The sequence below is a fragment of the Tardiphaga robiniae genome (assembly GCF_001618955.1).
Classification (GTDB): Bacteria; Pseudomonadota; Alphaproteobacteria; order Rhizobiales; family Xanthobacteraceae; genus Tardiphaga; species Tardiphaga robiniae_A.
Window position 1 is genome coordinate 114248 of sequence record NZ_LVYV01000002.1, and the last position, 56163, is coordinate 170410.

The 56163-nt window shown below is 60.7% G+C and carries 57 protein-coding genes and 1 tRNA gene (2 of these 58 only partly in view); 32 read left to right on the forward strand and 26 right to left on the reverse strand.

The genetic code is table 11. The features are described 5' to 3' along the window. Positions 1 to 464, reverse strand: the beginning of a protein-coding gene (locus tag A4A58_RS06095) for a DUF2865 domain-containing protein (RefSeq protein ID WP_068730570.1). 721 nt of this gene lie to the left of the window's left edge; 464 of the gene's 1185 nt are visible here — the first part of the coding sequence; its start codon is at positions 462 to 464; its stop codon lies off the left edge, out of view. Positions 465 to 694: 230 nt separating this feature from the next. Continuing rightward, positions 695 to 1000: a hypothetical protein gene (locus tag A4A58_RS06100; protein ID WP_068730571.1), complete on the reverse strand. Its 306-nt coding sequence runs from the start codon at positions 998 to 1000 to the stop codon at positions 695 to 697. 302 nt (positions 1001 to 1302) lie between these two features. Between A4A58_RS06100 and cysS the strand changes: the two genes are divergently transcribed. The 3 genes from cysS (at position 1303) to A4A58_RS06115 (ending at position 3731) form a co-directional block, all read left to right on the forward strand. Next, positions 1303 to 2697, forward strand: a complete 1395-nt coding sequence (cysS, locus tag A4A58_RS06105; RefSeq protein WP_068730572.1) for a cysteine--tRNA ligase — start codon at positions 1303 to 1305, stop codon at positions 2695 to 2697. A gap of 115 nt (positions 2698 to 2812) precedes the next feature. After that, a complete protein-coding gene (locus tag A4A58_RS06110; RefSeq protein WP_068730573.1) occupies positions 2813 to 3307 on the forward strand; it encodes a GNAT family N-acetyltransferase in 495 nt (164 codons plus the stop codon). Positions 3308 to 3338: 31 nt separating this feature from the next. Next, entirely contained in the window at positions 3339 to 3731 is a 393-nt protein-coding gene (locus A4A58_RS06115) for a VOC family protein (protein WP_068730574.1), read from the forward strand. Positions 3732 to 3737: 6 nt separating this feature from the next. On the opposite strand, the gene A4A58_RS06120 is transcribed toward A4A58_RS06115, so the two are convergent. Further along, a complete protein-coding gene (locus A4A58_RS06120) occupies positions 3738 to 4343 on the reverse strand; it encodes a TIGR00730 family Rossman fold protein (RefSeq protein ID WP_068730730.1) in 606 nt (201 codons plus the stop codon). 209 nt (positions 4344 to 4552) lie between these two features. On the opposite strand from A4A58_RS06120, the gene A4A58_RS06125 reads away from it, so the two are divergent. From A4A58_RS06125 to A4A58_RS06185, 13 genes are all read left to right on the forward strand, one after another. Next, positions 4553 to 6508, forward strand: coding sequence for an ABCB family ABC transporter ATP-binding protein/permease (locus tag A4A58_RS06125; RefSeq protein WP_068730575.1), 1956 nt, complete (start codon positions 4553 to 4555; stop codon positions 6506 to 6508). 95 nt (positions 6509 to 6603) lie between these two features. After that, positions 6604 to 7026 (forward strand): endonuclease domain-containing protein, encoded by a 423-nt coding sequence (locus A4A58_RS06130; protein ID WP_068730576.1) that lies wholly within the window; start codon positions 6604 to 6606, stop codon positions 7024 to 7026. A 6-nt stretch (positions 7027 to 7032) separates the two neighbouring features. Continuing rightward, complete coding sequence (locus A4A58_RS06135) at positions 7033 to 7731, forward strand: phosphatidylserine decarboxylase (RefSeq protein ID WP_068730577.1); 699 nt, start codon at positions 7033 to 7035, stop codon at positions 7729 to 7731. Positions 7732 to 7855: 124 nt separating this feature from the next. Then, entirely contained in the window at positions 7856 to 8731 is an 876-nt protein-coding gene (gene pssA, locus A4A58_RS06140) for a CDP-diacylglycerol--serine O-phosphatidyltransferase (protein WP_068730578.1), read from the forward strand. 181 nt (positions 8732 to 8912) lie between these two features. After that, a complete protein-coding gene (locus A4A58_RS06145) occupies positions 8913 to 9632 on the forward strand; it encodes an RraA family protein (protein WP_068730579.1) in 720 nt (239 codons plus the stop codon). 132 nt (positions 9633 to 9764) lie between these two features. Continuing rightward, positions 9765 to 10511 carry a class I SAM-dependent methyltransferase gene (locus tag A4A58_RS06150; RefSeq protein WP_139069789.1) on the forward strand — a complete coding sequence of 249 codons (747 nt, stop codon included), beginning with the start codon at positions 9765 to 9767 and terminating at the stop codon, positions 10509 to 10511. Between the two features lie 216 nt (positions 10512 to 10727). Beyond that, positions 10728 to 11501, forward strand: coding sequence for a motility protein A (locus A4A58_RS06155; protein WP_068730581.1), 774 nt, complete (start codon positions 10728 to 10730; stop codon positions 11499 to 11501). Positions 11502 to 11531: 30 nt separating this feature from the next. Continuing rightward, the gene (locus A4A58_RS06160) at positions 11532 to 12356 is read left to right on the forward strand and encodes an OmpA/MotB family protein (RefSeq protein ID WP_068730582.1); all 825 of its coding nucleotides are present in this window, start codon (positions 11532 to 11534) and stop codon (positions 12354 to 12356) included. A 150-nt stretch (positions 12357 to 12506) separates the two neighbouring features. After that, entirely contained in the window at positions 12507 to 14408 is a 1902-nt protein-coding gene (locus tag A4A58_RS06165; RefSeq protein ID WP_068730583.1) for a potassium transporter Kup, read from the forward strand. Between the two features lie 127 nt (positions 14409 to 14535). Then, positions 14536 to 16458, forward strand: a complete 1923-nt coding sequence (locus tag A4A58_RS06170; protein WP_068730584.1) for a potassium transporter Kup — start codon at positions 14536 to 14538, stop codon at positions 16456 to 16458. Positions 16459 to 16627: 169 nt separating this feature from the next. Beyond that, positions 16628 to 16960, forward strand: coding sequence for a rhodanese-like domain-containing protein (locus A4A58_RS06175; protein ID WP_068730731.1), 333 nt, complete (start codon positions 16628 to 16630; stop codon positions 16958 to 16960). A gap of 7 nt (positions 16961 to 16967) precedes the next feature. Continuing rightward, complete coding sequence (locus A4A58_RS06180) at positions 16968 to 18122, forward strand: aminotransferase (RefSeq protein WP_068730585.1); 1155 nt, start codon at positions 16968 to 16970, stop codon at positions 18120 to 18122. Positions 18123 to 18135: 13 nt separating this feature from the next. Further along, entirely contained in the window at positions 18136 to 19242 is a 1107-nt protein-coding gene (locus A4A58_RS06185; protein WP_068730586.1) for a polyamine ABC transporter substrate-binding protein, read from the forward strand. Between the two features lie 3 nt (positions 19243 to 19245). Here the strand turns inward: A4A58_RS06185 and A4A58_RS06190 are convergent, their stop codons facing one another. The 7 genes from A4A58_RS06190 to A4A58_RS06220 form a co-directional block, all read right to left on the reverse strand. Next, entirely contained in the window at positions 19246 to 20181 is a 936-nt protein-coding gene (locus A4A58_RS06190) for a lipid A biosynthesis lauroyl acyltransferase (RefSeq protein WP_068730587.1), read from the reverse strand. Continuing rightward, positions 20181 to 21203: a zinc-binding dehydrogenase gene (locus A4A58_RS06195; RefSeq protein WP_068730588.1), complete on the reverse strand. Its 1023-nt coding sequence runs from the start codon at positions 21201 to 21203 to the stop codon at positions 20181 to 20183. Before A4A58_RS06195 ends, A4A58_RS06190 begins: the two co-directional genes overlap by 1 nt. Before the next feature lie 103 nt (positions 21204 to 21306). Further along, complete coding sequence (locus A4A58_RS06200) at positions 21307 to 22587, reverse strand: beta-ketoacyl-ACP synthase (RefSeq protein WP_068730589.1); 1281 nt, start codon at positions 22585 to 22587, stop codon at positions 21307 to 21309. A 113-nt stretch (positions 22588 to 22700) separates the two neighbouring features. Next, a complete protein-coding gene (locus A4A58_RS06205) occupies positions 22701 to 23903 on the reverse strand; it encodes a beta-ketoacyl-ACP synthase (RefSeq protein ID WP_068730590.1) in 1203 nt (400 codons plus the stop codon). Continuing rightward, positions 23896 to 24369 carry a 3-hydroxyacyl-ACP dehydratase FabZ family protein gene (locus tag A4A58_RS06210; protein ID WP_068730591.1) on the reverse strand — a complete coding sequence of 158 codons (474 nt, stop codon included), beginning with the start codon at positions 24367 to 24369 and terminating at the stop codon, positions 23896 to 23898. Before A4A58_RS06210 ends, A4A58_RS06205 begins: the two co-directional genes overlap by 8 nt. Before the next feature lie 9 nt (positions 24370 to 24378). Next, positions 24379 to 24660, reverse strand: coding sequence for an acyl carrier protein (locus tag A4A58_RS06215; RefSeq protein WP_002711294.1), 282 nt, complete (start codon positions 24658 to 24660; stop codon positions 24379 to 24381). 189 nt (positions 24661 to 24849) lie between these two features. Then, positions 24850 to 25197 (reverse strand): hypothetical protein, encoded by a 348-nt coding sequence (locus tag A4A58_RS06220; protein ID WP_068730592.1) that lies wholly within the window; start codon positions 25195 to 25197, stop codon positions 24850 to 24852. A 175-nt stretch (positions 25198 to 25372) separates the two neighbouring features. Between A4A58_RS06220 and A4A58_RS06225 the strand changes: the two genes are divergently transcribed. Then, complete coding sequence (locus A4A58_RS06225; protein WP_068730593.1) at positions 25373 to 25999, forward strand: ParB-like protein; 627 nt, start codon at positions 25373 to 25375, stop codon at positions 25997 to 25999. Here the strand turns inward: A4A58_RS06225 and A4A58_RS06230 are convergent. The 3 genes from A4A58_RS06230 to A4A58_RS06240 form a co-directional block, all read right to left on the reverse strand. Further along, on the reverse strand, positions 25960 to 26469 hold the full coding sequence (locus A4A58_RS06230; RefSeq protein WP_068730594.1) for an MgtC/SapB family protein: 510 nt from the start codon (positions 26467 to 26469) through the stop codon (positions 25960 to 25962). The two genes, A4A58_RS06225 and A4A58_RS06230, sit on opposite strands and share 40 nt — an antisense overlap. 26 nt (positions 26470 to 26495) lie before the next feature. Continuing rightward, a complete protein-coding gene (locus tag A4A58_RS06235; protein ID WP_068730732.1) occupies positions 26496 to 27074 on the reverse strand; it encodes a peroxidase-related enzyme in 579 nt (192 codons plus the stop codon). A 90-nt stretch (positions 27075 to 27164) separates the two neighbouring features. After that, positions 27165 to 28925, reverse strand: a complete 1761-nt coding sequence (locus A4A58_RS06240; RefSeq protein ID WP_081421752.1) for an ATP-binding protein — start codon at positions 28923 to 28925, stop codon at positions 27165 to 27167. A gap of 304 nt (positions 28926 to 29229) precedes the next feature. Between A4A58_RS06240 and A4A58_RS06245 the strand changes: the two genes are divergently transcribed. The 8 genes from A4A58_RS06245 (at position 29230) to A4A58_RS06280 (ending at position 37177) form a co-directional block, all read left to right on the forward strand. Continuing rightward, complete coding sequence (locus A4A58_RS06245) at positions 29230 to 30126, forward strand: LysR family transcriptional regulator (protein WP_068730595.1); 897 nt, start codon at positions 29230 to 29232, stop codon at positions 30124 to 30126. A 182-nt stretch (positions 30127 to 30308) separates the two neighbouring features. Then, complete coding sequence (locus A4A58_RS06250; protein ID WP_068730596.1) at positions 30309 to 31313, forward strand: Bug family tripartite tricarboxylate transporter substrate binding protein; 1005 nt, start codon at positions 30309 to 30311, stop codon at positions 31311 to 31313. Continuing rightward, a complete protein-coding gene (locus A4A58_RS06255; RefSeq protein WP_068730597.1) occupies positions 31310 to 32179 on the forward strand; it encodes an amidohydrolase family protein in 870 nt (289 codons plus the stop codon). The genes A4A58_RS06250 and A4A58_RS06255 overlap by 4 nt, the downstream gene beginning before the upstream one ends. Before the next feature lie 114 nt (positions 32180 to 32293). Further along, positions 32294 to 33016 carry a PIG-L deacetylase family protein gene (locus tag A4A58_RS06260; RefSeq protein ID WP_068730598.1) on the forward strand — a complete coding sequence of 241 codons (723 nt, stop codon included), beginning with the start codon at positions 32294 to 32296 and terminating at the stop codon, positions 33014 to 33016. After that, a complete protein-coding gene (locus tag A4A58_RS06265) occupies positions 33013 to 33705 on the forward strand; it encodes a 4-carboxy-4-hydroxy-2-oxoadipate aldolase/oxaloacetate decarboxylase (RefSeq protein WP_068730599.1) in 693 nt (230 codons plus the stop codon). Before A4A58_RS06260 ends, A4A58_RS06265 begins: the two co-directional genes overlap by 4 nt. A gap of 17 nt (positions 33706 to 33722) precedes the next feature. After that, complete coding sequence (locus A4A58_RS06270) at positions 33723 to 34571, forward strand: ABC transporter substrate-binding protein (RefSeq protein ID WP_068730600.1); 849 nt, start codon at positions 33723 to 33725, stop codon at positions 34569 to 34571. 152 nt (positions 34572 to 34723) lie between these two features. Beyond that, a complete protein-coding gene (locus A4A58_RS06275; RefSeq protein ID WP_068730601.1) occupies positions 34724 to 35683 on the forward strand; it encodes a catechol 2,3-dioxygenase in 960 nt (319 codons plus the stop codon). A 72-nt stretch (positions 35684 to 35755) separates the two neighbouring features. Further along, positions 35756 to 37177: a purine-cytosine permease family protein gene (locus A4A58_RS06280; protein WP_068730602.1), complete on the forward strand. Its 1422-nt coding sequence runs from the start codon at positions 35756 to 35758 to the stop codon at positions 37175 to 37177. Positions 37178 to 37492: 315 nt separating this feature from the next. Here the strand turns inward: A4A58_RS06280 and A4A58_RS06285 are convergent, their stop codons facing one another. Continuing rightward, positions 37493 to 38071: a DUF1488 family protein gene (locus A4A58_RS06285; RefSeq protein ID WP_081421753.1), complete on the reverse strand. Its 579-nt coding sequence runs from the start codon at positions 38069 to 38071 to the stop codon at positions 37493 to 37495. Positions 38072 to 38213: 142 nt separating this feature from the next. Continuing rightward, positions 38214 to 38375 (reverse strand): hypothetical protein, encoded by a 162-nt coding sequence (locus A4A58_RS30180; RefSeq protein ID WP_204378167.1) that lies wholly within the window; start codon positions 38373 to 38375, stop codon positions 38214 to 38216. A gap of 151 nt (positions 38376 to 38526) precedes the next feature. Between A4A58_RS30180 and A4A58_RS30185 the strand changes: the two genes are divergently transcribed. Further along, positions 38527 to 38787 (forward strand): hypothetical protein, encoded by a 261-nt coding sequence (locus A4A58_RS30185; RefSeq protein ID WP_139069791.1) that lies wholly within the window; start codon positions 38527 to 38529, stop codon positions 38785 to 38787. Between the two features lie 109 nt (positions 38788 to 38896). Here the strand turns inward: A4A58_RS30185 and A4A58_RS30190 are convergent, their stop codons facing one another. The 3 genes from A4A58_RS30190 to A4A58_RS06300 are packed head-to-tail and all read right to left on the reverse strand — an operon-like array spanning position 38897 to position 40911. Beyond that, entirely contained in the window at positions 38897 to 39448 is a 552-nt protein-coding gene (locus tag A4A58_RS30190) for a hypothetical protein (protein ID WP_139069792.1), read from the reverse strand. Between the two features lie 47 nt (positions 39449 to 39495). Further along, positions 39496 to 40047 carry a TIR domain-containing protein gene (locus A4A58_RS06295; RefSeq protein WP_068730605.1) on the reverse strand — a complete coding sequence of 184 codons (552 nt, stop codon included), beginning with the start codon at positions 40045 to 40047 and terminating at the stop codon, positions 39496 to 39498. Then, positions 40048 to 40911: a macro domain-containing protein gene (locus tag A4A58_RS06300; RefSeq protein WP_068730606.1), complete on the reverse strand. Its 864-nt coding sequence runs from the start codon at positions 40909 to 40911 to the stop codon at positions 40048 to 40050. A 341-nt stretch (positions 40912 to 41252) separates the two neighbouring features. Here A4A58_RS06300 and A4A58_RS06305 point away from each other — a divergent pair. Beyond that, positions 41253 to 41326, forward strand: a tRNA-Gln gene (locus A4A58_RS06305). Positions 41327 to 41526: 200 nt separating this feature from the next. Here A4A58_RS06305 and A4A58_RS06310 read toward each other — a convergent pair. Then, complete coding sequence (locus A4A58_RS06310) at positions 41527 to 42327, reverse strand: YdcF family protein (protein WP_068730607.1); 801 nt, start codon at positions 42325 to 42327, stop codon at positions 41527 to 41529. 390 nt (positions 42328 to 42717) lie between these two features. Here A4A58_RS06310 and A4A58_RS06315 point away from each other — a divergent pair, with 390 nt between their 5' ends. After that, on the forward strand, positions 42718 to 43413 hold the full coding sequence (locus tag A4A58_RS06315) for a N5-glutamine methyltransferase family protein (RefSeq protein WP_068730734.1): 696 nt from the start codon (positions 42718 to 42720) through the stop codon (positions 43411 to 43413). Positions 43414 to 43461: 48 nt separating this feature from the next. On the opposite strand, the gene A4A58_RS06320 is transcribed toward A4A58_RS06315, so the two are convergent. The 5 genes from A4A58_RS06320 to A4A58_RS06340 are packed head-to-tail and all read right to left on the reverse strand — an operon-like array spanning position 43462 to position 49328. Then, a complete protein-coding gene (locus A4A58_RS06320) occupies positions 43462 to 43728 on the reverse strand; it encodes an acyl carrier protein (protein WP_068730608.1) in 267 nt (88 codons plus the stop codon). A 38-nt stretch (positions 43729 to 43766) separates the two neighbouring features. Next, positions 43767 to 45335 carry a class I adenylate-forming enzyme family protein gene (locus tag A4A58_RS06325; protein ID WP_086936989.1) on the reverse strand — a complete coding sequence of 523 codons (1569 nt, stop codon included), beginning with the start codon at positions 45333 to 45335 and terminating at the stop codon, positions 43767 to 43769. Then, the gene (gene asnB / locus A4A58_RS06330) at positions 45335 to 47365 is read right to left on the reverse strand and encodes an asparagine synthase (glutamine-hydrolyzing) (RefSeq protein ID WP_068730610.1); all 2031 of its coding nucleotides are present in this window, start codon (positions 47363 to 47365) and stop codon (positions 45335 to 45337) included. Before asnB ends, A4A58_RS06325 begins: the two co-directional genes overlap by 1 nt. 5 nt (positions 47366 to 47370) lie before the next feature. Beyond that, positions 47371 to 48378 carry an NAD(+) synthase gene (nadE, locus tag A4A58_RS06335; RefSeq protein ID WP_068730611.1) on the reverse strand — a complete coding sequence of 336 codons (1008 nt, stop codon included), beginning with the start codon at positions 48376 to 48378 and terminating at the stop codon, positions 47371 to 47373. Continuing rightward, positions 48375 to 49328, reverse strand: coding sequence for a thioesterase domain-containing protein (locus A4A58_RS06340; RefSeq protein ID WP_068730612.1), 954 nt, complete (start codon positions 49326 to 49328; stop codon positions 48375 to 48377). The genes nadE and A4A58_RS06340 overlap by 4 nt, the downstream gene beginning before the upstream one ends. 1227 nt (positions 49329 to 50555) lie before the next feature. Here A4A58_RS06340 and A4A58_RS06350 point away from each other — a divergent pair. The 3 genes from A4A58_RS06350 to A4A58_RS06360 all read left to right on the forward strand — a co-directional run bounded on the left by A4A58_RS06350 (position 50556) and on the right by A4A58_RS06360 (position 53778). Further along, positions 50556 to 52247, forward strand: coding sequence for a methyl-accepting chemotaxis protein (locus A4A58_RS06350; protein WP_068730614.1), 1692 nt, complete (start codon positions 50556 to 50558; stop codon positions 52245 to 52247). Between the two features lie 314 nt (positions 52248 to 52561). Next, a complete protein-coding gene (locus A4A58_RS06355) occupies positions 52562 to 53443 on the forward strand; it encodes a CheR family methyltransferase (RefSeq protein ID WP_068730615.1) in 882 nt (293 codons plus the stop codon). 8 nt (positions 53444 to 53451) lie between these two features. Further along, positions 53452 to 53778 (forward strand): pilus assembly protein PilZ, encoded by a 327-nt coding sequence (locus A4A58_RS06360; protein WP_068730616.1) that lies wholly within the window; start codon positions 53452 to 53454, stop codon positions 53776 to 53778. Between the two features lie 3 nt (positions 53779 to 53781). Here A4A58_RS06360 and A4A58_RS06365 read toward each other — a convergent pair whose 3' ends face one another. Beyond that, positions 53782 to 54195: a response regulator gene (locus A4A58_RS06365; protein ID WP_068730617.1), complete on the reverse strand. Its 414-nt coding sequence runs from the start codon at positions 54193 to 54195 to the stop codon at positions 53782 to 53784. Positions 54196 to 54383: 188 nt separating this feature from the next. Here A4A58_RS06365 and A4A58_RS06370 point away from each other — a divergent pair, with 188 nt between their 5' ends. Further along, positions 54384 to 55109 carry a spermidine synthase gene (locus A4A58_RS06370; RefSeq protein WP_204378168.1) on the forward strand — a complete coding sequence of 242 codons (726 nt, stop codon included), beginning with the start codon at positions 54384 to 54386 and terminating at the stop codon, positions 55107 to 55109. A 12-nt stretch (positions 55110 to 55121) separates the two neighbouring features. Here the strand turns inward: A4A58_RS06370 and A4A58_RS06375 are convergent, their stop codons facing one another. Further along, positions 55122 to 56163, reverse strand: partial view of a multidrug efflux RND transporter permease subunit gene (locus A4A58_RS06375; protein ID WP_068730619.1) — the 3' portion only. 2102 nt of this gene lie beyond the right edge of the window; only the last 1042 of its 3144 coding nucleotides appear in the window; its start codon lies beyond the right edge, outside the window — the gene reads right to left on this strand; it ends in the stop codon at positions 55122 to 55124.

A 56163-nucleotide genomic window follows, 5' to 3' on the forward strand; every position in this document is an offset into this window, starting at 1 on the left:
GGCGTGCCGACGCGCAGGCGTTCGAGATTGCTGGTGATCTGATCCAGATTGCCGCGCATCTGCTGGATCTGGGTGTTGACCGGACCGCATTGCTGCGACTGGCCATTGAACAGCGAGAAGAAGCCGGAACTGTCGCAGCCCATCCGCTTGGCCTGCGCCGAGACGCGGTCGAGCTCGCTCTGCTGCTTGGACGCGGCGTCCTCATAGCGACGAAGCTGTTCGGCGCGCGCAGGATCGAGGCCGTTGCCGCGATCGATGGTCGCAAGCTGCGCCTCGAGGCGACCGCACATCGGATTGGCAGAGCCCTGCTGCTGCGCCTGGCTTGGCGGATAGACCTGCTGCGCGGGATAGGCCGGCGGCGGTCCGTTCTGCGCCGATGCAGGAGTGCCTAGCGACAGCGCACCAACCAGTGCGGCACCAACGAAAGCCCAGCGAGAAAGGGAAGCAGTCACAGTGTCAGACATATCCGGCCAATGCGCGAGTCAGAAGCGAGCGAGACAGAAACAAGCGGGGTGGTGCGGCATCGCGCGTCGATACCGCCGCCAACCTCTCGCTGACGTTGCCAGACGCGCGCGATGAAAATGCGGCGGCGAACGGGGCTTTCCATAGCTGCTTCTCGCGGCAGGGTCACGTCGTTTCCGGGGCCTCACTGTGGCCGCAAGCGTGACGCAAGAACGTCGCAAGCTGGGGGATGTCAGCGCTGGCAGGTAATCGCGACGAATTCATCGCATTTGCCGTGATGGCAGGCGCCGCCTGACGTGGGGACCGAACCGGTCACTTCATCGGGATCGACGCGGCGATAGGCGACGGCCTGGTCGAAGGCGCGCGATTTGCAATAGGACAGGGCTGCATGCGCGCCGCACTTCTCGCCGCGGGCGAGGCACTGGTCGATGCCGTAACCGTCAGACTGGTTGGCGATGATGAAGACGCGGGAATCGGCAAAGGCCGAGGAAGCGGCCAGAACAAATGCCGCCGTCAGAACGACTGAAATGGATTTCATAACTCACCGAATGAATGAGGAAATTCGCCCTCATTCGATACGCCCCAAAGATTAATAATCATTAACCATGGGCGGCGTAGCGATGGATTGAGGCCGAAATCAGCCGTTTACGACATAGTTCCACACCCTTGACGGGCCACCTGGGGTTGCCCCATGGTGCCTCGATGAACGGTTCTCTCGCCATTTGTGGCATTTGCCGCGAGATTAAGAGCTAGCGATTCGCTGGCTGAGGCCGTCTTTTCTCACACGAGATCAATCTCAAGAGGGATGAGAGGACGCCCGGCCGCAAGGGACGGACATCCATGGAACTGCGCCTTTACGACACTCTGACCCGCGAGAAGCGCGTCTTCACGCCGATCGATGCCGACAACGTCCGGATGTATGTCTGCGGGCCGACGGTCTACGACTTCGCCCATATCGGCAATGCGCGTCCGGTGATCGTGTTCGACGTGCTGTTCCGGCTGCTGCGGCACGTCTACGGCGCCGACAAGGTCACCTATGTCCGCAACATCACCGACGTGGACGACAAGATCAACGATCGCGCGTTGCGCGATTTCCCCGGGCTGCCGCTGAACGAGGCGATCCGCCGGGTCACCGAAACCACCGCCAATCAGTTTCAGGCCGATGTCGAAGCGCTGGGCTGCCTGTCGCCGACAGTGCAGCCGCGGGCCACGGACTTCGTGCTGCCGCGACCCGACGGCAAGACCGATATGGTGACGCTGATCAGGGAATTGATCACGCGCGGCCACGCCTATGAGGCTGCGGGCGAAGTGTTGTTCGACACCCAGTCGATGGCCGATTACGGCGCACTCTCCGGCCGCAAACTGGAAGACCAGCAGGCCGGTGCGCGCGTTGCCGTCGATGCGCACAAGAAGCACCCGACCGACTTCGTGTTGTGGAAACAATCATCGGCAGAGGAGCCCGGCTGGGACAGCCCATGGGGCAGGGGCCGTCCGGGCTGGCACATCGAGTGCTCGGCGATGGCGGAGGCCTATCTCGGCACGATCTTCGACATTCATGGGGGCGGCCTCGATCTGATCTTCCCGCATCATGAAAACGAAATTGCCCAGTCGCGCTGCGCGCACGGTACGCATGCGATGGCGAATTACTGGATGCACAACGGCTTCCTGCAGGTCGAAGGCGAGAAGATGTCGAAGAGCCTCGGCAATTTCTTCACGATCCGCGAATTGCTGCAAGATTGGCCGGGCGAAGTGCTGCGCCTGAACATGTTGAAGACACACTATCGTTCGCCGATCGACTGGACCGTGAAAGGTTTGGAAGAAAGCGCCAAGACGCTCGATGACTGGTATTGGGTCGCAGCGGATGCAACAGGTGGCGACGTCTCCGACAAGGTGATGGAGCCGATGTTCGACGATCTGAATACGTCGCTGGCTGTTGCGGCGTTACACGGTCTTCGCAACAGTGCGGCGTCAGGCAATGACGGCGATCGCAGCCAGTTTGCAGCGTCACTGCGTGCGCTCGGTTTTCTGTCGGAAACGGCTGCTGCATGGAATGGACGCAAACAACAGGCCAGCGGAATCGATGCAGCAAAGGTCGATGGTTTGATTGCGCATCGTACCGCCGCACGGGCCCGCAAGGACTTCAAGGAGTCCGACCGTATCCGCGACGAACTTGCCGCCATGGGCGTCGTCATCAAGGACTCGAAGGAAGGCACCACCTGGGAGATCGCGCGATGAGCCGACCCGACACACCGTTTCCAAAGCACTGGAAATATTACATTGCGCTGAAGTGGGCGCTGATCATCGGCGCGATCGCGCTGGCGCTGAAGCTGGTGGATTTCTGGTGAGCGCGATGGGCGAGGCGAAACCGGCATTGCGGCCGTTCCTGCCGGATGACACCGCGATTGCGGCTGCGATCTATGTGGCCAGCATCGAGGAATTGACGGGCGACGACTACAGCGAGGCGCAGCAGGAAGCCTGGGCTGCAACGGTCGACGACGAGGTGGCTTTCGGCAAGCGGCTGGCGTCGCAACTCACGCTGATCGCGACGCTGGACGGCGTCCCGGTCGGCTTTGCATCGCTGAAAGGCGCCAACCACATCGACCTGCTTTACGTGCATCCGAATGCGGCCCTCCAGGGTGTGGCATCGCTGCTGATCGATGCGATCGAGAAGCTGGCAGGTGCACGCGGCGCCAAGCTGCTGACCGTCGATGCCAGCGACACCGCCGAGCCCTTCTTCAAGAAACGCGGATATATCCCAACGCAGCGCAACAGCGTGCCGCTGAATGACGAGTGGCTTGCCAACACCACGATGCAGAAGACGCTGGGCGAATCCGGGGCGTCCTGAATCGAATGAAAAAGACAGGGGAGGAAGACCGATGATTGATCACATCTCCATCGCGGTCAGCAATCTCGAACGTGCCGTGCCCTTCTACGAGCGCAGTTTCGCGCCGCTTGGCATGGCCCGGCTGGTAACACGGCCGGCAATGGCTGGGTTCGGCAAGACCTATCCGGAAGTCTGGATTAATCTGCGAGCAGGCATGGCGCCGCTACCGCTTGATAGCGGCGCGCATCTTTGCCTTCGCGCGAAGACGACGGATGAGGTTGATGCGTTTTATGCGGCAGCCATGGTGGCTGGCGGCGTCTCGGAAAGCGCGCCCTCGCTGCGGCCGCATGATCGCGTGCGCTACTATGCGACTTTCATCGCCGATGCCGATGGCAATCGTATCGAGGTGGTGACGTTCCCGAAGGACGACGCCGCCACGTCGTAGCAGGGCTCAGAGCCGCGTCGCGACGTCGGGAGCCAGCTTCTTGGCTTCGTCGGAGGCCAGCGCCGCAGCGGTGCGGAGCCGGGGCAGGATGTCTTCGGCACGGTCGGCCGTCAGCACGTCCAGCGGCAGTGTCGGCCGGATGAAGGCGGTCGAGCGCATGTGTTTGAGCAGCTCGAGCAGCGGCTCCCAGAAGTTATCGATATTGGCCATCAGGATCGGCTTGCTGTGGCGGCCGAGCTGCTGCCAGGTGAGCTGTTCGACCAGCTCTTCCAACGTGCCGATGCCGCCGGGCAGGGCGACGAACGCGTCCGACCGCTCGAACATCAGCCGTTTGCGCTCATGCATGTCGTGGGTGACGATCAGTTCCTGGGCGGCGGTCAGCGCGTTTTCGCGTTTGGTCAGGAATTCCGGGATGATGCCGGTGACCCGTCCGCCATTGTCCAGGACGGACTGGGCCACGGCGCCCATCAGGCCGATGGAGCCGCCGCCATAAACCAGGCCAATGCCTTGCTCGGCCATGATTTTGCCGAGCGTGACCGCTGATTCGACGAAACTGGGATTGGTACCGGGGCCGGAGCCGCAATAGACGCAGATCGTTTTAATTGTGCTCATGGAATCCATGTGGCACTGCGGGATAACAGCGTCAAGACACGGAATGAACGCGATACGGGAAATTCCTGCCCGGGACACCTCTCCGCAGGGAAAAGAATGCTCCGCGAGGGTGCGACGCTCCCGCAAAGCGCCTATATGCGTTCTAATGAAATCGACCTCCATTTTGAGCCGGCCCCGGGCCGCAGCTCCGTTCGTTCCAGGCGCCGTGCATGTCTGATTCCGATCCCGCGCTGAACGACGAGACAGCTCCCAATCCGGCCCATATCGAAGGCGGTACGCTGTTCGGGACGCTTGCGCATCTGTGGCCCTATATCTGGCCGGGCGACCGCGACGACCTGAAGATGCGCGTCGTCTGGTCAATGCTGCTACTGCTGGTCGCCAAGGCGGCCACGCTGACGGTGCCGTTCACCTTTAAATGGGCGATCGATGCGCTGACCGGTGCCGATACGGCTCCCGTCCAGTCCTCGAACTGGACGTTGTGGCTGATCGCATCGCCGGTCGCCATGACCGTCAGCTACGGCGCAATCCGCGTGCTGATGGCGATTTTCACGCAATGGCGCGACGGCATCTTCGCCAAAGTGGCGATGCATGCGGTGCGCAAGCTCGCATATCTCACCTTCGTTCATATGCACGAGCTGTCGCTGCGCTTTCATCTGGAGCGCAAGACCGGGGGCCTGACGCGTGTGCTCGAACGCGGCCGCGCTGGCATCGAAGTCATCGTGCGCATGGTCATCCTGCAACTGGTGCCGACCATCGTCGAGCTGTTGCTGGTGATGGGTGTGCTGCTCTGGCAGTTCGACTGGCGCTATGTGCTGGTCGTGGCGATCACCGTGGTCGTCTACATGTACTATACGTATCTGGCGACCGAGTGGCGCATCGCCATCCGCCGCAACATGAACGAGTCCGATACCGAGGCGAATACCAAGGCGATCGACTCGCTGCTGAACTATGAGACGGTCAAATATTTCAGCGCCGAAACGCGCGAGGCCGAACGCTATGACAAGACCGTCGAGCGTTTCGAGCGCGCCAGTGTCAAGACCTATACGTCGCTGGCCGTGCTCAATACCGGGCAGGCGATCATCTTCACGCTCGGTCTGACATCGACGATGCTGATGTGCGCGGTCGGCGTGCGCAACGGTACCCACACGGTGGGCGATTTCGTCATGATCAACGCCATGATGATCCAGCTCTACCAGCCGCTGAATTTCATGGGCATGGTGTATCGCGAGATCAAGCAGGCGATCATCGACATCGAGAAGATGTTCGGTGTCCTGAACCGCAATCCGGAAGTGAAGGATATTCCAGGAGCCAGGCCGCTGCTGGTGACGTCAGGTGCCGTGCGCTTCGACGATGTACGTTTCGCCTATGACCCGGAGCGGCCGATCCTGAAGGGGCTCTCCTTCGAGGTGCCGGCCGGTAAGACCGTCGCCATCGTCGGCCCGTCGGGCGCCGGCAAGTCGACGATCTCGCGGCTGCTGTTCCGGCTGTACGATGTATCGGGTGGCACGATCTCTATCGATGGCCAGAACATTCGCAATGTCACGCAGGCCTCGCTGCGCCAGTCGATCGGCATGGTCCCGCAGGACACCGTGCTGTTCAACGACACCATCCGCTACAACATCCGCTATGGCCGCTGGGACGCGACGGACGAAGAGGTCGAGGAAGCCGCCCGGATGGCGCAGATCGACTCGTTCATCCGGATGTCGCCGAAGGGCTACGAGACCGAAGTGGGCGAGCGCGGCCTGAAACTCTCTGGCGGCGAGAAGCAGCGCGTGGCCATTGCGCGCACCGTGCTGAAGGGCCCGCCGATCCTGCTGCTCGACGAGGCCACATCTGCGCTCGACAGCCATACCGAGCAGGAGATCCAGGACGCGCTGGAGAAGGTCTCGCAGGGCCGCACCTCGCTGGTGATCGCGCATCGACTGTCCACCATCGTCGGCGCCGACGAGATCATCGTGCTCGATCAGGGCCGGATTGCCGAGCGCGGCACCCATGGCCAGTTGCTGGCCGCAGGCGGTCTTTACGCCAGCATGTGGAACCGGCAGCGTGAGGCCCAGGAGGCCCGTGAGCGGCTGGCCCAGATCGGCGACGATGCCATCGCCCCCAATCGCACCCCGCCGCCGGTCGATGACGACCGGCTGATGACGCCTGACGCGGCGGAGTGATTCTTTCTCTTTCCCTCGCCCCCGAGCGCGGCGAAGCTGCGCTTGGCGGGAGAGGGTGGATCGCCCGCGCTAGCGGGCGAGACGGGAGAGGGGGCATGGCGAGGGATCAGGCCAAAGCTTTGCGCGCCAAGATGACGGATGCCGAGCGGCAGCTCTGGTATCGGCTGCGCGCCCACCGATTTCAGAGCTTCAAATTCAAACGCCAGGTGCCGATTGGGCGATACATCGTTGATTTCGTCTGCCTTGAACGGCGCCTCGTCATTGAGGTCGATGGCGGGCAGCATGCTGACAGCAAACCGGATCAAACCCGAGACCAATGGCTTCAACAACAAGGGTTTCGCGTTCTGCGGTTCTGGAATAATGAGGTGTTCAACAACACGGATGGAGTGTTTGAGGTGATCGTTGAACATCTTGGCCATTCCGCGCCAGCCCCCTCTCCCGGCACGCCGCTTCGCGTCGAGCCACCCTCTCCCGCCTGCGCAGCTTCGCTGCTTGGGGGAGAGGGGAAGAAAGAATAGAGCTTCATGTCCATCGCAAATTCCATCCGTGGCCAGATCCCGCCGATCCACAAGGAAGGCTATCCGTTCATTGGCGCCTTTGCGCTGGCGAGCCTGGTGCTGTTCTGGATCTGGACGCCGCTCGGATGGATCGGCACGGTCCTGACCGTCTGGTGTGCGCTGTTCTTCCGCGATCCGGTGCGCGTGACCCCGACCCGCGAGGGTGTCGTGGTGTCGCCCGCCGACGGGAAAGTGTCGATGGTGCAGCCGGTGCTGCCGCCGGCCGAACTCGGCCTCGGCGACCAGCCGCTGCTGCGCATCTCGGTGTTCATGAGTGTCTTCAACGTTCACGTAAACCGCAGCCCGGTGGCTGGCCGGATCGAGCGCATTGCCTATCGGCCGGGCAAGTTCATCAATGCCGAGCTGGACAAGGCCAGCGAGGACAACGAGCGCAATTCGCTGGTGATTTCGACCCCCGGCGGCCGGATCGGCGTGGTGCAGATCGCCGGCCTCGTGGCGCGCCGGATCGTGTCTTTCGTGCGCGAGGGCCAGACTCTGAGCGCCGGCGAGCGCTTCGGCCTGATCCGTTTCGGCTCCCGGCTGGATATCTATCTGCCGGAAGGCAGCAAGGCGCTGGTGGCCGTGGGGCAGACCGCGATTGCCGGTGAGACCGTGCTGGCCGATTTCAGGATCGGTGATGGCGGCCGCACCTATCGCGTCGATTAACCCGGGTGATAACCTAGGGGTGATAGCCCGCGGGGGGTGATTAACCCCGATTTCCTGCCGCTTTGGGCGGCAGGACGCCACAATGGCGGAGGAGGGTGGGATTTGCTAGGATCACGCCATGCAAATGCCTCCTGACCAGTCTCCCGAGACGCGCCGCCGCCGGTTCCGGACCATTCCGATCCGGATGCTGGTGCCGAACATGATCACGCTGCTGGCGATCTGCGCCGGCCTGACGGCGATCCGCCTGTCCACCGAGGGGCGGATGGAACTCGCGGTTGCGGCCATCGTGTTCGCCGCCGTGCTCGATGGTGTCGACGGCCGTGTCGCCCGCATGATCAAGGGCCAGTCCAAATTCGGCGCCGAACTCGACAGCCTGGCTGACTTCGTCAATTTCGGCGTTGCGCCTGGCCTGATCCTGTATTTCTGGCAGCTCCACGATCTCAGCAATGCTGGCTGGATCGCCGCGATGGTGTTTGCCATCGCCGGCAGTCTGCGGCTGGCGCGTTTCAACGCCACCATGGATGATCCGGACAAGCCGGCCTTCGCGGCCAACTTTTTCACGGGCATGCCGGCGCCGCTGGGCGCGCTCACCGTGATGCTGCCGATCTATCTGGGCTTCCTGGGCATGCCGATGCCGCCGGCCATCCTGACGACCCTCTACACGCTGCTCGTTGGCTTCCTGATGGTGTCGCGGCTGCCGGTCTTCTCCGGCAAGGCCGTGAACATGCGGGTGCCGCGCGAGCTGGTGCTGCCGGTGTTCGTCGGCGTCGTGCTCTTCATCGCGCTGCTGATCGGCTACCCTTGGCACATCCTGTCGGCGCTCTCGATCATGTATCTGCTCAGCCTGCCGCTGGGCTGGAAATCGTATCGCGATCAGGAACGCGCGCTCGCCGCGCAGTCGGTGGTCCCTGTCGATCCGGCGGCGCCCAATGCATCGACGCCCTATACGCCGGGTGCACCTGAGATCGCACCGGATGATCGGCCCGCACGCCTGAACTAAGCTGTCGTCCCGGCGAATGCCGGGACCCATAACCACGGTCAGCGTGGTTATGGCGTTGCGGTGGCCGCATTGCTGTCGCACATTCTCCAGCGTGTATGGGTCCCGGCGTTCGCCGGGACGACACCGAGAGTGCGACGTCCCGCGAAGACGGGATGCGACAATCAAACCGAGGAGAAGCGCCGTGACGAATTCCGCGACCGGTCCGCCGCCTGCATCCGTTCTGGAAGCACTGGGCCGCTACGACACGCCGACCATCTGCAATGCGATGGAGATCGTCGCCCCCGAGCGCCGGTTGATCGGCTACACCACGCGTCCGCTGGTTTGTCCGTTTCCGAATCTGCCGCCCATCGTCGGCTATGCGCGCACCGCGACCATTCGCTCGACCATGGCGTCCGGTCTGCCTGCCGCGGAGCAGAAGGCGCGGCGGCTCGCTTACTACGAATATGTCGGCACGGGGATCGGTCCGCGCATCAGCGTGATCCAGGATATTGACGGGCCCGACGCGGGCTATGGCGCGTTCTGGGGCGAGGTGAACAGCGCCGTGCACAGGGCGCTCGGTTGCCTCGGTGTGGTCACCGACGGCTCGATCCGTGATATCCCGCAATGGGCGCCGGACTTCCAGGCGCTCGCTGGCACGATCGGTCCGTCGCATGCGCATGTGCATGTGAGCGAGTTCGGCAACGAAATACGCGTGGCCGGTATGAGTGTTCGTTCGGATGATCTGATCCATGCCGATCAGCACGGCGCGGTTGTGATCCCGCTCGATGTCGCCGCGAAACTGCCGGAAGCGGCAGAGCTGTGCGGCCGGCGGGAGACACCCATTCTCGATATCGCGCGCAGTCCGTCATTCACGCTCGAGAAGCTGAAAGAGGCGATGGCGCGCTCGTCGGAAATACACTGAAATGTAGGGCTATTAAGACTAACGATAAAGGTTAGATGCCGATCATACCGAACCAGCTCCGGTTGCTTGCGCGGCCGGAGGGCTTCGGGCTAACTGCCGGTTCCGCCGTTGAGACGGGCATTGGAGACGGTATTGCCTCAGACCAAGGATATGAAGAAAGCTTGGAATGAGCGCGCAAATCGTGACCCGTTCTTTTACGTCGAGACCGAGCTGTGGGATCACGATCCCGAAAAATTCTTCGCACTCGGTCGCGAACGCGCGACGCTGCTGATCGATCCTGTTCTCGCAAAATATGCAGTTGATCCCGTCGGCAAGACGGCGGTCGATATCGGCTGCGGCGTCGGACGTTTCACGCAGGCGCTTGGCCGGCGTTTCAGCAGGGCTGTCGGCATCGATGTGTCCGACGTCATGGTGGAAAAGGCCAAGGCGGCGGCAGCGGCGTTCAGCAATCTCGACTTCGTCGCAGGCAATGGCGTCGTGTTTCCGTGTGCGTCCGAGACCGCGGACTTCGTGTGGTCATATGAGGTCTTTCAGCACATGCCGTCGCATGACGTCGTGAAGGCCAATCTGGTCGAGGTTGCCCGCATCCTGCGTCCATCCGCGCTCGGGCTCATTCACTTCCGAACGGCGCATGAGTATCCGACGATCCTCTGGCATATTGCCAAATTCGTCCCGACACCTGTCATCCAGAGGATCAAGGCGCTGCTCGGCAAGGATCCGCTGACGGCGGATACGTCGTGGCGCGGTGCAAAGCCCTTGCCGAAGGACACGATCGCGGACTTCTGCGTGGCTGCCGGCCTCAAGCCGATCGAGTTTCTCGATGACCCGACCCACGCGCCGGGATCACGTACCTTCGTGGTCGTCCGACGCGCTACCTGACGCGCCATCGTCGACATCAAGAATCCGTCTGCTGCACGAACTCCCAGCATCGTTCCACACGCGTACGCGCGTCATTAATCTGTCGTTAATGAACCGTGAAGCGGTAACGCGTCCTTAATCGCAGTATCGCTAAGGTACCTTCGCGCGGCCTGATCTCGAGGCGTGCCGCCGTCCAGGACGGGCGTCGTTCGATACGTGTATAGCGTCGGAGTTGACATGGATATCACAACACTCGTCGGTTTTGTCGCTGGCATCATTGTGCTGTGTACCCTGGTCCTCATGGGCGGCAGCTTCGGGATGTTCTACGACATCCACGCCGTCATCATCATTTTCGGCGGTTCGTTCGCCGCGACGCTGATCCGCTTTCCGCTCTCGTCCATTCTTCATGGCATTCCTCTCGGCGCCAAATTTGCATTCACGCTGAGCCGCTTGAACGCTCGTGATCTCGTTGACGAACTCGCCCGCATCGCGGAAATCGCGAGGAAGCAGGGACCGGTCGGACTCGAAAAAGTCGAAACTGATGACGCATTCCTTGCCAAGGGAATCCGCTTCGTTGCCGACGGCTACGACCTTGAATTCATCCGCGACAATCTTGAGCGCGACCGCGACAATTTCCTCATGCATCTCGACGAAGGCTCGAAGATCTACCGCGCCATCGGCGATTGCGCCCCGGCCTTCGGCATGATCGGCACGCTGCTGGGCATGGTGCAGATGTTCTCGAACATGTCCGATCCGTCCAAGCTCGGACCGTTCATGGCTGTCGCGCTGCTCGCTACATTGTACGGCGCTATCGTCGGCAACCTGATCTGTTTGCCGATCGCCGACAAACTGCACGTCAAGGTACTCGATGAGGAGACCAACCGCACACTCATCATCGACGGCATCCTGATGATCCGCGACTCGAAGAGCCCGGCGCTGGTGCGCGAAATGCTGCTGGCCTATCTGCCCGAGAAGCACCGCCATGACGAAAGTGAGCCGGTCCCAGCGTAACACACTGGAGGCAGGCTCGGAGCACGTCCGATGGCGAAGAAAAAACGCGGAGAAGCACACGGCGGCCATGGCTGGTTCGTGACCTTCGCCGACCTGATGGCGCTGCTGCTCAGCTACTTCGTCATGCTCGTCGCGTTCTCCAGCCCTGATGGTGCGAAGCTCAAGATCGTTGCCGGCTCGGTCCGCGAAGCATTCGGCGTGCAATCCGATGCGCGTTATTCGGGCGTGATCGAATCCGATGGTCTGCCGACGCGCGGCCAGACGAAGAACAAGGATCATGTGTCGCCGGACGATGCGTCGAACATCACCAGTCCGAGCGAGAAGGGCGGCCGTCCCGCGGGCGCCAAGCTGAAGATGGACCGCGAATTCGCGCTCGCTTCGGCATCACTGCGGCAGGCGCTGCAGGACATGCCGGAGATCAACGAGATCTCCAAGAACATCATGTTCGAGGAAACCAAGCAGGGCCTCAATCTGGAAATTATCGACCAGAACGGCCGCTCGATGTTTGCTGACGGATCCAAGGTTCCCTATGAGCGCACACGTCTGTTGCTGCAGAAGCTCGCCGGGCCGCTGAAGGCAACACCGCTGCGCGTGGCTATCGTCGGTCACACCGCCGCGGGCTTCGTGCCGGCGCGCAGCGAATACGACGCATTCGATCTGTCGGCCGATCGCGCCAATGTGGTTCGGCAGATTCTGGAACGGGAAGGCCTGCCGTCGTCCCATATCTTCTCGGTGTCGGGCAAGGCAGACAGCCAGCCGCTGTTCCCCGACGATCCGACCATGGCCGCCAACCGGCGGGTGACCATTACGCTGATGCGGGAAGACCCCCCGCTGCCGCCAAACCTCAAGCCGTAAAACAGTCAATTCCTTTTTTTACCGCTCCACCTTGATTTTGCCGCGTCCGGCATACGCGATCGGCGGCAGGATAGGCTAGTGTCGCGGTTGACTGGCATTGCCCGGCACGCCATAGCCGGGTCCGGATTGTCCAGAGGCGTTACGAGCAGAATGGCCGTTACGGAAACAACAGGCGAGGGACCGATCGAAGTTCCGGTTCATACCGGCTTCTGGTCGCTTACGGTCGGCAGTATCGGCGTCGTGTTCGGTGACATCGGAACGTCGCCACTTTACGCGTTCCGCGAGGCGGTACACGGCGCGACTCATGGCGCCCCGGTTACGCCCGTCATCGTGCTCGGCGTGCTCTCGCTGATCCTGTGGGCGCTGTTCATCGTCGTGACAGCTAAATACGTGCTGTTCCTGTTGCGTGCTGACAACAATGGCGAGGGTGGAACGCTGTCGCTGATGGCGCTCGGCCAGCGTGCCTTGGGTCGGCGGAGCTTGCCGCTGATGGTACTGGGCGTGATCGGCGCCTCGATGTTCATCGGCGATTCCATGATTACCCCGGCGATATCGGTGCTCTCGGCGGTGGAAGGCCTCAAGCTCAAGGCACCTGCGCTCGAACCTTATGTCGTGCCGGTCACGGTCGCGATTCTCGTCGTGCTGTTCTCGGTGCAGCGGATTGGCACCGCCAAGGTGGCCTCCGCCTTCGGTCCGGTGATGATCATCTGGTTCACGGCGCTGGCGCTGATGGGCGCCTCGCACATCTTCGATGATCCGACGGTGCTGAAGGCGATCAATCCGTACTATGCCGTGCAGTTCATGCTGACCCACGGGACCATCGGTCTGGTGACCCTGGGCGCAGTCTTCCTCGCCGTGACCGGCGGCGAGGCGCTCTATGCCGATCTCGGCCATTTTGGCCGCAGACCAATTCAATACGGCTGGTTCTTTTTCGTGCTGCCGGCGTTGATGATCAATTATTTCGGGCAGGGCGCGCTCGTGCTGTCGAACCCGGCTGCGATCGAAAATCCGTTCTATCGGATGGCACCGGAATCGATGCTGTTGCCGCTGATCGCGCTGGCGACGGCTGCCACCGTGATCGCGAGCCAGGCGGTGATCACCGGCGCCTATTCATTGGTGCGTCAGGCGGTGCAGCTTGGGCTGCTGCCGCGCTTCGAAGTGCGCTTCACCTCCGAGACCCATGCCGGCCAGATCTATTTGCCTCGGGTCAATCGTCTGCTGCTGATCGGTGTGCTGCTGCTGGTGCTGCTGTTCAAATCGTCGAGTGGTCTGGCCTCGGCCTATGGCATCGCGGTCTCCACCACCATGGTCGCCGATGGCATCATGGGCTTCGTGGTGATCTGGAAGCTGTGGAACTGGAAGGCCGCGACTGCCGCTGCGATCATCGCGCCGCTGGTGTTCGTCGATCTGGCCTTCTTCAGTGCCAATCTCCTGAAACTGCTGGAAGGCGCCTGGGTGCCGTTGCTGTTCGGCGTGCTGATGGCCGGCATGATCTGGACCTGGCGCCGCGGCGCGGCGATCCTGATCACCAAGACGCGCCGTATCGAAGTGCCGCTGCGCGATCTTATCAAGAGCCTGGAAAAGCGCCCCCCGCATATCGTGAAGGGCACCGCGGTGTTTCTCACCAGCGATCCCGAATTCGTGCCGACGGCGCTGCTGCATAATCTGAAGCACAACAAGGTTCTGCACGAACACAATGTGATCCTGACCATCGAGACCGCGCAGACGCCGAAGGTCGATCTGGCCGAACGCGTTCGCATGGAGAATATCAGCGACAAATTCTCGATGGTGAAGCTGCGCTTCGGCTTCATGGAATCGCCAAACGTCCCCAAGGCGCTCGTCGTCGCGCGTAAACTCGGCTGGCAGTTCGACATCATGGCGACGTCGTTCTTCGTGTCGCGGCGCTCGCTGAAGCCGTCGGCGCAATCCGGCATGCCATTGTGGCAGGACCATCTGTTCATTGCGCTCAGCCGTTCGGCGAACGACGCCACCGACTATTTCCAGATTCCGACCGGACGCGTGGTGGAGGTCGGTACTCAGGTGACGATCTAAACTCACCTTTTGTCATGTCCGGTTCCCGTATTTACGCTACAACGGGTGTGATCATCGGGGCCGGGAACGGCCTCGCTGCCCCGCTGTTCAGAGACCTTCCATTCAGAAGTTTTTCGAGGCCATTTCCATGACCAGCGATAGCGCATCTCCCGCCGCGGCATCTCCGGCGGACCCTGCCCATGGGCACTCGACGGCCAGCTTCGGCTCACTCGTCATGGGCAGCATCGGGGTCGTCTATGGCGACATCGGCACCAGCCCGCTTTACGCGCTCCGTGAAGCGCTGGTCGCGGCCGGAGGCCATAAGGCTCCGGGTGTGGACAATGAAGCGATCCTTGGCGTTCTCTCGCTGATCCTGTGGGCCCTGATCATCGTCGTGACGCTCAAATATGTCGTGCTACTGCTGCGCGCCGACAACAACGGCGAGGGTGGCCCGCTGGCCCTGATGGCGCTGGCCCAGCGCGCGATCGGATCGAGCGGGCCGGTGGTGGTGATGCTCGGCATTATCGCCGCGGCGTTGTTCTATGGCGACGCGGTGATCACGCCGGCGCTGTCCGTGCTCTCGGCCATCGAGGGCGTCAAGCTCGTCACCACCACGTTCGATCCCTACGTAGTGCCGATCACCATCGTGATCCTGGTGGCGCTGTTCGCTGTGCAATCGCGCGGCACTGCGAAGGTCGCGACGTTCTTCGGACCGATCATGTGCCTATGGTTCATCGTGATCGCGGTAGCGGCCATTCCGCAGATCGTGAAGCATCCTGAAGTGCTCGCGGCACTCAATCCCGTGCATGCGATCTACTTCATGTTCCATCACGGCATCATCGCCTTCGTGACGTTGGGCGCAGTGTTTCTCGCCGTGACCGGCGCAGAAGCGCTCTATGCCGATCTCGGCCATTTCGGCAAAAAGCCGATCCAGCTGGCCTGGCTGTTTCTGGTACTGCCGTCGCTGGCCATCAACTATTTCGGCCAGGCTGCGCTGGTGATGCATGATCCCACCGCGCTGGAAAATCCGTTCTATCTGATGTTTCCCGACTGGGCGCTGATCCCCATGGTGATCCTCGCGGCGACTGCCACTGTGATTGCGAGTCAGGCCGTGATCACCGGCGCCTATTCGCTGACGCAGCAGGCGATCCAGCTTGGCCTGCTGCCGCGTTTCGAAATCCGGCACACATCGGAGTCGCATTCCGGCCAGATCTACATTCCGCGCGTCAATATGCTGCTGTTCATCGCCGTGATCGTGCTTGTCGTGCTGTTCAAGTCATCGAGCTCGCTGGCCTCGGCCTATGGCATCTCGGTCACCGGCACCATGGTCGTGACTGCGATGATGGGCTTTGTGGTGATCTGGCGCGGCTGGAAGTGGTCGCCGATCGCGGCTGCGGCGCTGATTGTGCCATTTCTGGTGATCGACATCACGTTCCTCACCGCGAACCTCTTGAAGGTGTTCGACGGCGGCTGGGTGCCGCTGGTGATGGGCGGCGTGATCATTCTCATGATGTATACGTGGCGGCGCGGCAGCCGCCTGCTGTTCGAGAAGTCGCGCAAGCTGGAGTTTCCGCTGGCCGATCTCGTGGCCATGCTGGAGAAACGTCCGCCGCAGCGCGTGGCCGGCACGGCGGTATTTCTCACCAGCGATCCGCAGAGCGCGCCGACGGCGCTGATGCATAGTCTGAAACACTACAAAGTGCTTCACGAGAAGAACGTTATTCTCACCATCGAAACCGCACCGACGCCGCGCATCGACCCGAGCGAACGGGTGCGGATGGAAGAGATCAGCGCGACCTTCTCGAAAGTGACACTGCGCTTTGGCTTCATGGAATCGCCAAATGTGCCGAAATCCCTGGCGATTGCGCGCAAGACCGGCTGGCAGTTCGACATCATGTCGACCTCGTTCTTCCTGTCGCGCAGGGCGCTGAAGCCTGCGGCGCATTCCGGCATGCCGCGCTGGCAGGACCATCTGTTCATCGCGCTCAGTCGCACTGCCAATGACGCGACCGACTATTTCCAGATCCCCACGGGGCGGGTGGTCGAAGTGGGCACGCAGGTGACTATTTAAGGCCTGATCCCGAAAAGTGGGTTTGAGGTTTTCGGGCAAGATCAGGCCCGACAATAAGCTCTTCCGGCGCTTGATTTTCGCCGCGCGAGAGGCGACGTTGGCGCCCGAAAACAGGGGCGTTTCCGCCCCTTCGCATTCGCTCCGGACACCGGGGCGGCAGGAGGTTGTGGTGGCAGGCGAAGCTCATACCGTTCACGATTTGACGCCGGAGGAAGTGTCCAAGGGAATCGCCGACGGCAAGTATTTGCTGGTCGACGTACGCGAACCCAACGAGGTCGCGGTCGAGGCCTATCCGGACGCTATCGTGGTGCCGCTGTCGACCTTCGACAGCGCCGATCTGCCTGATCCCGCGGGCAAGCAGATCGTGTTTGCGTGCCGTTCGGGCAAGCGCTCGGTGACCGCCTCGCTGGCCGCCCAAGCCGATGGCCTTGCCTATGACAAGCACCTCGCCGGTGGAATCCTCGGATGGAAGGCCGCAGGCCTGCCGACCAAGGCTGGCTGATCGCTCGATGAACAAGATCTTCTCTGAGCTGCCCGTCACGGTGTTCGAGGCGATGTCGCAACTCGCGCGCGACCATAACGCCATCAATCTCGGGCAGGGTTTTCCCGATCATCCCGGTCCCGACGATATCCGTCAGGCGGCAGCCGATGCGGTGCTGAACGGCTATAACCAGTATCCGTCGATGATGGGCATCCCGGAGCTGCGTCAGGCGATCGCCACGCATTACCAGCATTGGCACAAGCTCTCGCTCGATCCGATGACGGAGGTGATGGTGACCTCCGGCGGTACCGAGGCATTGACGTCGTCGATCCTTGCGGTGGTCGAACCCGGCGACGAAGTCGTGTGTTTCCAGCCGGTCTATGATTCCTATCTGCCGATCATTCGGCAGGCCGGTGGTATTCCCCGTCTGGTCAGCCTCAAGCCGCCGCATTGGCGTCTCACGGAAGAAGATCTCCGCGCGGTCTTCAATCACAAGACCAAGGCTGTGCTGTTCAACAGCCCGCTCAATCCGGCGGCGGTGGTGTCGCCGCGCGAGGATCTCGAACTACTGGCGAAGTTCTGCCAGGAGTTCGATACGATCGCGATCTGCGACGAGGTCTGGGAACATGTGACCTTCGATGGTCACGAGCATATCCCGCTGATCACCATTCCCGGCATGCGCGATCGCACCATCAAGGTCGGCTCCGCCGGCAAGATCTTCTCGCTGACCGGCTGGAAGATCGGCTTCGTCTGCGCCGCGCCGCATCTGCTGCGCGTCTGCGCCAAGGTGCATCAGTTCCTGACCTTCACGACAGCACCCAGCCTGCAGGTTGCTGTCGCTTATGGCCTCGGCAAGTCCGACGAGTACTTCAAGACGATGCGGGCCGACCTCGCGCGCAGCCGCGATCGCCTCGCCGCGGGTCTGGAGAGCATCGGCTTTCCCGTCATCAAGTCGCAGGGCACGTACTTCCTCACCGTCGATCTGTCGCCGCTGGGGCTGAACGAGACCGACGAGGAATTCTGCCGGCGTCTCGTCTACGACTACAAGGTCGCTGCCATTCCGGTGTCGGCCTTCTACGAGCAGGACAAGGTGACGTCGGTGGTGCGCTTCTGTTTCGCCAAGAACGACGCAACGCTCGATACCGCGCTGGAGCGCCTGTCCAACGCTGTTCACCGCCGCTAGGAGTTTGATACGCATGGGCAAGCAGGGGATCGCGTGGGTCGTCGGAGTGGCGCTGCTGTGGTCCTTGCCCGTGCAGGCGCAAGACCAGAAGCAGGAGCGCGTCGTCAACTTCTATAACTGGTCGAACTATATGGCGCCCGGCGTGCTGGAGGCGTTCACCAGGGAGACCGGCATCAAGGTCGTCTACGACACCTTCGACGCCAACGAGACGCTGGAGACGCGGCTCTTGGCCGGCAAGTCCGGTTACGACGTAGTTGTGCCGACGGCGTATTTCCTGCAGCGCCAGATCACCGCAAAAGTGTTCCAGAAGCTCGACAAGGCGAAGCTGCCGAACCTGGCCAATGCCTGGCCGGAAGTGACCAAGCGCCTCGCGATCTACGACCCCGGCAATCAGTTTGCCGCGAACTACATGTGGGGCACCACTGGCATCGGCTACAACGTCAAGCAGGTCGCGAAAATCCTCGGGCCTGACGCGAAAGTCGATAGCTGGGATATCGTCTTCAAGCCGGAGAACCTTGCGAAGTTCAAGGATTGCGGCGTCCATGTGCTGGATTCCGCGGATGACATTCTGCCGGCGGCGTTGAATGCGTTGGGTCTCGATTCTAATTCCACCAAGCAGCCGGATCTCGAAAAGGCGGCCGATCTCGTCGGCAAGATCAGGGGCAATGTCCGCAAGTTTCACTCTTCGGAATATCTGAGCGCGCTGGCGACCGGCGAGATCTGTCTGGTGGTCGGCTGGTCTGGTGACATCATCCAGGCGCGTGCGCGCGCCGAGGAAGCCAAGAACGGCGTCGAGATCGGCTATGCGGTGCCGAAAGAGGGCGCGCAGATGTTCTTCGATAATCTGGCAATCCCGGCCGATGCGAAGAACGTCAATGAGGCCTATGAGCTGATCAACTACCTCTACCGGCCGGATGTCGCAGCGAAGAACTCGGATTTTCTCGGTTATGCCAATGGCAACCTCGCCAGCCAGAAGCTGATCGATCCGAAGATCCTGAACGACAAGACGATCTATCCGGACGAGGCGATGCTGCAGAAGCTGTTCGTCATTACGGCGCGCGATCCGGCGACGCAACGCGTGATAAACCGGCTGTGGACGAAGGTGAAGACGGGGCGCTGAGCGTTATCGCCAGCGCCGATGCAGCCACAGCCACTGCTCCGGATATTCCCGGATCCAGCCTTCCAGCACTGACGTCACCGCCTGCATGGTGCCCTGAACGTCGACCTTGCCATTGGCATCGCGCACCGGTTTCACCTCTTCAGAGACTTCGATTCGGAAACGATGATGGGGCAGGCGGATGATGCGTACGCCGTGGATCGGGCAATCGACCTGGCGCAGCAGTCGCGCCAGCATCGGATTGGCATTGGTTTTGCGGCCGAAGAAATCCACCGGGACGCCATTCGTAAACCACTGATCCACCAGCATGGCGACGTGCTTGCCCTCATTCAGCGCGTGCGCGAGCTTGAGCGGTGCGTCGTGGCTGGCCGGAATGAGGTTGCCCATGTTGATCGCGCGTGTCTGATGAATGGCGCGGTCAGCGGCGGCACTGTTCGGCCGGCGATAGAGCACGGCGGCGTCGAGGCCGTGGGCCACGGCAGCGAGTGCAGGAATCTCCCAATTGCCGAGATGGCTGGCGAAAATCAGTGCCGGCTTGCCGTCGTCGCGCAGCTGATCGAAAATTTCCGCCGTGCGCGCGGAGAATTCGACATTGCTCGGTTTGGTCGGATTTGCCGGGTCGTAGTCCCAGATCTTATCGAGATGCGCGAATTCCGCACCGACGCGCCCCATATTGTCCCAGACACCCGCGAGAATCTTCTCGATCTCTTCCGGTGATTTTTCGGGGAAGGCGGCGGTGAGATTGGCGCGGCCGATCTTGTCTTCGCGAAACAGCGGGCCGATGCGCTGGGTGATCTTGCCGAACCGGTTGGCGGTCTTGACCGGATCGAAATAGCGCGTGGTGCGCAGGATGCCGATCGTCAGTGCGCCGACAGCAGCGTCGCCTGCAGGCTTCAGGGCATCGCGAATGCGGGCCTTGGTGCGAAGCAGCAGGCGGAGCATCAGAAGTGAACGATGATCTTGCCGAACACCTGTCGGGTTTCCATCCGCCTCAGCGCGGTCTCGACATCGCTGATCGGCACTTCGGTATCGATCACCGGCAGCATGCCGTCAGCCATCTTGTCGAGGCTCTCACTGATGTTCTTCATGGTGGCGCCGAACGAACCGAAGATGCGGTACTGCTGCTGGAACAGCTGCATCAGGTTGATCGTCGTGGTCGGACCCGAGGTCGATCCGCAGGTGACCAGACGGCCGCCGCGCTTCATCACCAGCAGCGAACCATTGAACGTGTCAGCGCCGACATGTTCGAACACAACATCGACGCCCTTCTTCTTGGTGATCTTGCGGGTCTCGCCCTCGAAACGATCCTTGCGATAGTTGATGACGTGGTCGGCGCCGAGCGCCTTCACGCCTTCGATCTTGGAATCGTCGCCGACGGTCGTGATGACGGTGCAACCGATCTTCTTCGCCATCATGATGGCGACGGTGCCAATGCCGGAACCGCCGGCATGAACGAGAATGGTCTCGCCGGGCTGCAGCTTCGCATTGTCGAACAGCATGTGCTGCACGGTGGAGAAGGCGATCGGGGCGCAGGCGGCGTCGCGGAAGCTGATGCCGTCAGGGACGGGGATCACGAGGCGCGCCGGCATGTTCATCAGTTCGCGCGAGAAGCCGTCGATGTGGAAGCCGTAGAGACCGCCGACATTCTCGCAGAAATTGTCACGGCCTTCCTGGCAGGCCTTGCAGTGGCCGCAGGTCAGAGCGCCATACATCACGACCTTCTGGCCGGGCTTTACATGGGTGACGCCCTCGCCGACGGCAGCGACTTCGCCCGAGGCTTCGGCGCCGATCGACAGCGGCAGCTTGCGCTTGGCGAAGGCCATGCCGCGGAAGCCCCAGACGTCGATATGGTTCAGGGCGACAGCCTTGACGCGGATCTGCACTTCGCCGGCGGCAGGCGGCGGGGGCGGCGGCACGTCGACCACGACGAGCTCACGATCGGCAACAAGATTGAGCGCACGCATGAACCGCGTCTCCGGCAAGAAAGGTTGATTTCGGATGGCCTGCGTATCGCCGGTTCACGCCATGACGTCAACCGGCGAGGGCGGCCAACGGGGCCGGGGAGCCTTAAACGGGCTCGCCGGTGAGGATCAGCGAGGCATTTTGGCCACCAAAGCCGAAGGAATTCGACATCACGGCCGTCACGCGTGCATCGCGGGCGGTATTGGGAACCACGTCGAACGGAATGGCCGGATCGGGAACATCGTAATTGATCGTCGGCGGGATCCGCTGGTGTTCCAGGGTGAGCAGCGAGAACACCGCCTCGACAGCGCCGGCGGCGGAGAGCGTGTGGCCGACCATGGACTTGTTCGACGAGACCGGAATTTCCTTGGCGCGCTCACCGAACACGCTGGAAATGCCGAGATACTCCATCTTGTCGTTTTCCGGCGTGCCGGTGCCGTGGGCGTTGATGTAGTCGATCTGGTCCGACGTCAGACCGGCATCCACCAGCGCATTGTTCACGCAGCCGATGATCGGCTTGCCGTCCGGGCTGGAGCGGGTGCGGTGGAAGGAGTCCGCGAGCTCGCCGCAACCGGCGACAATGCCGAGGATCTTGGCGCCGCGCGCGGTGGCGGCTTCCAGGCTTTCCAGGACCAGCGCACCGGCGCCTTCGGCCATCACGAAACCATCGCGGTTCTTGGCGAAGGGACGGACAGCTTTCTGCGGCGGGTCGTTATGGGTCGAGAGTGCCGATAGCAGCGAGAAGCGGATCAGCGCTTCCGGGTTCACCGAACCGTCGGTGGCCACGCACAGCGCCGCATCGGCTTCGCCGCGGCGGATCGCTTCGACGCCGAGCTGGATCGCAGTAGCGCCGGAGGCACAAGCGGTTGACAGCGAGATCGGTGAGCCCTTGGTGCCGAACGTGTCCGCGAGATGATCGGCGACCGAGCCGAACAGGAAGCGGCGGTGATACTGAACGAACTTGCCGCCACCGGCGACGCGCAGCAGCGTGTCGTAATTGATGTCGCTATTGGCGCCGGCGGCCTTGGCCAGCACCTGGCGCTGCGGCCACTCGACTTCGACAGGCGCAACCGCGAGGAACAGCGGGCCGGGGAAGTCGCCCTTGCTGCCGATATTGGCCTGCGCGATGGCTTCCTCGGTGACGAGTTCGCCGAGCTTCTCGGAGAGGTCAGTGGAGGAAAACGGCTCGACCGGCACGAAATCGATCGTGCCTGCCATCGTCGTCTTCATGCCGTCGATGGGAAAGCGGGTGATGGTGCGAATGCCGGACTCGCCGGCGGTGAGCTTGGCCCAGTTGTCCTCTTTGCCGGCGCCGAGCGATGTCACGACACCCATGCCTGTGACAACGACGATCGGTCGGCCGAAATTATCGCGCGTTGCAGTCATGCTCTCTCCATCGGCCGCGTCGACCGCTTAACTTGAGCATGATCCCGAAAAGTGGATGCCGGTCGGATAAGATCATGCTCAAACATAAGAAAAATCTAGAGCCCAACGAGGCTCTAGATGGCTTCAACCAGCGCCATGCCTTCGCCGCGCCAATGACCGGCGCCGATCACCACAATCTGGGTGGGCTTGCCGGACTTTTCAATCTCAAGGCCGGTTGAATCGTTCGGCGGAAACATCGCGCCGCGCGAGATCGCAAGGGCCGCAAGGCCGAGGCCGAGCGGAAATTGGGTTTCGAGCGTATGACCGAAGAGAGTGCCGGTGCCGCGGATGGCGACATCGGCATGATCCTTCAGGAAGGTGCGCTCTTCGGAGGTGACAGGCTCCGCGCCGGTCGCGCCGGTGATGATCGCTGCGTCACTCCTGGCGCCGAGCTGCGACCACAGTTTTTGCAGCGACGTCGTGACTTCGCCGGGCGTCTTGCGACGGGCTTGATCGGCAACGACGCTCTTCAAGCGTGCCAGCGGCTTGGCTCCGCGCGCTTCAGCATGCGCCCTGGATTCGATGACGAGGAACGCGCCAGCCGAGCCGAGCGCGAAGCCCGAATTCGCTTCGCGTGCCCACACGGTCTCGAATTTGTTCTTCAGGTTGAAGTCGTCGAATTCGTATAGCAGCAGCAGATCCTTGCGCTCGCCGTTATGCGCGGCGCCGATCAGTGCGATGTCGCTCTGGCCCGAGGCGATGCGTGCCAGCGCAATGCGCGCAGCATCGACGCCGGCGGCTTCCTCGCCCATGAAGGTACGCGACGAGCCGGTGACGCCGTGCACGATGGCGATGTTGCCGGCCAGCAGGTTCGAGAGTTGCGCCAGAAACAGGGTCGGACGAAGATCGTTCAGGAGCTTTTCGTTCAGCAGACCCGGCGATGCTGCGCCATAGCCTTCCGAATTCAGGATACCGGAATCGACGGCGAGATCGCGCTCACCGCCACCGGCGGCGACGATCATGTCCATCCTCGACAGGATGTCCTTATTGCCCTTCACGCCCGCGGAATCGAGCGCGAGGCCGGCGGCATAGGTGCCGATCCGTTGCCAGGCTTCCATCTGACGCTGATCGCCCTTCTTGGGAATCTGCGCGTCGTACGAGACCGGCGCGAGGGGGTGGACGATGTTCGGCGCGAAGCCGGTTTCATCGACATTGATACGCTTGTTGTTCAACGCATTCCAATGCGCGTCAGGGCCTTCGCCCAATGACGTGGCGAGGCCAATGCCGGTGATCCACGCTTCCACCGGCTCGGATGTCATCGGTCGGGTTTCAGCCATTGGTGATCGCCTGTAGGGGAAATCCGATGCGCTCGGCCACGATGTCCATGTGCCCGCGCAGATCCGGATGGGGAAACGGGACGGTCTTGAAGGTGAGCTGCGCGTTGCAGGTCAGCTTGCCGTCGACCTTGATCTTGACAGTGGTCATGTAGAAGCCGTCGCCTTCGTGCAGCACGCTGGCGTTGATGTCCAGCTTCGTACCCGGCGTGATGAAGGTGCGCATCTTGGCTTCCTTCACCGCGGCCAGGAACGGCATGCGCTTGAACTTCATCAGCGCGATCAGCAGCCAGCCCGAAGTCTGCGCCATCGACTCGATCAGCAGCACGCCGGGCATCAGTGGGTAGCCCGGGAAGTGGCCCTCGAAGATGGTGCTGGTTTCGGGGACGTTCGCTTCAACCGTGATCGTCCGTTCGCCGACATTGAGGTCGGTGATGCGGTCGATCAGGTGAAAATATTCGAGGTTCATGGCGGGGCGTTACGCGCCCTTGGCCGCGACCAATTCGTCGATGCGCGCGCTGAGGTTCTTCAGGACAAAATACTGCTCGGTGGTCGCCTTGCCGTCATTGACCTCCTGGGTCCATTTTTCGAGCGGCAGTTTGATCCCGAACGCCTTGTCGATCGCAAAAGCGATATCCAGGAAGTCGAGGCTGTCGATCCCCAGATCGTCGATGGCGTGGCTTTCCGGCGTGATCGTGTCGCGGGGAATGTCGCAAGTCTCGGCGATGATTGTAGCGACCTGATCGAATGTGGAGGACATTACTAAGCCTTTGATATATTGAAGATAATGTTCGATCGGCGCGCGCAAAGACAAGCCTTCGCCCCGGGGCAGTCCCGGTCCGCCGTATAGAGTCGATTGCCCGTATATCGGAGCGGGGGCGGCAGTTCAATGCAGTTGAGCGCTCGCTCACCAGCCCCTGTGGGCTGTGGAAAGAGGGTTTGGCGCCCCTCAGCCGTGCGGCGCAACAATATGGGCGCAGTCCCGGCGGCCCATCAACACGCAATCCTGGGTTTTGCGGAGATCCGCGATGCTGACCGCGAGCCAGATCCCGACACCCACGAGGATCACCGTGAAGCCGAAGGCTGCGCTATTGGCCAGCATCCGGTGGCGGAAGTCGTCGGGGTCGTCCTGTGCCTGTTGATAGCGGGACAGGTCGCTGGCGCCGGTGGTTTGGCGGCGGCGGGGGTGGTCGGCGGGAGCGGTGGGATGGTGTGGCAGCGTGTCGGAGGTGCGCGGCACGAAACGTAGCACGCGGTGCTCGTCATCCTCTCTGATAATCGGCTGCTGGGTCTTCATCGTCGTGGGTCTGCGCATGCAATGTCGCAGTGTAACATGAGGCGGCTGCTTCGCGCAGATAAAGTCCGCATGGCACGGATGCGGCAATCGTCGGAGATGACGTGGAACTGATCCGTATCGACGCGGCGGCCATGCCATAGTTGGTTTTGAACAGACGTCAGATATGGGAGGCCACATGCCGAACACACGCGAACCGTTGCTGCATCCGGTCCCAATCCTGTCGCTGCGGCCAACGCAGATGACGGTGGGCATGCGCGAGGTGAAGGAGAAGCGCAAACGATGGCGTGCACATAAATCGAAGCGCAAACAGGCCGAACTGCTCGGCCAGCACATGATCCCGGTGGTGCTCGGGCCCGACCAGCGCCACTATGTCGTCGACCACCATCATCTCGCACGTGCGCTGCATGACGAAGGCGTGAAGGATGTGCTCGTCACCGTGATCGCGGATCTCACGATGGTCGATATGAAAGCCTTCTGGGGTGTGCTCGATCACCGCCGCTGGGCCTATCCCTATGACGCCAAGGGCGAGCGGCGGCACTTCAAGGATATTCCGAAATCGGTGACGGGCCTGAAGGACGATCCGTTCCGCAGCCTGGCCGGCGAAATTCGCCGCGCTGGCGGCTATGCCAAGGACACCACGCCGTTCAGCGAATTCCTGTGGGCGGACCTGTTTCGCAGCCGGCTCTCCACCAAGGAGGTCGAGGCCGATTTCGCCAAGGCATTGGAGAAGGCACTGGCAATCGCCAAAAGCAAGGATGCGATCTATTTGCCCGGCTGGTGCGGACCGGCGTCGGACGACTGAGGCGCATCCATCGGGATCGCAGTGGGATCGCCTTTGCCGCCGAGCACGCGATGCAGGGCGCGTTCGATCCTTCCGCCGAGCAGCAGCACAACGAAGGCGATCACCACCGAGACGGTGACAATGCGCCAGTGACCCGCGCCGCACATGATGCCGACACAGGCTGTCAGCCAGACGCAGGCGGCGCTGGTCAGGCCACGGACGCGGAAATGCCGCTCGGCATGAAAGATCACGCCGGCACCGAGAAAGCCGACGCCTGTGAGGACGCCCTGAATGACCCGGCTCCCGGCATCCGTGAAGCCGCCTTTGCCGAGCGGATCTGCCAGCACCACGATCATGGCGGTGGCCAGGCTGACCAGCCCCAGCGTGCGCACGCCCACGGGCTTGCCGTGCAGATCGCGGTTGAGGCCGATGGCGCCGCCAACCAGGGCGGCGACGCCCAGACGCAAGATGATGTCCGACCAGTCGAGCAATGCGAGATCCTTCTAAACCCGGGCCATTACTTCGGCAGCCGGCCCATCATATAGAATTCGTCATTCGGCTTCATGTTGGTGACATTGGCCATCCGGTTCGACAGCGCGAAGAAGGCCGAGATCGCGGTGATGTCCCAGATATCGTCGTCGCTGAAGCCGTGGCCGGAGACCTCGGCGAAATCCTGCTCGCCGATGGTCTCGGCGGACCGGCTCACTTTCATGGCGAAATCCAGCATCGCACGCTGCTTTGGCGTGATGTCGGCCTTGTGGTAGTTGACGGCGATCTGGTCGGCGATGGTCGGGTTCTTGGCGCGAATGCGCAGGATCGCACCATGCGCGATGACGCAATAATGACACTGGTTGGCGGCTGACGTCGCGACCACGATCATCTCACGCTCGGCCTTGGTCAACCCGCTGTCTTTTTCCATCAGGGCGTCGTGATAGGCGAAGAACGCGCGGAATTCGTCGGGGCGATAGGCCAGCGACAGGAATACGTTCGGCACGAAGCCGGACTTTTCCTGCACGCCCATAATGCGCGTGCGGATGTCCTCGGGCAGCTTGTCGAGGGCGGGTGTCGGAAAGCGTTTCGCAATCGGCTGGGTCATCTGGCGTTCCCGTGAACGTTTCTGTTTCACGAGACCATAGGCGATCACGCCGTCACCGCAAAGCGCTTGCGGCAATGCAAGCCGATGCGATTAGCGCAGCGGTTTCTTGAGCAGCGAGAAGCGATCCGGATCGAGGCCGAGCGAGGGCTGCAGCATCGGGGCTTCGACGGTGCGGCTCGGCGTTGCCAGCGGCCGCTCGATGAAGCCGGGATCGTTCGGCACATCGCGATGCGATGTGGCGCCGCGCCAGCGTTCCAGCACCGCGCTGACGAACTGCATGTCGTGACCGGCGGCAACCGAGGGCACTGTCGCGATGGTGGCTTCCGAGCGCGGCAGTTGATGCGGCGGCACTTCCTTGAAACGCAGGCGGGTCGGCAATGCGACGCCTTCACCGAAGGCGAGTACTTCGCGGGTACCGAGTGACGGCACGAACGAGAGCAAGTTGGCGGCAGCATCCGACACCGCGGAGCGCAGCAGGGCCTGGTCGCGCTCGTTGGCGAGGCGCATGGCGAACAGTGTGTTGCACTGGGAAATGATCGTGGCGTCGAGTTCTGCCGGACGCTGCGTTACGAGGCCGAGATAGACGCCGTACTTGCGGCCTTCCTTGGCGATGCGCGACACTGCCTTGCGGGTCGGGCCAAAGCCGATATTGCGGTCGGCGGAGGCGTAGCGATGCGCTTCCTCGCAGACGAACAGCAGTGGCGAGGCGCCGTCGCTCCACAGGCCGAAATCGAATGCCATACGACAGAGCACCGACACCACGCTATCGACGACTTCCGCGGGGAAGCCGGCGAGCTGCATGATGGTCATCGGCTTGCCGTTGGCGGGCAGGCGGAACAGATGGCTGATCACTTCCGCCATGGTGTCGCCGCCGACATTGGCGTTGTCGAACATGAAGGCGTAGCGCGGGTCGTTCTTCACCGCTTCGATACGCGAGATCAGCTTGTGATACTGGATACGCGACGAGCGGTTCTCGAGCTTGCCCATGCGCTCGTCGATCAGCGAGATCAAATCGACCAGGCGATAAGGCACCGGCGTATCGACGGTGTAGCCGATGGTCTTGGGATCGATGCGCTTGAGGCCAATGCGGTCGGCGTTCTGGTATTGCGTGTAGACGCCCTTGGCGATCGGGATGACTTCCGAGAGGATTTCGAGCTCTTCGGGCACGCCGGGGCGGCCGGCGAACAGCACGTCGACGATTTCCTCGAAATTGAACAGCCAGAACGGCAGTTTAAGATTGCGCGGGTTCAGCACCAGCGACTTATCGCCGAAACAGCGGCCATATTCGTTATGCACATCGAGCAGGAAGATGCGCAGATGCGGGCGCGACTTCAGGATTTCATTGAGCAGCAGTGACACGCCGGTGGATTTACCGACACCGGTAGAGCCGAGCACCGCGAAATGCTTGCTCAGCATTTCCTCGACGTCGACGTAAGCCGTCACCGTTTTGTCCTGCTGCAGCGTGCCCACGTTGATCTGCTCGGAGCCGGACGGCGCATAGACCGTGCGCAGGTCATGAGTGCTGATCAGATCGACGATGTCGTCGATGGTGGGGTAGTTGGTGACGCCGCGCTGAAACTTGGCCTGGTCCCCCGACCCCAGGATTTCGCCAAGCAGATCGACCGAGGCGCTCGCGATATACATGTCCGATGCATGCATGTTCTCGGCGGACACCTCCGTGATCATGGCGATGATGGTGGAGGAGGCGCAACGGATGCTGACGAAGCGGCCGACGGTACCGCGCATCTCCGAGGGTGTCATCGGGCTCACGGCGAGCAATCCGACGCGGGCCAGCGAGCCCCGTACCGAGATAATGCGCCCGAACGACGCCGCTGCGTTTAAACTGGTCATTGATGAATTCGCGTCTCACGCCCCGGTTGGGCCGACTATGCAGGTCAGGGACTGGACAAATTGTTAAGGCACGTCCGCGGGCTATCGGTGGGCTCTGCTCGTCAAAATTGCATTGTGGAATTAGCTCCGCATTGGAATGCGAAACCCCAGCACTGGATACCTTGCCGTTCAAGGCCGGCGATCTGGCTTTACGCGGTTTTAACCAGCCCGAGATGTCGGTATATGCTGGCGTCGTAACCCTGCATGGTTCGTTATCGCTGCGTTATCTCAACGGGGTTGCCTTCGGCCCGTGTACGGACCTCTTATGCGCATCGATTTTCCCGGCCTGCAGGCGTTTCTGAGCATCGCGGAGCGGGGCAGCTTTTCGCGCGCGGCCGCGCACCTCAATCTGTCGCAGACGGCGCTGAGCCACCGGATCAAGAAACTCGAAGAGGATCTCGGCTTTCAGCTGCTGGCCCGCACAACGCGGCAGGTGGCACTGACCCCGGCCGGGCTGGAACTGCTGCCGACCGCGCGGCGGATGATCGGGGAGTTGTCCGATTCTATCGATCTGCTGCGGGCACGGGGCCGCAAGCGGCAGGAGCACATCGCGCTCGGCTGCCTGCCGACCATCGCCGCCTATCACCTGCCGCGGGTGCTGAAGCAGTTCAATGCGGTGCACCCGGGGATTTCGATCAAGATCCACGACAATTCAGCCAGCGAGATTGCCACTTTGGTGCAGTCCGGCCAGGCAGAGTTCGGCATCACGATCACGGCGACGAATATATGGGATCTGGCTGTCACCCCGCTGATCAAGGAGCGCTTCGTCCTGTTGTGCACCAAGGATCATGCCTTTGCGCAACGCAAGTTCGTGGCCTGGTCGCATCTCGAGGATATGCCGCTGATCCGTATCAGCCCGCAGGCCGGCAATAGGGCCCTGATCGACGACGCGCTCGGCCATCGCCGCGATAAGCTGAACTGGCGCTACGAGGTGCAGCATCTGCAGACGGCGGTGGGCATGGTGTTCGAGAAGCTCGGCATTGCCGTGGTCCCCAGTATCGCAGTGGCGACGCAGGGAACTGCCGGACTGGTCGCTGTGCCGCTGCGTAATCCCAGCGTCAGCCGCACGGTGGGCATCATCGTCAAGCGCGGACAGCCGGTGAGCAAGCCAGCGCAGGCGCTGATCGACCTGACCCGCAAATACTTCCAGGCTGCGGGATAATCCACTCGGCAGGATATATGCAGGAAACTGCACGATTATCCCAGATTTCTCATTTGTTTCATATATCGGAATTGGTTACTGCGGGAGCAGAACGGTCTATAGCCCTGTCGCGATAACGTGACGGCCATGGGTACCGACATAAAAACGGCAAGGGTGGACGCATCAGGCGTCTTCAATCCATCATGACGCTCCGCTTCCCGACCAGGCTCAAGCATCTGCTGAGCGCCGCGCATTTGGCGCTTGGTGCGATATTCCTCACGACCGCGGTACCTGTAGCGCAGGCCCAGTCCGGCTATCCGACCAAGCCCATTCGCGTGATCGTGCCGTTTGCCGCCGGCGGTGTTGCCGATATCACCATCCGCATCGTGGCCGAGAAGCTCGGCGATAATCTCGGCCAGCGTCTCGTGATCGAGAACATGCCGGGCGCCGGTGGCGTCGTTGCGGCGCGCGCAGTGCTGTCGTCGCAGCCGGACGGCTATACGCTGGCGCTGCTCAGCAACGGCACCGCCGTCAGCGTACCGCTGTTCAAGAACCTGCCATTCGATCCCGTGAAGAACTTTGCGCCGATCTCGAGCATCGGCTTCTTCGATTTCATCGTCGGCACCAATGCGAATTCGCAACACAAGACGCTGGCCGACGTCATCAAGTTCGCGCGCGACAATCCGGGCAAACTGAATGTCGGCACCATCAGTGTCGGTAGCACCCAGAACCTGTCGGCCGAATTGCTCAAATCCACGGCCGGGATCAATTTCCAGATCGTGCCATATCGCGGAACGCCGGAGGTCATTGTCGGGCTGCTGCGCGAAGACATCGATGTGATGATCGACAATTATGTCGGGATGAAATCCGCGCTGCAGGATGGCAAGATGCGTCCAGTCGGGACCACGGGCGAATCCCGTTCGGTGATCCTGAAAGACGTGCCGACGATGATCGAGGGTGGCGTGAGGGGCTATGACGTCGTGTCATGGAATGCGCTATTCGCACCGTCAGGTACGCCGCCCGAAGCGATTGCGCGGTTGAATGCGGGCCTGCGCGAAGTATTGGCGATGCCCGATGTGAAGCAGAAGCTGCTCGATCTCGGCATCGAGGCGAAAGCCAGTTCACCCGAGGAACTGAAGGCCCGGCTGGTTGACGACATCGCGAAGTGGACAGCCGTGATCGACAAGGCAGGAATTCCGAAGCAATGACGAAACCAACCGTTCCCGGTCCCGATCCGCATACCAAGGTGCCGAAGTTCAAGCTGCCGCCGCTGGCCTGCGACGCGCATACGCATATCTTCGGGCCCGGCGACAAATATCCCTATGTCGGTTCCTACATTCCGCCCGACGCGCCGCTGGAAGATTTTCAGGCGCTGCACAGGAAGCTCGGTATCGGTCGCGCGGTGATCGTCAATGCCAGCGTGCACGGGACCGACAACCGCGTGGCGCTCGACGCCATCGCGGTGAGCGGCGGCCGCTACCGGGCGGTGGCCAATATCGATGGCACGATCACGGAGCAGGGCCTGCGCGAATTGCATGAAGGCGGCTTCCGCGGCTGCCGCTTCAACTTCGTGCGACATCTCGGTGGCACGCCGGACATGAAAGTGTTTCATCGCATCATCGACATGATCGCGCCGATGAACTGGCATGTCGACCTGCATTTCGATGCGGTCGACCTGCCTGATTATGCCGACCTGCTGGCAAAACTGCCGGTGCGTTACACCATCGATCATATGGGGCGCGTCAAGGCCGCCGATGGCCTGGAGCAGCAGCCGTTCCGCACCCTGATCGACCTCATGAAGCGCGACGAGAAATGCTGGGTGAAGGTCTCCGGCTGCGAACGCGTGACCTCCATGGGGCCACCCTTCACCGATGCCGTGCCGTTTGCGAAGACAATCTGCGAGACCGCGCCGGATCGCGTGATCTGGGGCACCGACTGGCCGCATCCCAACGTCAAGGCGATGCCCAATGACGGCGATCTCGTCGATCTGATCCCGCTCTTCGCGCCGGATGCAGAGATTCAGCAGAAGATCCTCGTCGACAATCCCGCGCGATTGTTTGAATTCGACACTTAAAGTCTGACTCATCTTCGATGAATCAGACTTTAGGTTTTCTTTTTTCGAGCATGATCTTATCCGAAAACCGGCATCCACTTTTCGGGATCATGCTCCAAGCGACAGGAACATCCGATGTCCAAAGCCAAGACCGGCCTCGTGGTCTCAGCCCATCCCGGCGATTTCGTCTGGCGCGCCGGCGGCGCCATCGCGCTTCATGCGAAGAAGGGCTACCGCGTCAAGATCGTCTGTCTCGCATATGGCGAACGCGGCGAGTCGCAATTTGCCTGGAAGCAGGCGGGCATGACGCTCGATAAGGTCAAGGCTGGCCGAAAAGACGAAGCCGAGCGTGCGGCGGCGTCGCTCGGCGCCGAGATCGAATTTTTCGATGCCGGCGATTATCCGCTGCATCTGACCGAGGCGCACAAGGAACGGCTGATCGATATCTATCGGGAGCTCAATCCGAGCTTCGTGCTGACGCATTCGCTCGAAGATCCCTACAATGTCGATCATCCCGCGGCGACCGCCGCCGCACAGGAGGCCCGCATCATCGCGCAGGCGATGGGGCATAAGCCTGAAGCGGAATACAGCTACTCCGCGCCGCCGGTGTTCCTGTTCGAGCCTCATCAGCCGGAGATGTGCAATTTCAAGCCGCAGGTGATCCTCAATATCGATGAGGTCTGGGACATCAAGCGCAAGACGTTCGAAATTCTCGCTGCGCAGAAACATTTGTGGGCCTATTACGAGCGGGTGGCCTTGCAGCGCGGCATGCAGGGCGGCCGCAACACCGGCGCGGCCATGACCTATGGGGAAGCCTATCAGCGCCTGTTCCCGATGACGCTGGAGGTGTTGGCATGAAGCCCGTCGTTGTCAGAAATATTCAACGCGCCGATGCCGATGTGGTGCAGCGGTTGGGTATACTCGGCGTCTCTACGGTGCACGAGGCCTATGGCCGCTTTGGCCTGATGAAGACCTATATGCGGCCGGTGTGGTGCGGCGCGGAAGCGGCCGGCACCGCGGTGACCGTGCTGGCGCAGCCCGGTGACAACTGGATGCTGCATGTGGCCATCGAGCAGTGCAAACCCGGCGACATGCTGGTGGTGGCCTGCACGACGGACAACACCGACGGCATGTTCGGTGATCTCCTCGCGACCTCGCTGAAGGCACGCGGTGGCGTTGGCCTGATCATCGATGCTGGATGCCGCGATATCAAGACGTTGCGCGAGATGGGCTTTCCGGTGTGGTCGCGCGCGATCTCGGCGAAGGGGACAGTCAAGGCGACGCTCGGCGCGGTGAACGTGCCGGTGGTTTGCGCCGGCGCGCAGGTGACGCCGGGTGACGTCATCGTCGCCGACGAAGACGGTGTCGTGGTGATCCCGCGCAAACATGCCGCTGAGGTTGCGGTGAAGGGCGAGAAGCGTTTTGCCGAAGAAGACGCCAAGCGCCAGAAGCTTGCCTCCGGCATCCTCGGTCTCGACATGTATAATATGCGCGAGCCGCTCGCCAAAGCGGGCCTGGTTTACGTCGACGATCCCGATCAGGCCTGAGCGGGGAGGAGGCTGGCATGCGGCTCCGTATTCTGCTCGGCGATCATCCGCATACGGTTGCGTTGAAATCCGGCGCGATCACGTCTGATCTCGTAGAACTGGACTTCGCGGACTACACGCCCACCAACAAGGGCTTCAAGCCCATGGTGCGCGACGGGGCTTTCGACGTCGCCGAAATGGCCATCGTCACCTATCTGATGGCCAGGAGTTACGACAAGCCGATGGCGCTGCTGCCTGATGTGATGATGGCGCGGCATCAATTTGGGTTTGCGGTCACGAGCCCGGCGGCCGGCATTGCCAAGCCGCGGGATCTGGAAGGCAAGCGCGTCGGTATTCGATCGTTTACGACAACAACGGGCGCGTGGCTGCGCGGCATGCTCGCCAATGACTACGGCGTCAATCTCGATGCGATTGAATGGATCACCTTCGAGGATCCGCATGTCGCCGAATATGTCGACAGCACCACCAAGGCGCCTGCCGGCAAGGCGATCATGCAGATGCTGTTCGACGGCGAACTGGACGCCGTGCTCGGCGAGAAGAGCGACGATCCACGGGTGGCGCAGTTGTTCCCAGACGTGGCCGCTGCAGAGAAAGCCTGGCTGGCCAGGCATGGCGTGGTGCCGATCAACCACATGGTGGTGGTCAGCAAGCAATTGTCCGATACGCGCCCCGATGTGGTGCGCGAAGTCCACCGTATGCTGGAGGCGAGCAGGGCGGCGGCAGCCGGCAAGAGCCTGTCTTTCGATGCGGACGCCATGAATCGTTCGCTGGCTCTCATTACAGACTATTCTGCGCAGCAGGGGCTGATCCCGCGCAGGTTGAGCGTTGATGAGCTGTTCGACGACGTGACGCGCGCGTTGCGATAGCGCGCCGTCGCCCTCATCCTGAGGAGCGGTCGTCTTCGACCGCGTCTCGAAGGATGAGCGCCCAATTCCTCATGGTTCGAGACGCGCGAAGACGCGCTCCTCACCATGAGGGGATCGAGTAAGCTCGACTAGAATACTGGAGGAAACGACCAATGACTCCCGAACCCATCTTCGATCTCGCCCATCTCGGCCATCTCGAATTGCTGACGCCGAAGCCGGACGAGAGTCTCAAATTCTTCGTCGACGTGATGGGCATGACCGTGTCCGGCCGGCAGGGCGAGTCGGTCTATCTGCGCGGCTGGGACGACTATGAGCGCTATTCGCTGAAGCTGACGGCGTCGAACACGTCGGGCATGGAGCATATGGCGCTGCGGGCGCGTAGCCCGCAGGCGCTGGAGCGCCGCGTCGCAGCGCTGAAAGGCTCCGGCTACGATATCGGCTGGACCGACGGTGACCTCGGCCATGGGCCGGCATTTCGCTGCCGCGACCCCGACGGCCACATCGTCGAACTCTATTACGAGACCGAATGGTACGAGGCGCCGCCGGAGCTCAAGCCGGCGCTTAAAAATCAGGCGCAGCGCTATCCGGCGCGGGGCATCAATGTGCGACGGCTCGATCACCTCAACTGCCTCGCGGTGGATATCAAGGCCAACCGGGAGTTTTTCGAGCACTATATGGGGCTCCGCCTGACCGAGCAGATCGTGCTCAATGACGGCACGGAAGCGGCGATGTGGATGACGATGTCGAACAAGAGCTACGACTTTGCCTATTCGCGCGATCACTCCGGCACCAAGGGGCGCTTCCACCACGTCACCTACGCGCTCGACAGCCGCGAAGACATTCTGCGTGCGGCTGATATCTTTCTGGAAAATGGCGTGTTCATCGAGACCGGACCGCACAAACATGCGATCCAGCAGACCTTCTTCCTCTATGTCTACGAGCCCGGCGGCAACCGCGTCGAAGTCGCCAATGCCGGCGCACGTTTGATCCTGGCGCCGGACTGGAAGCCGATCGTCTGGACCGAGGAGGAACGCAAGAAGGGCCAGGCCTGGGGCCTCAAGACCATCGAGTCGTTCCACACGCATGGAACGCCGCCGGTGCCCCACAAGTAGCAGGCCGCTCTGCCGGGATTGGTACGCGTCTTGCTTTGTTGACCTCAGGTTGTTTCTGACGTGGGGGCGAGCATGACTAACTCAGAGTTGCGGGCAGACATCCACAGTATCGAACCGATCCCCGATGCCGACCGGGATTCCACCGGGCCGCAGCAGATGTGGATCTGGGCAGGTGCCAATATCGCGCCGGTGAACTGGGCGCTCGGCGCGCTTGGTATCATTCTCAAGCTAGGCTTGTGGGAAACCATCGCGGTCATCGTCATTGGCAATGCGGCGGGCTCCGCGATCTTCGCGGCTTTCACGGTCATGGGCCACAAGACCGGCGTCAACCAGATGGTACTCGCGCGCTCGGCCTTCGGACGCAGGGGTGCCTATCTGCCGAGCTTGCTGATGTTCCTGATGACGCTCGGCTGGATCGGCGTGAACACCTATTTCCCGGTCAAGATCTCGATGGCCATTCTCGGCCAGTTCGGGATCGCCGATAGCTGGTTCGCCAACCTCGTGGTGATCACCATCGTGATGGTGACGCAGGTGGTGATCGGCACCTATGGTTTCTATGCGATCCGCACCTTCGAGAAATACACCGTGCCGGTCACGGTGGTGATCATGGTGCTGATGAGCGTGCTGGCCTGGAGCCAGCCAGGCGTCGTCAACTGGAATCACACCACGTCGCTGCCGCCGGGGCCGCATCTGGCGATGCTGTCGCTGCTGATGACCGCCGTTGGCGTTGGCTGGGGCATTTCGTGGGTGACCTGGGCGTCGGACTATTCGCGCTTCGTGCCGCGCTCGACCTCGTCGAAAGCCGTGTTCTGGTACAGCTATCTCGGCATGTATGTGCCGTCGGTGTGGCTCGCTGTTCTCGGCGCCACGATTGCCTCGGTGACGCTCGACACCGATCCCGCCAAGATGGTCTCGGCCGTGTTCGGCGGCGTCGCCAGCATTCTCGTGCTGCTGCTGGTGCTGCACGGGCCGATCGCCACCAACATTCTCAACGTCTATTCGTCGGCGCTGGCGGCGCTCAGCATAGGTGTCCGTTTTTCGCGGACGATGCTGGCGCTGATCGTCGGCATCGCGGGCTATGCGGTGACGGTGTATTTCATCTTCGCGCCGTCTTTCGCCAAGGCCTTCGATAACTGGCTGATCAGCCTGCTGATGTGGATGAGCCCCTATGCGGGGGTGGTGTTGGCCGACTTCTTCGTCAGGCGGAAGAGCCAGATCGATATCGCCGAACTCTATAAATCGCCGGAGAGCAGCATCTATGGCGATATCAACTGGAGCGGCATGATCGCGTTCTTCGCGGGCCTGATCGCCACCTGGCTGTTCCAGGATGGCCTGGTGCCTGCGTTGCAGGGGCCGATCTCGATCAACCTTCTCGGCGGCGCGGATCTGAGCTGGCTGGCGGGCATCGTCGTGGGCGGTGGCGTCTATCTGGCGCTCAGCAGGCGCCTGGCGCCGGAGCCGATGGCCATCCCGGTCGGTGGGCCGGGCGAATAGGCGAGGCGACTGGGTAGGCCGCGTCCGCGTGGCCTGCCCATTGCCAGTGGTGTCAATGAGCCGTCATTTCCGTCCAGAGCCCTTGCGCTTTGTCCGGCGGACGGGCTAGAACGCGCCCGAACGAGATGAGCATCTCTGTTCCGACCGATTCCAGACTGGATTTTTCCGTAAGTCTCTGAATCGTTTGGGGAATGGTGTAACGGTAGCCTTACAGTTTCTGGGGTAAGTCGTTGATTTCATTGAATTGGTTTTTCAATCTAGGCCCATTTTGTCCTGCTGTTTCCGGGCATTTCTGAGCCGTTTGCAAAACTTGGATCATGGGGCGGAACTTCGTTTCTCGGCCCTCCTGCTTCCGCGAGTGTCCGGCAGCGGTTCGGCATGAACATCGTCATTGCCGATCACGATTCGACCGTCCTCGTCGAACTCACCAGAATCGAATTTCCGTTGAGCAACGCCGTAAAATACGTCTGCGTGTTCGCTGAAATAATCAAAGACGTCAGACATGCGTTGATAACTTACCCGGTCGTCGAGCACCTCCCGGCGAATGTAACACCTGACAGGCCGGCCGCCCGTCGTAGCCAAAGCGAAGGCGAGGCCCCAACTGTCAGGCATCGGTCGCGTGTTCGGGATCGGGTGAAGCAAAGACTCGCCGATGAGTGGCGTGATGTTCTCATCGAAATATTTAATGGTCAGCCACTGCCCGCGTGCGTAAGCCTGAATATCCCGCCACACGCCAGGTGGAATAGAATCTTGGCCTGAGGCCCATCTTCGCATGGACCTGTCAGAGACGCCGGCGACTCGGCAAAATTCAGCCTGCCAAGATGCACCAAAAAGCACTTCGCCGATCTGGCGAAGTAACAACGATTCCTGCGTAGGACGAATTTGTTCTGTCATGTGAAGAGGACCTTTCCGTCCAAGTTCTAATGCGGGGCGGGGCAATCCCCGAGCCGCTGTTGATAAAATAAGCGCTCCCTACAGAGTGTCAACGACTATCTCCCAACGTACTGCCGACGGTCGTGTTCTTGTGTAGCAGCGTCTACCCTCCAAAGAGTTGCGCGGCGCCGTTGGTGACCGGGCGCTCGACGCAGACGGGGACGCCGCATCGCTGAGGCATGCCCTTCGAGGCCTTTTGTACCTGGTTGATGGTCATGCTCCATTTTGTGAACTGCCAGTCGGCAGCGGCGGGCGTGATGCTCATAAGAAATGATGCCGTTACAGCAAAATGGCGCATAGTTTTTCTTCGGAGAGCCACGAACCATCACTCAACCCTCACGGAATCGTAAGAGATTATGCGATGATGGATTGTCAGCAACTCGCCTGGTTGCGAGAGACCAACAAAGGAGGATGCGGTGGGGAAGTCAGCTGAAAACGAGCGCCTGAAGCTGCGTGCCACATTTCTCAATAATGCCGCCCTTGCAGTGTTGGTAGCCGGCGTGGTCGCTCCAGCATTTTACGTAATGAGCGAGCCGAGCTTGAGAGACCTGCCAGTTGTCACTGCTTTTTCGACAGGCGGTTTCTGGCCAGCGGTCAAAAGTGTATCAGCAGCAACTTTTGCCGCGTTCGGGCTTCATTGCTGGGCCTCAGCCTTAGTCAGTCGAATCGAGGACTAAAGTTTGCCACTGAAAAGAGAAGTTATCGTTCGCCAGGATACCAAATTGATGTTCGGTAGGTTGCGCCATCGGCATTGATCGCAACTCCACGGTCAGGCGTCGAATAAGGTTACACTTGGTATCGCACGATCGTAGACGCCGCGGCTTTGTAGACCGCATCCGCATCGGCGATAGCTTTGAGAAGGTCGAAATAATGCTTCTCATTGCCGTATGTTTTGATCAGCTTTTCAACGAAAGCTGCGTTCCTGCTGGGATAACCAACGTTTTGAATTGGCGAATGCTTCCTATCCTGCAGATACGTTCGATACGACCCAGTCCCAATACCAAGCTCGATTAAATGAGCGTGTTCAGCTTTTCTCGTCTTGAACGACTGTGCCATGAAATACTGGGACGATAACCCGCGGATGTATTCATCTAAAAACTGCCGGGCATGCATCAACAAGTCGCTCGCTTGTTTAGGCGCTACCAATGACGAACGTAGCGTCATTTGTTGACCTGATCTATCTAACTCCCATTTTCCTCGGCAGTCGTTGCAGTCAACTCGAAACGAAATATCCGCGCCACTCCACGGATTATCTTGAGTGACCATCGTTTTGATAACATCACCCTTGCCACACGCACATTTTCCGATTGCATATTCGTCAGTTTCTGATGTGCTCATCCTGTACCGCTTGCAAACGAGAAGAACAATTATCGCGAGTGAACGATCTATACACTGATCCCGAAGGTGCGGTGTGCTTCTGGCGAATAATAGTCCAGGGAGGATCCTGGAGGATGGTCGATGTCCCAGTTCGTAATCGCGTCGTTCAGCGCTTTCTGATTGAATGGGACATGGAGTGCGGCGACTGATCTGTTGTTAATGCGGCTCGCAAATGCTGCGGGCCACAAATAGCTCAACGCGGCCGGTCGGGGCACTGAGACGCACCCCGTATACGCGGCTATTATCGGAATCTTACACCGATCTACAGCGTAAGCGATCTCAAACGGAACCCAATCGGTGTCGTACTGGGTCGTCGGTCCGATGATCAGGACCATGTTGCGTGAGTTGTTTAATCGCTCGATCAGGCTTCGGCGCAGCGTCTCCTTTGTGCTAGAGTCTCTGACGGCGGCAGACTTATCGTGGCTATTGATGAATTTGAACTCGATTGAGTCGTGTTCGTGCCACGCTTTCAGCAATCTATAGTATCGGATGTCTGACGCAGTCGGGTCGGTAGTTCCACCCGCATGGAACGCGATGTATGTGCCGTTTCTGTAAGCCATCTATCTTTTGCTCCAGTCACGTTCGATCTCTCGGATGTCGAGCAGCTTGAAGCAGGCTTCCGGGACGATGATGTTTACCTGTTTCGGAAGCCCGGACCGTCTGCCGTAGTCGACCAGTGCCAGGACGATAAGCCTGAGGAGGTGCTGTGGCTCGATGTTTACGCTCGACTGACCGTTCCCGATTAATGGCAGGGATAAGGTGGCGCCGTTGCCGTAATTCTTCACTGTCGACAGCGCCCCCCTCAGCGCGTCCCATAGGAGTGGCACAGTCGATGATGCTTTCGACGTGGCCATATCCGTCAGAGCCATAGCGACCAGAAATATCTGATGCTGACCATTTCGAACCACCGCAGTCGTGCCAATCGGATATTTCAAATCAGGTTTGACCGACCGCTCGGTCTTCGTCGCCGGAAGATGCTTGATTGACCGGTCTACATCGAGGCGAAATCGGGCGGCTTCACCGTTGAAGACCTGCTCGATCACTTTCCCATGCAACGAATTCCTTGAGACGATGTGACCGATCTCATGATCGAAGAATTCACCAACCCCGATCAACAAATCGGATTGCTCGGTCAGCAAATCGCCAAATCGAATGTCGATCCGACTGTCGGTTGTTGGGATCGCAAAGGAAACGGATCGCTTTTCATAGGTGTATGCGATGAACCAGACGATAGCTGCGGCGGCAACCGCCGCGAGATACCAAGTGCCGTGGTCCACAATCCAGAGGTTAGCGGCCGTCGATACTCTAGTGATTATCCCGGTCAGCAGCGAGATTGCGCCGACAACACTGAGCGCGCGTCCGATACCGATTTTCCATCGTCGCTGTATTCCGACGAATAGTGATTTGATGACCTCTTGAACCATGTGCTCTCCCGCCAGTATCCAAAGAGTACCGGTTAGGTTCCGCACTTCCTAGTTGATGGAACTGTCAAACGCGATTTGTCCCGTGCAAATCGCGGAGTTGCGCGTGTAGCGGATATCTACCTCAGAGTTCGCTAACGGTAGGGAGGCAGATTGGCTTTCGCCGGAGCTGACTTTGAAACGAAATCAGCAGAATCAGGCGATTAGAGCACTCAGTCCGGTGAAAAGGCCGAAGATTTCAACAGGGGCTAGACCGATCCGATCCGTACGGTTATACGACGGCTACCGATTTTCGAGGGTTTGCAAAACTCCTTGGAAAAATCACTGTGATATCAGTGACTTATTGGGGAATGGTGTAACGGTAGCACAACAGACTCTGACTCTGTTTGTCTAGGTTCGAATCCTAGTTCCCCAGCCAAACTCGAATTTCTCTTCGCAGATCAAAGACTTCTAACCCGCTGCCTTTTCGAGAAAATTCGGTGGCCCACAACAATGGCCCACACGAGGCTTGAATGGCGTCCGGTCGGTACCTGCGGCGGCGTGGCCATACATGGCTTTTGGCTTCCGACGGCCTGCGGCGCTTGCCGCTTGCCATGTCTCGGGGCCAGAGAATCAGAATCAATGTCTATCGGCGCCCGGCAGCAAGTCGTCGATCCGCCCCGTGACTCGATAGGCAATGAGCCCGAACCATTCGCGCACCGCAATGTCGGTCCGCGCCAGCCCGTCAAGGGCGAGGGTGGTGAAGGAAAGTGCGTCGCGGCGACCGCCGACCCACCAGTCGACTGGATAAGCCTCGACCGGAAATCCGGCTTTGCGAAACAGGCCAATCGATCGCGGCATATGGAACGCTGATGTTACGAGAACCCAGCGCTCGCCCGGCTTCGGCGCCACGAGCGCTTTGGTGAATTCGGCGTTCTCATGCGTGTTGCGCGATTGCCGCTCCATGATCAACCGCGATTTGTCGACTCCAAGGCTCTCGAAGATCGCGGCGGCGTAATCGGCCTCTCTGGCATCCGACACCAGCCTCGGACTGCCGCCGGTGAACACCAGGCGTGCATTCGGATATTGTCGCGCCAGCGCTGCGGCTGCGATGAGGCGGTCGGGCGAGCGACGGACGACCGGCGTGTCGCGCGCAAGTGAAACATCGGCGTCGATCGAGCCGCCGAGCACGATGATGCCGTCAGGCGCACGCTGTCCCGGATCCCAGGGCGGGAAGCGCGATTCAAGCGGATAGATCAGCAATCTTCCAGCCGGCGAAAACGCGGCCACCACAAGCAGCACGGCGGCTGTGATCATAAGCCCGCGGCCAAGCGAAAAAAGCCGTGTTGCCGAAAGGACCGCGCCGAGCACACCGAGGCCGATCAGGAAATTGACCGGCGCGAGCGCGTTGCCAAGAGTCTTGGACAATACAAAAAACAACTTAAGGCCTCAGCCCCGTTGATACTGAAAGCGCCATAGCAGCAAACGGCCAACGAAGCCATCGCCACGAATCGTTAGCTCGCCGGACAGGGTGCCGGATCGCCGTGGCCCGTTCATAAGAACTCGAAAGCGGAACAGACAAATACCACTCAGCCTCGAAGTGGCCGAAGTCAGAGCGAGTCTGCGTCGTCGGATGACCATGCAGCCGGTGGGGTGCCGCATCGACAAATGCGTAAGGAGCGCTGCCAAAAACAACCGCATTGCTGCCATCGGCCCATCTACCTCGTTGTGACTACCGCCATTGCCACATGGACAGGGCATGGTTCTGTCCGGTGCATGATCACGCCGCATGCAACAGTTGTCGCGCAACGTCCAGGCAGGGTGACCGCAATGAGCGAAGTGATCAACGTCGCCAAAGCTTACGATGAGGGACGCACTCTATTTATGGGAATAGAGCTGCTGGTCGCACCCGGTGCGCTCGTCCCCCGGCCGGAAACCGAATTGCTTTGCGCTAGCGCTGTCGATGCTCTGCGTCAGTTAAACGTGGCGGAGCCGCGGGTGATCGACATGTGCTGCGGCGCAGGCAATCTGGCATGCGCCATCGCTCTCAAGATCCCCGACGCAAGCGTCTGGGCGAGCGACCTAACCGATGGATGTGTCACTGTCGCACGTCGCAATGTCGCCTATCACGGACTCACGCAACGCATGTCGGTGCTTCAGGGCGATCTGTTCGACGCTTTTTCAGATCTGTCGCTAGATGGGACCATCGACCTGATCGTCTGCAACCCACCCTATATTTCGGAAACGCGGCTCAGAGGCGATCGTGCCCCCTTGCTCGAACTCGAACCACGTGAGGCATTCGCAGCCGGTCCTTACGGACTTAGCATCCATATGCGGGTTACGAAGGACGCAGTCAGATATTTGCGGCCAGGCGGCATCCTCTTGTTCGAGGTCGGCTCTGGTCAGGAGCGGCAGGTGACAACCCTTCTTGAGCGCAACAAGAGCTACGAGAGCATCAGCGTGGTAACGAACGAAACGGGCGAAGGCCGCGTCGTTATGGGATACCGCAAAAGCACAAGAGCTTGAACCGCTGCGATGGTGTTCGCGACGCGGTCTGGACGCTGCAGACAAACATCAGCTCTTCTTGCTCATGACGAAGCGTGCAATTCCCTCGATGGAATCGAGGTTCTCAGGCAAGAGCTCGCTGTCTTCGACCGTGATGCCGAAGGTCTCCTCGATGAATCCGATGACCTCGAGCACTCCCGTCGAGTCGATGATGCCTTGGTCGAGCAGCGATGTATCGACCTCAAGCGAGTTCGCTTCAGAAATGTAGAAGTTCGACAGCAGGAAATCGCGAACTTGCCTTCGATAGGTCTCAAGTGGTTCCCTGACTAGCAACATGTTTCAACTCCAATGCGTAAAGAAAAGTCACGATCGGATCATTCGAAAATCGACTCCTGCAGTGCTCTCTTGTTGAGTTTTGCTGTATTCGTTCGCGGCAGGCTGGGCACGATCACAATACACTTCGGCACCATGAAGCTTTCGAGGCGTCGCTGGCACTCTTTCTGAATCTGCTTCTCGCTCAGTGTTGTTCCCTGTTCGATAACGACAAACGCTTTAACCGCCTGCCCGAGGAGCTCATCGGGAACGCCAATGACCGCGGCTTCCCTCACGCCCGGAATATCCATCAGCACGTTCTCCACTTCCTTGGGAGCGATCTTCTCGCCTCGCGACTTTATGATCTCGTCGCTGCGACCAACGAAGTAGAGGTAGCCTTCCGCGTCCATCCGGCAATAGTCACCGGTGTACAGAACCTGCTCGCCTGGCAGCGGACCGGGCTTGAGTTTCCTGGCCGTGGCCTCTGGCTTGCCCCAATAGCCTCGCATCACCGTCGCGCCGCGAATGACAAGCTGGCCGACCACGTCGGGGCCCACGCGTCGGTCGCGCTCGTCGACAATCCACATCTCGGTATTCGGGATGGCGATCCCTACGCTCAGCGGCTTTCGATCGATATCCTCCGGGGGCAGAAAGGTGCAGCGCTTGCATTCAGTGAGGCCGTACATGGAATAAATGCGGGCATCCGGGAATAGATCCTGCAGCAGACGAATGTGCTTCATCGGCAGCGCAGCTCCGGTGTTCGTGACATAGCGGATACTCGAGAGATCGTGCTCCTTGATCGACTTGAGCCCCGACAGCGTCGAGAAGATCGTCGGCACGCCGGGCAGGCCGGTCACCCGCTCGTCGGCGATAAGCCCGAGAATCTGTGCCGGAAAAGCGAATGACCGTTCGAGGACCAGCCGCGCCCCCATGCGAAACGCCATGATCATTTGATACAGGCCGTAATCGAAGGCGAGCGGCAGGACGTTCAAAATGACCTCGTCTTCGCGTAGCGCGAGATATGAGGCGATCGACGTGCACGCGGTCAGCATGTTCCGGTGCGTCAGCATCACGCCCTTGGGGTCGCCCGTCGATCCGGAGGTGTACACGATGGCCGCGAGATCGATATCGATGCAGCTGCGCGCCGGAGCTACGTCGTGGCTGGCGGCGCCTGCCTCGCCCCAGTGTACCGCATGGGGCAGCTCCGTCAGTTCGGCATCGTCGATGGGTCCGGAAACGATCACCCGGCGCAGCGACGGGCATTCCTGCGCGGGCTCCTTGAATATAGCCAAGAGATGTTTGTCAGTGATAAGTGCCGACGGCTGGCAATCATGAAGCAGATAGCCAAGCTTGTCGCGCTTGGTGAGCGGATTGACGATGCACACCACGGCATTCGCCTTCAGCACGGCCCAGAAACTGACGACGGTCTCGATAGTGTTGTCGGCGAAGATAATTACCCGATCGCCACGTTCGACTCCGCTTGCGACCAGATAATTCGCGATTGCGTTGGAGCGCGCCTCGAGCTCACCATAGCTGACGCGATGCTTGCCACACACCAGCGCCACCTTTCCACCGAGATGACGGGCGGAGTGGGTGAGGTAATCATGCAGGAGCGGTACAGGACCATGCATCAGGATAGGGCCCCCTCAACCCGGTGCTCGCGATCGATGTCGACGGTCAGCTCCAGAGCGTGGCGCCCACCAGGACGGCTTGCGACGAATTGTTGGTGCAGGAGCTGGGTCGATAGTACGCCGACCATCGCCATGTTGTCGGAGTTCGAGAGATCGCCGTTGCCGGTTGCGGCCTGTGTCCGGCACTTACTCCGCAGGCGCGCGACCGCGTCAGGATCGAAGACGTTTGCTTCGCGAATAGCCGCCTCCGAAAGCGCGTCGTCGATATAGGCGGGCGTATCGTGGTCAACGAAACATAGAGCGTCGGGCGCGCGGAATGGCTGCTTCTTGCGGGCGATGATCTCCGACGGCACGATCGGCTCTGCGACGCGCTTCAGAACGTGCTTCTCGTCAAGGACGCGGAGCTTGTAGGCAGGCGGCAGCGAATTCGCCAGCGCGACCACGTCCTCGTCAAGGAAAGGAAAGCGTCCTTCAACCGAATGAGCCATGAGCATTCGGTCGCCCTGAGAAGACAGGAGATATCCCGACAGCAGTGTCTGGATTTCAAGATATTCATCCTGCGCAAGGGAGCTCCATTGCGTGAATTCCGGAGGCAGACTGGCGATCAAATTGGAAACCGCATCGTGCTTTGCCGACTCCGCGCACATGTCGCTGGAGAACAGCCGTTTGATGCCGCTGGTCGTTCGCCAGCGGGTGTCATGCGCGAAGCCCGGCGCGGCGTGCTCCGACAGATTACGCCCGAAAAACTGCCGGGCCATTGCCTGCTGCCGTACCGGCGAGCGTGTGAGATAAGGGTAGAGACGCTCAAGCAGCCGCGCGCGGCGTGTCGAAGCGGGTTGCCGACCCCAGAACCGTCGGACCTTGCCTTCGCGAAAGAGATCGTAGCCGGCAAACATTTCGTCGGCGCCTTCGCCGGACAGCACAACCTTGACGCCGCAGGCGCGCACCAGGCGCGACAGCAGGAACAACGGCGCCGGCGCCGTTCTCAAGATCGGACGCTCGGTGTGGTAGATGACCTGCGGAAAGATCTCGGCGATGTCACTGCGCGAAACCACCACTTCATGGTGCTCGCTACCGGTGACACGGGCGACCAGTCGCTGGAACTCGGTCTCATCATATTCAGCGTCAGCAAAACGCAGTGAGAAAGTCTGGAAGCGTTCGCCGGCAAAGTGGCATCCCATCGCTGCAATAAGCGAACTGTCGAGCCCGCCGGACAAATAGCTGCCGACGCTGACGTCGGAGCGCACCATTCGAAGCGACGTCGCGGATTCCAAAGCGCTGCGCACCTGCTTCACGGCATCGTCGAGTGAACCGGCAAACTGGCCGTCGCGCGAACTGGAAAATTGGGGATATCGCGGCTTCCAGAATGCTTTATCGCGAACGTCGCCGTTTTCGTAAATGCGGAAATGTCCCGGGACGAGCTCCTTGATCCCTTGAAACACGTTCTGCGGCGCCACAACGGTCCAGAGAGTGAATGTCTGGTCGATGCCGACTGGATCGAAGGTGCGGGGAATCGCTGCATCCGCCGCGAAGATGGCCTTCACTTCGCTGGCGAAATACAGTCGACCTTCGCGCTCGCAGAAATGCAAAGGGCAAATGCCGGTGCGATCGCGCGCCAACACCAGACGACGGGCTACCGAGTCCCAGATCGCGAGCGCCCACTGTCCGGTCATCCGCTCGAAGGCGCCCTCGCCCCAGGCCCGATAGGCGTTGACGATGACCTCCGTGTCGCTACGGGTCCGGAACCTGTAACCAAGCCTGATCAGCTTCTCACGCAACTCAACGTAGTTGAAGATTTCGCCGTTGAACACGATCCACGTCGTGCCGCTCGCGTCCGCGAGAGGCTGCTGACCGCTCGAAATGTCGATGATGGACAAGCGGGCATGTGCTAGTCCCGCGCGTTCGTCCCGGTATATGCCCCGCTCGTCCGGGCCGCGATGGGCCAGCGCGCCGAGCATGCGCATCAAGGCTTCGCGTGAGGGTGGCCCTGCGGCGGCGCTTACTGACACTATGCCCGCGACACCGCACATGCAGGTCAGTCCTCGAATACTTGAGTGACGAGCAGGGGTCGTGCGTGGAGGTAGCGCGTGACGCGACGCTTGGCGTCAATATCCCTGAATACCAAATCGACCTGGGCTGCTGTCAGTCCGATAGCCTCTGCGACCTCGTCTGACGGAATCCCGTGATTCACCGCGTAAAGGCACAGATCCATCTGGTGATAAGGCAGCGCAAAATAGAACTCCTCCTGGCTCTGCGGCATCGAGAACGTATCCGTGGTCGGTGGCCTGCGCTGGATTTCCTCCTCGACCTCGAGATATTCCGCGAGCTGATAGACCTGCGTCTTGTAGAGATGGGCGATCGGCATCACGTCCGCAATTCCGTCGCCCTGCTTGACGAAAAAGCCCTGGTCGTGCTCGAGACGGTTCGGTGTGCCCGCGACCGCGTATCGGAGGCGGTCGGCGTGGTAGTACTCCGTCATCTTGCGGACGCGCTGCTTGAAATTGGTCGCGGCGACGATCTGCAGATACGCATTTGACGACAGACGAACGGTGCGGGTGCTGCCATCGCGGCTCTGAACCGTGAGACGGGTGATATTCAATCCGTTGCTCGCGAAAACCGACGGTAGCACCAGCTTGCATTTCCAGCCGTCGTCATATTCGGGAACGACGGTCCGGATTGCCTCGATCTGCCGGCGATAGGCGCCGAGCCCTTCGAGGGCAGGCGATATGTCTTCCAACACGGTGTCGATGCCAAGCTGCGCCGCCCAGCTGCGGCCGAGCCTCAGCGAGTCGTCTGAAGAATGGTGCTCGGGCATGAAGACGCCCAAGACCTTGTCGTTGCCGAATGCACGCGCGCACAACGCCGCGACGACGGAGCTGTCGATGCCGCCGGAAAGACCAACGACGGCGCCGCGGCGCCCCAACACGCCCAAGACCTGTTGGCGTAACGTCTGGACAATCCTCTCGACTTCGGCAGCGGGATCGAGCGCCAATACGTTATTGCCGAACTCCCGCGCAGTCGGAATGTGCGCAGCAAGGGTCATGACAGCGCTTTCCGCTTGCAAAATTCGGCCGGTGTGTAGGTTTGCACGACCGCACTCTCGACCAAGGGGAGGTTGGTGGCGAGGTAGGGCTCGACGACGAGCTCGATATGCGTGCCTGCGACGGGGATCACGTCCAGGCTTGCGAGTGAGCAATCCCAGCCGAGCGATTGCGGCGCTCCATCTCGGTTGCAGCGAAACAGTGTAGCTCCGATCGGCAAAGACGGCCTGGGCGACGCCAGCCATTGGTAGAAAGCTCGCGACCGCAACACCTCTTGCAGCTCAAGCCTAATTCGGAAGCAGGTGGCGTTGAACTTCCCTCGCGCATAGCGATGAAGCATCCAGGTAAGGGGTGCCTCGCCACCGATTGCTGCCGTAACCTTTGCGAGTGCTCGGCAGGCTATCCGCGAAATGTTCACACGATTGGCGCGGAGCCGCCGCAACGTTCGGGCGAGCGTCTCCCGGTAATCGCGGCCCTCGTTGATAATCGCTGTATCGAGAATCCCCAGGAACTTAATGGACCGCCGTGCTTCCAGCAGCCGCGCCGCAACTTCGAACCCCACCACACCACCAAGGGAATGGCCGAGAAGGCGAACATGTCCGACGGGTTGGCTCCGGCGGATTTGCTCCACCGCGGCATCTGCCATGGAGGCGACCGTGTTCTTTCCGGCGAGGATGCTCCCCAGGTCGGGGTATTTGATCGGGACGACCCGGGCGATCTTGCCCAACCCCGCTGCAAAAGCGGCCATGCTCGGACCGTAACCGAGGGACCCCGGCAACAGGAACAGGATTGGACGCACGTCGGTTTGCACGCCCACGGTTTCGGCTGCGGTTGCCTTCCCGGACACGATCGTCTTGACCATATCCGCGGCTGTCATATCGAGCGCGAAGTGTCCGACCGAGGGATCGGCCGGTCGTTCCGCTACTTCCGGTTGGAGATAAGTCCGAGCCATAGGTCACCTGCCAAGCCCAAAACTTGTTATCGCCGATCATGGAAATTTCGACATCCTGCGTTTGAAGGATGTTGCCCGCCGCTGGAATGACGGCGTGACCAGAATTACGGCGGCACTGCCGCTGAGCTTCGTTGATTCCCGCCATCATCATCTCGGGTTGGCACGGCGGGATTGCTGCTCATGCTCACGAGCATGCGATGATCAAGGCGGCTTGGTTCCGTATTGCTGGAAAGTGGCAAGCCGGGCGTTGCGCTGAACACCAGCTCGATATGAATGCTCAGCGCTGTGATACGACCGGGTGCAGTATGTCGTCCAGAACATGTCAGAAGGTGCTTGAAGACCGCACCTTCACCATTACCGGCCCGCTCCAAGCTGAGGCGAAGGAACTATCTGAAGGCTGTCGGGCGATCATCCGGAGCGCTGCAGCACAGTACCGCGTAGCAAAAGTTGTGGAACGGAACAAGACAACCGGACTTGAGTCGATGACTTCACCCCAGCGGAGGCATTGATGTGAGGGCAACGAAACTACCATCAGTCAATTTATTGCTGTGCCGCCGTTGCGGGGCGGCACGCACTCTTATCAAGATTGTGGCGCAGCCTAGAGCCAGTCTGCCCGGCGATCGTAGGACGTTCCGGTGTCCGAACTGCATGTCGTCCCAGACCTACCAAATCAACCGGCACGGGGCGCAGCTACTATCTTCAGATTGAGATGCAGTTGGGCGGCTATAATCTGATTGCAAGATAAATACCCGGACCAGATTGCTCCTGGTTCCGCAGCCAGCACGCTCAGTCGTGCTCGCACGCCGCGTCGTCCTCGCGTCGAGCTATGGATAAACTTCAGGTCGGTAATGTCGGCGGTTGGAACCAAAAGTTGCATATCCGATTCGGTGCTTTGCCCAGAGGCACGATGTCGTCGGCTGCCCTATGCCAGTACGCGTCCAAAAGTAGTGAAGTTGTAGTTTTCAACCTCAGATGCTTGTTGATAACCGGCTGATATTGCAGGTCATCGAAAAAGAGAGCTTCGGTTCATTTTTGCTCGGCCAGAATGTCGCACCTTTACCAACGGTTTACATAATACCTACAAATTGAAGGAACGGGACTTGATAACAAGAAAGTCATCGAACCCCGTGTTTGCCGCCCTGCCATTGCACTTCTGCTGACTGCTTCATTTCCACGACACCCCCGCACATTGCGGACCAACGGTCGAAAACCGAGGGACCCTTCGTCATGCTCGCCAGCCTGTCTATTCGCGCCAAGATCACCATTGTTCTTTCATTTTTGCTGCTTGCGATGACGGGTCTGGGCCTGGTCGCGGTTCGCAAGATGCAGGCGATCAACGCCAATGCGGTGGATATCCAGACCAGCTGGCTGCCAAGCGTGCGTTTCCTCGGCGATCTGCGCTCCGGCGTCATCACCTATCGCAACGTGATCCGTCAGCACATGCTGTCCGAGACGTTGGAGGAGAAACTTGCCAATGAGAAAACGCTCGAGACGGTGGTAGCGAGCAACACCGCTATCCGCGCGAAGTATGAGAAGCTGATCACCTCGCCGGAAGAGCGCGCGCTCTACGAGGAATGGAGCAAGCTCTGGGACAGCTACAAGAAGGGCACGCTCGATGTGATGGATCTGTCGCGCAAGAGCGCCGGCAAGATGCCGCAGGAAGCCAATGCGTTGAACACGAAGACTGTGAATCCGATCGGCCTGAAAGCTGACGAAATCCTGAACAAGGACATCGAGCTCAATCTCAGGGGCTCCGACACTGCCGGTGCAGAAGCCCTCGCCAATTACGACGCTGCCTTTATGATGGTTGTCGCGATCCTCGTCGTTTCGGCCCTGCTTGGCATCGGCATCGGCATCTATCTCGTGAAGGACGTCTCCAGCGGCATCGCGTCGATCGTAAAGCCGATGCAGGCTCTGGGTCAGGGCGATCTGACTGCGATGGTGCCGCATCAGGGCATGAAGACCGAGATCGGCACGATGGGAGACGCGCTGCAGATCTTCAAGCAGGCGCTGATCGACAAGCGTACGGCCGACGAAGCAGCAGCAGCCGATGCGGAAGCCAAGATCGAGCGCGGTCGCCGCGTCGATAGCATCACCCGCGAATTCGAAACGATGATCGGCGAGATCGTCGAGACGGTGTCGTCGGCTTCGACCGAACTGGAAGCCTCTGCCAGCACGCTGACCGCGACCGCCGAACGTTCGCAGGAGCTGACAACAACCGTGGCAGCCGCTTCGGAGGAAGCCTCGACCAATGTGCAGTCGGTTGCTTCGGCGACCGAGGAGATGGCCTCGTCAGTGAACGAAATCAGCCGTCAGGTGCAGGAATCGGCCAGCATCGCCAATCAGGCCGTCGATCAGGCACGCCTGACCAACGATCGCGTCAGCGCGCTGGCCAGCGCGGCCGCTCGCATCGGTGACGTCGTCGAGCTGATCAACAACATCGCCGGCCAGACCAATCTTCTGGCGCTCAACGCGACCATCGAAGCAGCACGCGCCGGTGAAGCCGGTCGTGGCTTCGCGGTGGTGGCATCGGAAGTGAAGGCGTTGGCCGAGCAGACGGCGAAAGCCACCGGGGAGATCTCGACGCAGATCTCCGGCATCCAGGCGGCGACGCAGGAATCGGTTGGCGCGATCAAGGAGATCGGAGACACCATCGGCCGGATGTCCGAGATCGCTTCGACGATTGCGTCGGCGGTGGAAGAGCAGGGCGCTGCGACCCAGGAAATCTCCCGCAACGTCCAGCAGGCAGCGCAGGGCACCATGCAGGTCTCGTCGAACATCACCGATGTGCAGCGTGGCGCCAGCGAGACCGGCTCGGCATCCTCGCAGGTACTTTCGGCCGCGCAGTCGCTGTCCTCGGACAGCACGCGTCTGAAGGTCGAGGTCAGCAAGTTCCTGAACGCCGTACGCGCAGCCTGACGCTACGAGATATCGAGACATTGAAGCCGGCGCGAAAGCGCCGGCTTTTTTCATTGCCAATTGATGCCGACCCCGTCCATCCGCTTGGTGAACTGCTTTGTTTACGTAGGTTACTGGCTACCGCGGGGCAGCGGTTATGTTGCCGCGCTTCTCAACTTTGTGCCCGGCGCAGAAAATCTCGCGCAACGTCCTGCGACGTCTTGGCGATCTCTTAGTCATTTGCTGCAATCGTGTAGTACGCGCCTTTTGCACGGAGCGGCATACTGTCGTCGCTGCAAGTCATTTGGACCAGCGTTGCGTCTTAGAAAGAGACCATGACCCCTATCGATTATGAGTACTTGCAGAAGATCCTGAAAGATCGTTCCGGACTGGTGCTGTCGGCCGACAAGAAGTACCTGCTCGAAAGCAGATTGATGCCGCTGGCGCGTAAGGCCGGTGTCGCCGGGATCAGCGAACTCGTTCAGAAGATGAAAGCCGGCTCCGAGCCAATGATCTCGGATGTGGTCGAAGCCATGACCACCAACGAGACCTTCTTCTTTCGCGACAAGACACCGTTCGAGCATTTTCAGAACACGGTCATTCCCGAGCTGATCAAGGCGCGCGCTGGCAAGCGCAGCCTGCGGATTTGGTGCGCCGCCGGCTCGACCGGGCAGGAGCCATATTCGCTCGCCATGATCATGAAGGAATTCGGCGCCGCGCTGACGGGGTGGCGCGTCGAGATCGTGGCCACGGATCTGTCGCCCGAAGTGCTCGAGAAATCGCGCACCGGCGTCTACACCCAGTTCGAGGTGCAGCGCGGCTTGCCGATCCAGTTGCTGGTGAAATACTTCAAGCAGACCGGCACGACGTGGCAGCTCAATGCCGACATCCGTGCGATGGTTCAGTTCAAGCAGTTCAACCTGCTGCAGGACTACGCGCATCTCGGCAAGTTCGACGTCATCTTCTGCCGCAATGTCCTGATCTATTTCGATCAGGCCACCAAGACCGACATCTTCGGCAGGCTGGCAAAATCCAGCGAGGCTGACGGCTATCTGTTTCTGGGCGCAGCCGAGACCGTGATCGGTCTCACCGACCGCTATCAGGTTTGTCCCAATCGCCGCGGTGTCTATCTGCCGGTGGGTGTGCAGGTGTCGCTATCGATCGTGCCCGGCATGGGTGCCGGACTGAAGACGTCTTCCGCCAGTATAAGGGCGTAGGAGCGGTCATGGCAGAAGAAGTTGCAACCAATGGGCGCGTCATTTTCGGGCGCGGCTACAATGTCTGGATCATGGCCATCGACGGCACATGGCGGCGCAGTTGCGTGTTGAAGGCTGTGTCGAGTCACGACGCCGAGTTGATACTCGAGACGTCCATCGAGGGCCTCAATCTGAAAGAGTTCTTCCTGCTGCTGTCATCGACCGGACTTGCCTATCGCCGCTGCGAGTTGGTCAAAGTGAACGGTGCGCAGATCGATATTCGCTTCCTGAACACCAAAGGTAGCAAGAAGAAATCGCCGGCGAAGAGCGATCACGGCGATATGGCTGACGCCTGATCATCAGTCATCGGTCATCAGTGTCTGCGGCGCTTGTGTGTCGGCAAGGCACTCGCGGACGGCTGCGATCAGGGCCGCGGCGGAGAAGGGTTTGCGCAGGCAGCTTGTGGCGCCAAGCTCAATCACCATGCGCAGGAAATCGGGTGCCGGTGCAGTGAATTGCGCGAAGGTATAGCCGGAGATCGCGATCAGCGGCACGCGTGGCCTACGCTGATGAAACGCGCGCACGGATTCGAACCCGCGCATTTGCGGCATGAAGATATCGACGATCATCACATCGAAGCGTGTATCTTCCAACGCCAATAGACCGATCTCGCCACCATCGGCCGAGACGGTTTCGAAGCCCTCGCGTTCCAGTGTCAGCCTAATGGACATGGACACGAGCGGGTCGTCGTCGACGACCAGAATGCGTTTCATGGCGGCGCCCCCGCGCGCTGGAGTGAGCCTGCAGTCACCCTCCACGCAACACGCAACCGTGACGCGACGAATCGTCGACGACGCCAAGTGTTTATCCGTTTCGCCGGAGGTGTCTGTCCAGATTTGCACACCTGGGGCATTTCGTTGTTGCCGCATTGCACGCACCGTGTGCATGGTTGGATATGAGCATGATGTTCGAAGAACTGGATTATCGCCCGACGCCGATGGGTGTCCTGACCCTGCGACGTCGGCGGAAGCCGGGGACCGATACTGATATCTTTGAAATCAAGCTCGGCGATGAATTTTTGATGTCGAGCGCATTCACGGCTGCCGAGATCGCGCTGGCGGATATCGGTCTGGCGTCACTAACCGGCAGCGGGCTGGACGTCGTCGTTGGCGGCCTCGGTCTGGGCTACACGGCGCAGGCGGCTCTCGCACACGAGAAGGTGGGGTCACTCGTTGTCATCGATGCATTGCCTGAAGTGATCGAGTGGCACCAGGCCGGCCTGATCCCGATCGGCCGCGAATTGTCGGCGGACGGGCGCTGCCGTCTCGTCCATGGCGATTTCTTCAAGATGGCGACCTCGACCGGTGGTCATCTCGATCCCGATGCATCCGGTCGTCGCTTCGATGCGATACTGGTCGATATCGACCACGCGCCGGACAATCTGCTGCATCCGAGCCATGCCGTGCTCTATACGGCGGCCGGGCTGCAGCGTCTGTCGGAGCACCTCAAGCCCGGTGGCGTGTTTGCGCTGTGGTCGAACGATCCGCCGGATACTGCCTTCACAGCGGTGATGGAAAGTGTGTTCGGCGCGGTGACCGCACATGTCGTGGCCTTCGACAATCTGAACGCCGACGAGGAAGTGTCCAACACGGTCTATGTCGGCACCAGGATCGAAGAGGTCGCATAGCGCGCCGTTGCGCTATTCGGCGGCCTGTTTCGCCAGCATCTGCTTGTCCGACCGGTTATCGTCGTCGCGTTTCGATCGTCCCCAGCCCGACATAATGTTGGAAAGCTTGTCGAGATAGACATAGACCACCGGCGTGGTGAACAGCGTCAGTGCCTGGCTGACGATGAGGCCGCCGACCATCGCATAGCCGAGCGGCTGGCGGATTTCAGAACCGGTGCCAGTGCCGAGCATCAGCGGCACGCCGCCGAGCAGCGCCGCCATGGTCGTCATCATGATCGGGCGAAAACGCAGGAGGGCGGCCTTGCGGATGGCTTCCTCCGGCTCGAGATGCTCATCGCGCTCGGCGGCGATGGCGAAGTCCACCAGCATGATGCCGTTCTTCTTGACGATGCCGATCAGCAGCACGATGCCGATCAGCGCGATCAGACTGAAATCGAAACCGAACGCCATCAGGATCGCCAGCGCGCCGACGCCCGCCGAGGGCAGGGTGGACAGGATCGTCAGAGGGTGGATGTAGCTCTCATAGAGAATACCGAGGATCAGATAGACCACGACCAGTGCGGCGAGGATCAGCAGCGGCACTGTCGATAGCGATTGCTGGAACGCCTGCGCCGTGCCCTGGAAGGTGCCGCGCAGGGTCGACGGCGCGCCGATATCCTGCATGGCAGCCTGTACGGCATCGGTCGCCTGTCCAAGGGCAACGCCCTGCGCCAGATTGAAGCTGATGGTGATCGCCGGGAATTGGCCTTGATGGCTGATCGAGAGCGGCCGCACCGGCACCGTCGTCCATTTGGCAAAGGCCGACAGCGGTACCATGTCGCTTGTCGTCGGCGACTTGATATAGATCTTGTCGAGTGAATCCAGCTTGCCTTGCATCTCGGGCAATATCTCGAGAATGACGTGATAGCTGTTCAACTGCGTGAAGTACTGGGCGACCTGCCGCTGGCCGAACGCATCATACAGAGTATCGTCGATCAGCTGCGGCTGGATGCCGTAGCGCGAGGCGTTGTCGCGATCGATGGTCAGCGTCAGTGTCGTGCCCTTGGTCTGCTGG

Excerpts from the sequence above, each read along its gene's own strand:
- A4A58_RS06285 (WP_081421753.1), bottom strand. The coding sequence starts at position 38,071 with ATGACAGAACAAATTCGTCCTACGCAGGAATCGTTGTTACTTCGCCAG.
- cysS (WP_068730572.1), top strand. The coding sequence starts at position 1,303 with ATGGAACTGCGCCTTTACGACACTCTGACCCGCGAGAAGCGCGTCTTC.
- A4A58_RS06265 (WP_068730599.1), top strand. The coding sequence starts at position 33,013 with ATGAAGCCCGTCGTTGTCAGAAATATTCAACGCGCCGATGCCGATGTG.
- A4A58_RS06130 (WP_068730576.1), top strand. The coding sequence starts at position 6,604 with ATGGCGAGGGATCAGGCCAAAGCTTTGCGCGCCAAGATGACGGATGCC.
- A4A58_RS06350 (WP_068730614.1), top strand. The coding sequence starts at position 50,556 with ATGCTCGCCAGCCTGTCTATTCGCGCCAAGATCACCATTGTTCTTTCA.
- A4A58_RS06215 (WP_002711294.1), bottom strand. The coding sequence starts at position 24,660 with ATGTCCTCCACATTCGATCAGGTCGCTACAATCATCGCCGAGACTTGC.
- A4A58_RS06325 (WP_086936989.1), bottom strand. The coding sequence starts at position 45,335 with ATGCATGGTCCTGTACCGCTCCTGCATGATTACCTCACCCACTCCGCC.
- A4A58_RS06195 (WP_068730588.1), bottom strand. The coding sequence starts at position 21,203 with ATGCGTGCGCTCAATCTTGTTGCCGATCGTGAGCTCGTCGTGGTCGAC.
- A4A58_RS06270 (WP_068730600.1), top strand. The coding sequence starts at position 33,723 with ATGCGGCTCCGTATTCTGCTCGGCGATCATCCGCATACGGTTGCGTTG.
- A4A58_RS30190 (WP_139069792.1), bottom strand. The coding sequence starts at position 39,448 with ATGAGCACATCAGAAACTGACGAATATGCAATCGGAAAATGTGCGTGT.
- A4A58_RS06205 (WP_068730590.1), bottom strand. The coding sequence starts at position 23,903 with ATGGCTGAAACCCGACCGATGACATCCGAGCCGGTGGAAGCGTGGATC.
- A4A58_RS06370 (WP_204378168.1), top strand. The coding sequence starts at position 54,384 with ATGATGTTCGAAGAACTGGATTATCGCCCGACGCCGATGGGTGTCCTG.
- A4A58_RS06360 (WP_068730616.1), top strand. The coding sequence starts at position 53,452 with ATGGCAGAAGAAGTTGCAACCAATGGGCGCGTCATTTTCGGGCGCGGC.
- A4A58_RS06110 (WP_068730573.1), top strand. The coding sequence starts at position 2,813 with ATGGGCGAGGCGAAACCGGCATTGCGGCCGTTCCTGCCGGATGACACC.
- A4A58_RS06320 (WP_068730608.1), bottom strand. The coding sequence starts at position 43,728 with ATGTTGCTAGTCAGGGAACCACTTGAGACCTATCGAAGGCAAGTTCGC.
- A4A58_RS06210 (WP_068730591.1), bottom strand. The coding sequence starts at position 24,369 with ATGAACCTCGAATATTTTCACCTGATCGACCGCATCACCGACCTCAAT.
- nadE (WP_068730611.1), bottom strand. The coding sequence starts at position 48,378 with ATGACCCTTGCTGCGCACATTCCGACTGCGCGGGAGTTCGGCAATAAC.
- A4A58_RS06295 (WP_068730605.1), bottom strand. The coding sequence starts at position 40,047 with ATGGCTTACAGAAACGGCACATACATCGCGTTCCATGCGGGTGGAACT.
- A4A58_RS06220 (WP_068730592.1), bottom strand. The coding sequence starts at position 25,197 with ATGAAGACCCAGCAGCCGATTATCAGAGAGGATGACGAGCACCGCGTG.
- A4A58_RS06245 (WP_068730595.1), top strand. The coding sequence starts at position 29,230 with ATGCGCATCGATTTTCCCGGCCTGCAGGCGTTTCTGAGCATCGCGGAG.
- A4A58_RS06155 (WP_068730581.1), top strand. The coding sequence starts at position 10,728 with ATGGATATCACAACACTCGTCGGTTTTGTCGCTGGCATCATTGTGCTG.
- A4A58_RS06365 (WP_068730617.1), bottom strand. The coding sequence starts at position 54,195 with ATGAAACGCATTCTGGTCGTCGACGACGACCCGCTCGTGTCCATGTCC.
- A4A58_RS06255 (WP_068730597.1), top strand. The coding sequence starts at position 31,310 with ATGACGAAACCAACCGTTCCCGGTCCCGATCCGCATACCAAGGTGCCG.
- A4A58_RS06240 (WP_081421752.1), bottom strand. The coding sequence starts at position 28,925 with ATGACCAGTTTAAACGCAGCGGCGTCGTTCGGGCGCATTATCTCGGTA.
- A4A58_RS06170 (WP_068730584.1), top strand. The coding sequence starts at position 14,536 with ATGACCAGCGATAGCGCATCTCCCGCCGCGGCATCTCCGGCGGACCCT.
- A4A58_RS30180 (WP_204378167.1), bottom strand. The coding sequence starts at position 38,375 with ATGAGCATCACGCCCGCCGCTGCCGACTGGCAGTTCACAAAATGGAGC.
- A4A58_RS06315 (WP_068730734.1), top strand. The coding sequence starts at position 42,718 with ATGAGCGAAGTGATCAACGTCGCCAAAGCTTACGATGAGGGACGCACT.
- A4A58_RS06100 (WP_068730571.1), bottom strand. The coding sequence starts at position 1,000 with ATGAAATCCATTTCAGTCGTTCTGACGGCGGCATTTGTTCTGGCCGCT.
- A4A58_RS06260 (WP_068730598.1), top strand. The coding sequence starts at position 32,294 with ATGTCCAAAGCCAAGACCGGCCTCGTGGTCTCAGCCCATCCCGGCGAT.
- A4A58_RS06180 (WP_068730585.1), top strand. The coding sequence starts at position 16,968 with ATGAACAAGATCTTCTCTGAGCTGCCCGTCACGGTGTTCGAGGCGATG.
- A4A58_RS06115 (WP_068730574.1), top strand. The coding sequence starts at position 3,339 with ATGATTGATCACATCTCCATCGCGGTCAGCAATCTCGAACGTGCCGTG.
- A4A58_RS06165 (WP_068730583.1), top strand. The coding sequence starts at position 12,507 with ATGGCCGTTACGGAAACAACAGGCGAGGGACCGATCGAAGTTCCGGTT.
- A4A58_RS06185 (WP_068730586.1), top strand. The coding sequence starts at position 18,136 with ATGGGCAAGCAGGGGATCGCGTGGGTCGTCGGAGTGGCGCTGCTGTGG.
- A4A58_RS06200 (WP_068730589.1), bottom strand. The coding sequence starts at position 22,587 with ATGACTGCAACGCGCGATAATTTCGGCCGACCGATCGTCGTTGTCACA.
- A4A58_RS06300 (WP_068730606.1), bottom strand. The coding sequence starts at position 40,911 with ATGGTTCAAGAGGTCATCAAATCACTATTCGTCGGAATACAGCGACGA.
- A4A58_RS06125 (WP_068730575.1), top strand. The coding sequence starts at position 4,553 with ATGTCTGATTCCGATCCCGCGCTGAACGACGAGACAGCTCCCAATCCG.
- A4A58_RS06160 (WP_068730582.1), top strand. The coding sequence starts at position 11,532 with ATGGCGAAGAAAAAACGCGGAGAAGCACACGGCGGCCATGGCTGGTTC.
- A4A58_RS06120 (WP_068730730.1), bottom strand. The coding sequence starts at position 4,343 with ATGAGCACAATTAAAACGATCTGCGTCTATTGCGGCTCCGGCCCCGGT.
- A4A58_RS06235 (WP_068730732.1), bottom strand. The coding sequence starts at position 27,074 with ATGACCCAGCCGATTGCGAAACGCTTTCCGACACCCGCCCTCGACAAG.
- asnB (WP_068730610.1), bottom strand. The coding sequence starts at position 47,365 with ATGTGCGGTGTCGCGGGCATAGTGTCAGTAAGCGCCGCCGCAGGGCCA.
- A4A58_RS06250 (WP_068730596.1), top strand. The coding sequence starts at position 30,309 with ATGACGCTCCGCTTCCCGACCAGGCTCAAGCATCTGCTGAGCGCCGCG.
- A4A58_RS06280 (WP_068730602.1), top strand. The coding sequence starts at position 35,756 with ATGACTAACTCAGAGTTGCGGGCAGACATCCACAGTATCGAACCGATC.
- A4A58_RS06225 (WP_068730593.1), top strand. The coding sequence starts at position 25,373 with ATGCCGAACACACGCGAACCGTTGCTGCATCCGGTCCCAATCCTGTCG.
- A4A58_RS06355 (WP_068730615.1), top strand. The coding sequence starts at position 52,562 with ATGACCCCTATCGATTATGAGTACTTGCAGAAGATCCTGAAAGATCGT.
- A4A58_RS06135 (WP_068730577.1), top strand. The coding sequence starts at position 7,033 with ATGTCCATCGCAAATTCCATCCGTGGCCAGATCCCGCCGATCCACAAG.
- A4A58_RS06190 (WP_068730587.1), bottom strand. The coding sequence starts at position 20,181 with ATGCTCCGCCTGCTGCTTCGCACCAAGGCCCGCATTCGCGATGCCCTG.
- A4A58_RS06340 (WP_068730612.1), bottom strand. The coding sequence starts at position 49,328 with ATGGCTCGGACTTATCTCCAACCGGAAGTAGCGGAACGACCGGCCGAT.
- pssA (WP_068730578.1), top strand. The coding sequence starts at position 7,856 with ATGCCTCCTGACCAGTCTCCCGAGACGCGCCGCCGCCGGTTCCGGACC.
- A4A58_RS06275 (WP_068730601.1), top strand. The coding sequence starts at position 34,724 with ATGACTCCCGAACCCATCTTCGATCTCGCCCATCTCGGCCATCTCGAA.